Consider the following 55,788-nt stretch of genomic DNA (forward strand, 5'->3'; position numbering starts at 1 on the left):
CCAAGATTTTCATTCTTGTAACAGGGGTTCAAATCCCCTTGGGGACGCTCAATTTTGCTCTCGCAAAATTTCGCTATCCAGCCTACGCCCTACGTGGCTCCGGCGGACAGGCGCCTTTCTTAAATGATTTATTTAAAATTTATATTCTTAAAATTTTAAAGCTTTAAAAAAATTTCTTAACTATGAACATATCACTTGCACCGTACACATTAGAACACGAGCTTGAGCGCGAATTAATCTATAGAAAGATTAGTTTTGAAAAGCGAGACAGGCTCTATTTTTTTGATGCCGATTATAAGCCATTGTTTGCGCAAGTCACGTGGTTCAATTGCAAAAAATTGTCGATAACTTCGATTAATGACGGCATTAAGCAGCTTCGTGCGCTGGGCAAAAACTGGGCGCTTTTTTCTGTTGGTTATCATCGTCGAGCGCAATTAATTCAAGACGGTTTGCCAAAAGTAAAAGAGGTACCAATTTCTTTTTTGGGTACATTGCCGAAACATGCTATGGGTGGTTGGACACTGTATGATCAAAATACCATCATATGTTCACAAGAAACAACTTCTTTGTATCCGCTTGGCAAATGCGAATTTGTCGAAAACAAAACGATGCCGCCTTCTCGTGCTTATCTTAAATTGTGGGAATTCTTTACATTGCATCATAGCCCTCCTGCACAAGGAACTCATGTGCTTGATATGGGTGCGTGTCCTGGCGGATGGAGTTGGGTAATGGCTACCTTAGGTTTAAAAGTAACTGCAGTAGATAAGGCGCCGTTGGATGATAAGATTGGAAAGCTTTCTGGCATTACCTTTTTACAAGAAAGTGCCTTTGGCTTATCGCCGGAACAGGTGCCTCGCGTGGATTGGTTTTTTTCCGATATTATCTGTTATCCGGAACGGCTTTTAAATCTGATCAAAACGTGGATGACTAAAGGGCAGGTAAAGAATTTTGTCTGTACCATAAAGTTTCAAGGTGAGGCCAATTTTAGCGTTATCGATCAGTTTTTGGCCATACCGAATAGCAAGATTGTGCATCTCTATCATAACAAGCACGAGTTGACCTGGTGGGTGAATAAGTAGGTTATTGTATCATTTTAAGTTTATTAAAAAAATTAAAGCGAGAATAGTTTATGGAAACAAAAGTTTACTACACGCCAGAAGTAAAAAATTCAGAACAGGCTGCGGCCTACTCAAAGACGCAGGGCTCGGTAATGCGCTATATCGCTTTTCGCGATGTGCCAGCGCTTATTAAGCACTATGTTCGTGGTACCAAAGCGCTTGATTATGGTTCAGGAACCGGTTGTTCGGCCAAGCTCTTGCTTGAGTTGGGCATGGACGTTGTTGGCGTTGATATCAGCGAAGAAATGCTTGCACAAGCGCGCTTGCTCTGCCCAGAAACAGAATTTCATTTGAGCAACAACGGCATTATTCCCGCGTCCGACAAAACGTTTGATTTGGTACTTTCTGGCTTTGTTATGTTTTGTATTGCCACGCAGGCTGAGGTGGTTGCGTATTTGCAAGAAGCAAAGCGTGTTATGAAGTCTGATGGGGTTTTTATTGCCGTGACTGGTAGCCAAGATTTGTTTAGCAAAGACTGGCTTACGCTCAATATCGATTTTCCAGAAAACAAAAATCTGGTCAGTGGCGCACCGGCAAAAGCGTATCATTACGAAAGTAACATCGAATTTACTGATTATTACTGGACCGAACAAGATTATCGCAATTTTTTTGCACAAGCCGGTTTTGAGTTGCTTGAAGTGCATTATCCGCTGGGCAAAGCGAGTGAGCCGTACGCATGGAAAGATGAAAAGACGCATTCGCCGTTTGTTGTTTTTGTAGCGCGAGCTCTTTAAAATTCTGTGTAGTTTCTTTATTTTTCCTACCGTTTTACAAGCTTTTTTGCTTGTGTGATACTGTATTTAGGTGAGGGGGCTCACGAATAATACTTATTACATGACAGGGGGAGCGTTATCATGTTAAAAAAATTGGCATTTATAGTGTGTTTAGCCGTTTCGCAGTTGCATGGCATGCGTGCTGCTGAATGCCCTGTTCTTGCTGTTCATGGCCTAGGTACCCCGCAAGTTTTTGGTAAGTTTTATAAAGAATATGTTGCCCAGCAGTTGAGCATTTCGGGCAAGACAATTGTTTATGTTGATGGACCATTGTCTGCTCAAGCGGATTTTGGTCAGCAGCATTGCCAAGAATATTTCAAAAAAAGCTATGAAAGTATTGATACGCGTAATGGTTATATTATTCATGCTACGTCGCAAGGCACGGCAACCGTTCTAAACTTTCTTGCTAACAATCCTGAAGCACAAGAAAACCTTAAAGCGCTTATTCTTGAAGCGCCCATGGCCAGTGGCAATAGTGCCATTGCTCATCATGTTGGTATACCGCTAGTAGAAGATTTTCCGTTGGTTCCTTATCTTGCAAAATTGATACATTTTCCTGGCTACAGGCCATCAGGGATGCAGGCCATAAAATCAATAGATCAGTTAATTAATAAAAATATTGTTATTATTCTTGCTCATTCAACGCATGATCGAATATTGCCGTATTCTGGTGCTTGTGCGCTGTATTACGGGCTTAAAGAGCTTGGGCACTGCAATGTTTATTTTATAAGCAAGGCCGGGTGGGATCACACAGAAGTATTGAATGGGGAGTCTGTGGTTAAAACCATTTTAGCAAAGCATGATCTTGTGCTATCAGCAGATGCATCTGAAAGTAGTGATTTAAGCGCTTATCAGCCTGATCATAAGGGTTTTTGGTATCGCCGTGCCTATAAAGTGATTCGTTTTATAGAAGGTATGCACACAGTAATTGGGAAAACAGGGAGTTTATGTCTTTGTCGATAGGCCGTTTTAGTCCTTAAAACTTCGTTAAAAAAGCCTAAAAAAACCCTGCAAAAACCTTGTTTTTAGGCACATTTTTGAGTCTTGAAAAATAATTAATAGTTTCAATACGTCCATTGGCTGGGCATATTGGCCTAGTTTTGTGACAATTATCTTATTCTGCTGTAGTATTTTTTGTCAAAATGGGGTAAAATGAGCTAATAGGTACCCTTATCTCTTTTTTAGATATCTGATGTGTCGAGTGAGCTTTCCGCATTATTCGCAGCTTCTGATATTGTTATTATTTAAACCGAAGGAAACTGTGAATAATACGTTCGATAATTTTTTACTTATTCCCCAAATTCAAGATTCGTTAAAAGCTCTTGGATTCACTCAACCGACACCTGTACAATCGGATATCATTCCTTTGTTACTCGAAAATTTTAAACAAGACGTTCACGTGCAAGCGCAAACCGGAACTGGTAAAACGCTTGGTTTTGGTATTCCACTTTTGCAAGCAATAGACCCAACGGTTAAAGCAGTGCAAGGGTTGGTTATGGCGCCAACGCGCGAACTCGTTTTGCAAATTTATGAAAGTCTTCGTGACGTTTCAAAAGGTAGTGGCATTGTTATAGAACACATTTGTGGCGGCATGCCAATCAACGCGCAAATTTCTGCGCTGAGACGTGGTGTACACATTATTATTGGTACGCCTGGCCGTATTAACGATCACTTGGAACGCAAGACGCTTAAGCTTGATACGCTTAAAGTTTTGGTTTTGGACGAAGCAGACATTATGTTGGACATGGGCTTTATGCTCGAAATTGATGCCATTTTGAAGTTTGTTCCTGAAGAACGCAACATTTGGTTGTTCTCAGCAACGGTTATGCCTGGTATTCAAAAATTGATTCGATCACACATGAAAAATGTGGTGAGCGTAAAATCTTCACAAGGTGCGCCATCAAATGCTTCTATCAAGCAATATTATTGCATGGTTCCTCAAAGAAAGCGTCTTGAAGCAACTATTCGCTTCATTGAAGCAGCGCCAAGTTTTTATGGTATTATCTTTTGTCGCACAAAAACTTTGACAACTGAAGTAACCGAAGAATTGGCAAGCAAAGGTTTTAAAGTTAACTGTCTGCATGGCGATATGAAGCAAACATTGCGTAACCACGTAATTAAAGGCTTTAAAAAGAGAGACTTTTCTATCTTGGTAGCAACCGACGTTGCTGGCCGTGGTATTGACGTTTCAGATTTGACGCACGTTATTAACTATTCCATTCCTGATGAATCGGAAAGTTACGTGCATCGTATTGGACGTACGGGCCGTGCCGGTAAAGAAGGTATTGCCATTATGTTTATTGCAGGGTCTGAAAAATATCGTCTTAAGCGCATTGAAGCAGTAGTAAAATCTACGCTTTCAGAAATTACTGTGCCGCCAATGGACGCAATTATTACCGCTAAAATGAGTGGCATTGCAGACTTTATTGAACTTGCAAAGCAAACTGAAATTAAAGATACTGGCGTAGACAAAGCGCTTACAGAACTTATCAATTCATTTACCGATCAAGAAATACGTTATTCGTTTGCGGTTGCCTTGAAAGAAAAATTCTTAAAAGGTGTTCGCGATGGAGCGCATGATTCTGAATTTATTGATTCATCGTCATCGTCTCATTCTTATTCGAATGCTCATGATACTCGTATTCCTCAAGAAATCTGTATTGAGCTTGGGCAAGATGATGGACTAGACGAACAGCTGGTAAGTGATTATATTCTAGCAGTGTGTGGTATTGAGCCACAGGAAGTCACTAAGCTGCGTGTTTTAAGAAACAAGACGTTTATTGCCGTTCCAGAAGGCAAATTGAAAACAAGCATCAGCCAAATGCAAAGTACGCCAATTATTGACCGTGCTCACCGTGTTCATGTGGTGCAAGACGTTTATCGTGAAAAACAACAATCATCTGGTGGTAGACCGCGTCGCTTAAGCCCGCGCAGAGATGGTGGCAGAAGCAACGATAGCAGAGACAGCAGAAGTAGCGATAGCAGAGGCAGAGACGGCAGGTCTCGTGATGATAGATCACGTGATAACGCTAGTGGCAGTTTTAACAGAGATAACAGAAGCAGAAGAAGTGCATAATAATGCTTGATGCAGTATCATTCTTTATTATTCTGCAGATAATTTTATTGGGTTTTATGGCGTTACATGACTGGGTTCATGTACCGCCGTTAACCAATATTCCCGACCTCAAAAAATCACATTCGTTTCACGATCGTTTGCTTTCTGCATGTGTGAATGCAGGTTTTGTTCTTATTCCCTTAATCTTAACGGTTCAGTACCGTTATCATTTTACGCGGCAAGTTCTCCTTATTATCACTATTTTTTATAGCATACTTACGCTTGGTACTATTTGTGCTTGGTGGGTTCCGTATATTTTTGGCAGCTCACAAGCGCACAAACAAGGATTTGCGGAATATCACAATACGCATCACTTTTTGCCTGCTCGTGGTGACAATGTTGTACCAAATACGCTTCATGTTATACTGCATTTGCAGGTATGGGCCTGTCTTGCGCTGACTATCTATTTTTGGTTTCGATGATCAATTTTATGAAAAGAGGGAGCTTTGTCATGCTTGAAGCAAAGCAATTTATTGTTGGTATAATCTTGGTTGTTGTTGGCCTTTTTATTGTCTTGCCTTTTCTTACGGCGGGCGCAATTCGTATTATGATTATTGTCTTTGGTATTTATTTGTTGCTTTCAGGCTTGCGTCTTATTCGTGAGTCGTCCTCTACAACTGCCAAAAAACGTTCTAATGTTTATGATGTTCATGAAGAAAAGAAGCAGCCATAGCTCTGCATATTTCTTATCTTGTTTTTAATATTCTTGCTTGAATCTGGATTTTTTAAGAATCTTGCGTCTTTCAAGTGCTTCTTGCTATACTGATTTTATAAGAAATAATATTTTCTAATATAAAATATTTACAAAGTAGTCATTGTTAATCGGTGATTTGTTTATTAAGAGAAGTGTGAAGGGGAGTAATAATGGATAATATGAATATGCCAAATTTGGGCGTGGTCAAGGGCTTGTTGGCGGTTATTGGCGGTGTGGTTCTTGTCTTTTTTGCCTTTAAGATGATTTTTCAGATTGCCTGTTTTGTAACCGGCTTTTTATTAATTTACTACGGCCTTGCGTTATTGAACATTAAACAAGCGACCGATTACATTGATCTTTTCTTAGTAAAAATTAGAAAGCTTTTCGGCAAATAGTTTTCATAAAAATTAGACAAAAAAAGAGCGGCAGATTTTTCTGCCGCTCTTTTTTTGTTTTTATAATCCTCTTTGCTTGAGTTCAGCTTCATAAAGCTTATCGCCATGATAGTCTGGTCGCACGCCCTTGTTGGCGCGTGCGCTACGGCGAGGTTGTGGCTTATTTGCTGCCTTTTTTGCTCGTACTATTGTACGTTTTCCCGCGCGCATGTTGCGGCGGTCTTTAGCTGTTGTTTCTGGCTGTTGAGTGGCCGGTACTCTGTTATTTTGCTCGGTGTTTTCTTTACTGTTTTGACGTTGCGTTTGTTCAGGAGTACGTTGTCCTTCTTTTTGGTAGCGTCGTGCTAAACGATCTTCAAAGGTAAGTGATTCTTGATGTTGTCCAAATACCAAGCGAGCAATGTTATTATCATTTTGATCATTTGCATGTGAATTATCAAAATCTGAATCTTCAAAACCACCAGAGAAATCAAAATCAAAATCATCAATTTTGCTGTTTCTGGTTGACTCTCCATTTTGTTGTTCAACAAAAGTAAGAAGAAGAGGTTGTTGTTTTTTAGCTTGTTTTTGTTCTAAGGAAGCAAGAAGGTGCTCTTGTTTAGCGAGTTCTTGCTCTAGAGCGCGACGTGCCTTGTGTAAATAACGTTGTCCCAAGCGGTCTTCAAGAGTATCTTTACGTTCTGTTTGTGGCTTAATAAGCGGAAGGCTTTGTTGAGTTGGCTTACTTAACGTTTTGATTGTAGAGCTACTTGCCGTGTCGCTATCTTTTCCAAATATAGATTCTTCAAAATCATCAAGTATTATATCATCCATAAAATTGGATGATTTTTCAATAAAAGTAAGAAGAAGTTGTTCAGCATGATCTTGATTCTTGTTATTGCTCGTTGCGATACCACCACAAAAAGTTTTAGGTGATGCTACTGGTTCCTCATAATCCTCAATATCATCTTCAGATGGCAAAGAATGGTCAGAAGAATTATCTCTTGAAGACGAATTTTCTGGGTCAAGGAGGGGTGGCATATCATCAGAATCAGAATCGGTAGAGTTGTTTGTATCACTTAATGAATTATTGTTTTCAGCTGATCCAGAACGTTTGATGTCTGTTGTTGTGGTTTTTTTCTGAAATGAAAATTCATTTAAAGAATCGCTTTCATCTAATTCACTCAGTTCTTCGTTTGTATCTGAGTCTGAATCAGAATTGGAGTCTGAGCTCGGTTTTTTTTCTTTATCTTGTTCTTTATCGTTCTTATCTTTTTCTTTATCGATAGCTGTTGGTTCTTGGAATTCTTTCCAAACAGCCCACGCATTAAGACCCAACAAAGCAAGTTTTAATTTTGCTTCAAGTGAGCTTGGTTTGCTTGTTAAATACAAAGAAGTCATGCGAATAAATGAGGTTAGCACGTCTGCTTTGGTTTGTTGTTCTGGCTTGTCTGTTGCAAGTGCTGAAAAAGTAGCAGTTGCTGTTTCTGCCAACGGTAAAAGAATGTACTTAATGCTGATCAAGAGTTTATCAACATTTTTATGTAATTCTTTGTCGCGCTTTGGTTCTTTAGATTCGCTAAAAGCGGTAACAAGGTTTACCAAGTTTGCTGAGAGTGCGTATGTGTCGTAACTCAGCCATGCAAGGTTGTAGCCTTGATTGTTAGTGGTAGCATTGTGCAATGCAAGAATGCTGTTGCTAATACGCAGTGCGTCAACCAACAGCGCTGTTGCTGCTGCTGTTTTAACATTACCTTTTTTTTCATGGTAAATACTTGCCAATACTGCTGGGCCTCTTAAAGCTGCCGTTGCAATTTGAGCCATTTCTGCTTTGGAGTACGTGTCTTGTGTTTTTGCCGGAGTTTCTTTTTTGTTGCCTGGTTGTTCACTAGCTGCTTGTAAATTTAGCGAGCAAAAGCCTGCAATAAGCAAGGTTGCTATGCCTGAGCGTAGCGTGGTGTTTTTACTGTGTTGATACATAAGGAAAAGTCTCCTAAAAAATGTTATGAAAAATGGTTGCTTGTGTTCTTTTTTGCTTTTTGTAGTTGGAATTTATAATTTATAATTTTTTGGTCCTGTTTTTATGCGCGTGCTCGCGCGTGTGGGTTGAGTTTGAGGGTGTCCTTGTTTTTTGCTTCTTGTTTTAGTTCGATCAGCTACCTGCTGGCTCTAGTGGCTGCGTTGGTGCTGGCTCTAGTGGCTGCGTGCGTAATTGAGCTGCTGCTTTAATAAGCTCCCATTCAGCTTGAGCTTCTTCTAGTTCTTTATGGTTTTTTTCAGCTTCTTTAGATGCTTTAATAAGTTCTTGAATGCGTGTCAATTCAGTCTTGTCTTTCAATGTGTTGGTTTTAAAAATTGCTTCAATTTTTTCGTCTTCTTCTTTGGCTTTCAATTGAGCTTGACGCTCTTCTTCTGTTTGTTCTTTATCGCCAGCCGATCTTGATCTGCTTGGGTTGGGATTTTTATCGCCGTTTTTTTCACTATCTGATGATGTTGGCTCATCTTTGCGTGATTGAGCATTTTTGGGCTGACTTAATTCATTCCACGCAGCCCATGCGCTAAGACCTAACAATGCAAGTTTTAATTTTGCTTCAAGTGATTTTGGTTTGCTTGCCAAGTACAAAGAACTCATGCGGGCAAGTGAAGTAAGTGCATCTGCTTTTGCTTGTAATTCTGGGGTGTCTTTTTTAAGTGCAGAAAAAGTAGCGGTTGTCCATTCTGCTAAAGGTGCAATAATATATCTAATGCTGATCAAAAGCTTATCAATTTTTTGATGAACCTCTTTCTGGGTGCGTGGTTTTTTAGGTTCATTAAATGAGGTAAGAAGGCTTACTAAGTCTGCTGACAGTGCGCAGACATCGTAACTAAGCCATGCAAGGTTGTAGCTTTGATTATTTGTTGTGGCATTGAGTAGGGCAAGAACACCGTTGCTAATGCGCAGTGCATCAACCAACAGCGCTGTTGCTGCCGCCGTTTTAACATTGCCTTTTTTTTCGTGATAAATGTTTGCCAGCAGTGCCGGGCCTCTCAATGCTGCTGTGGCAATTTGTGCCAACTCGGTACCAGAGTAAACCTCTTTCTTTTTAGGTTGACTTGTTTTTTCTTTGTCTGATTTTTTTTCTTTTGTGGTATCTGGTTTTTCAGTTGGAATATTATTTGTTGCAACCTCTGGTGTTGCAGCCGCAGCGTCTAAGTTGAGCGAGCAAAAGCCTGCAATAAGCATGGCTGCAATTCCCGAGCGTAGCGCGTTGTTTTTGTACAATTTATACATAAAAAAATATCTCCTAAAACTACGTTTTTACTATTTTTTCTTTTGGGTCACTTTTTTCTTTAATAAGAGTTGCTATGCAATAATTGCTTTACACAGTGAGCATGTTGGCTCCACTTTTTCTCGTTCGCATTTGGCAATCCATTCTTGAAGACAGTCTTGATGATAATAATGGTTGCATTGTGTTTGTGTTATAGTTGCATTGGCTTGAAAATCTTCACAGCAATAATTGCTACATTCTCTTGCTTCGCCATTAATCAATCCGTCTGTTGGAACCGTAATATTTTGCAGCGTATTATATACTTTTGGAGGAATATTGTTTTCTGGCTCTGGTGGTGACGGTTGATTTTCGTCGCGATCGTTATTTTGTGGTATTTGGTCTTTGTCGTCATCGCTATCGCTATTGCTATCAGTGTCGGTGTCAGTATCGCTGTTATCATCTTCTGACCATTGTTCCCACTCATCATTATTATTGTTGTTATTGTCTTCTGACGGGTTATTGTCATTGTCACGATTGCGAGGAGGCCGTGGTCCTTTCTTTGGTTCCTTGCAAGCTTCGAGCGTATCGTAGACGGCCGTAATGCCGTTAATAATTAAAAGAGCGGTAATGAGTTTTTCTTTTATAGAGCCGTTTTCGCTTTCAATAAGATTTTCAAGCACGCGCGCTAAAGAACCATAAGCGTTTACCGCTTCTTTTATTTGTCTATTTTTTTTGTATGCTCTATCGGCAGCTGTTTCTCTTGGTGGTATTTTAGGTGCCAACGCTGGAAGCTTGGGAGGTACATTAAGCGCTGCGTGCACAGCCGCTCCGCCTTCAATGAGAGGAAGCAAAATCTTTCTGGCCACAGACCAGCGTGATTCTTCAATAAATTCTTGGTTGCTTGGTCCTTCTTCAAAAACAAAATCGGCTTCTTTGTCGGGGCCGTTTTTTATATAATCATATAATGCGTATGTATCGTGCGCTGCCCAAAGGAAAGTGTATTTGTCGCCAACATCATTAAAAATAGCACATATGGCATTAATTAATCGTACGGCGTTGGCAGCTGCCTGGCGGTTGCTTTTTTGTTCTTTGGTGTGGCCAAAATTGGCATATATTGCCAGGGGTGCACGCGCAAGAGCGGTAATGAGTTGTTGGTATTTAGGAGCGTGCTTGTGGGTTGGTCTTCCGCTTGAGCTTGCCAATTGTGTTGACGTTAAAAAGCACAAGATGAGCGTGAGTAGATAGCGTGCTATTTTTTTTAACATAATGGTCTTTCTTGTATTAAAATTTTATCACCATAAGCAGCGTCTTGCTCTTGAAAATGGTGTTGCATTATAACACAAAGTTTATGAAAGTTAAGCCTTATCTATAAGCATTTTTTCTCTTTTCTTGCAACTTGAAAGTATTGCTTGAAAAATTTATATAAAGCGTGTCATTTGGTGATAAAAAAACAGACGTAGGTGCGTTTTTTATTTTGAATTTTGTGTTATACTGATCCATTAATTCAATCATTTTTTACTATCATAAAGGCAGGACCATGGATAAGCGGTACGATCATTTGACGTGTGAAAAAGAAGCGCGTGCGTTGTGGGAAAAAGAAAATATTTATGCTTTTAATCCTGAACTGAGCGCGCCCGTCTATAGTATTGACACGCCGCCGCCAACTGTCTCTGGTACCTTGCATATTGGCCATGTTTTTTCTTACACACATGCTGACTTGATTGCTCGCTACAAGCGCATGCAGGGCTATAATGTTTTCTATCCCATGGGTTTTGACGACAATGGCTTGCCTACTGAACGCTTTGTAGAAAAGAAAAATAAAACCAAAGCGCATTTAATGAAGCGCTCTGAATTTATTGCGTTGTGTTTAAAAGAAACGACTGATGTAGAAAAATTGTTTGAAGGTTTGTGGCGTGCCATGGGCTTGTCGGTTGACTGGACTAAGGTCTATTCAACTATTTCTGACGATGTGCGTAAAGTGTCGCAATATTCCTTTATTGATTTGTACAACAAAAATTTAGTATATCGTCGTCAGGAACCGTCGCTGTACTGTACCACGTGTCAAACGTCAGTGGCGCAGGCAGAAATAGACAATGCCGAAGTTTCAACTACCTTTAACGACATTGCCTTTGAGACTGAAGATGGCCAGGTGTTAACCATTGCTACCACGCGTCCTGAGTTATTGCCGGCGTGCGTTGCGGTGTTTTATCATCCAACTGATGTTCGCTATCAAAAACTTGCCGGCACACATGCCATTACACCAATCTTTGGCAAACGAGTACCAATTATTGCTGACGACCAAGTAGATCCAGAAAAAGGTTCAGGCTTGGTAATGTGCTGTACGTTTGGTGATCAAATGGATATTGCATGGTTTAAAAAACATTCGTTGCCGATTATTGAAACAATTGGTCGCGATGGCAAATGGGCAGCATTGGCGGGGGAACTTGCAGGTCTGCGTGTGCACGAAGCGCGCAAAAAGGTTCTTGAGTTACTTGAACAAGCGGGCAAACTTATTGCAAAAAAAGCTATAACGCACAATGTAAATACGCACGAGCGTTGCAAGCAAGAAATTGAATATCAAATTCTTGAGCAATGGTTTGTAAAAATTCTTGAAAACAAAGACAAATTTATTGAGCTGGCAGACAAAATTAATTGGCGCCCTGCGTATATGAAGGCGCGCTACAAAGATTGGGTGCAAAATTTAAATTGGGACTGGTGCATTTCGCGTCAGCGCTTTTTTGGGATTCCTTTCCCGTTGTGGCATTGTTTAGATTGTAAGCAAGTATTGGTAGCAGATCTTAAAGATTTACCTATCGATCCCCAAGAGCAAGCATTTCCTGGTGGCGTGTGTACCAAATGTGGTTCACAATCAATTACGCCAGAAACTGACGTGATGGATACGTGGAATACCTCGTCGCTGACACCGCAAGTTAATGCTTTGTGGCCAGACGGCAAGGCGCCTTTTGCGCTGCCAATGTCTATGCGCCCCCAAGCGCACGACATAATTCGTACGTGGGCTTTTTATACGATTATAAAATCGTACTATCACCACAACGATATTCCCTGGAACGATATCATGATTTCTGGTCATGTGTTGGCAGGAAAAGGTGAAAAAATTTCTAAGTCAAAAGAAAATGAAAAGATGACGCCAGAAGGCTTGTTAAAAGATTATCCTGCAGACGTTATTCGTTTTTGGGCAGCCAGTGGTAAGTTGGGAACCGATACAGCGTTTAGTGATAATCAACTTAAAATTGGTCACAAATTGGTAACCAAATTGTGGAATGCTTTTAGATTTTGCAAAGATTTTCTTGCTGACTATCGCACGCCTGCAACCAAGCCACAGCTTAATGAGCTTAACGAGTGGCTGTTTGATGGGCTGAACAAAACCATGGATCAGTACAAACGTGCTTTTGAAGAGTATGAGTATAGTCAGGCACTTGATGCCGTTGAGCGTTTTTTTTGGCATGATTTTTGTGATAACTATCTTGAACTGATTAAAGATCAATTGTTTAATCCGGCCAATTATGATCAAGAAGTAATTCAAGGAACACAGCGCACGCTTTATGAAGTTGGCTTTGGTATTTTGCAGCTTTATGCGCCGTTTGTACCACACATTACGGAAAGTATTTATCAGTTAATGTTTAAAGAGCAAGAGCAGGTAGTTAGCTTGCAGGTGACTAAGCTAGATTACGCCCGTTTTGCGGGTTCTTATGGTGCCAGTGCGCAGGTGATTGCGCAGGTACTTTCCATAGTTGCTCAGGTACGCAGGCTTAAGAGTGAGCAACAAGTTTCACTTAAAACTTCGTTGCAGAGTCTTATTATTTGCAGTAAAGATCAAGAATTATTGAATTCTTTGCATAAACAAGCAACTTTGTTAAAAGGTATAACGAAAGCTGAAGAAATTTCGTTTGTTGGGCAAGAGGGTGTTACGGGTATTATGCAAGACGGCGAAGCGCTTGTTGCTACGGTATTGCTGCTTGTTGACCAGAAAGAAGAGCATGATCACCATAATTAATAAGCAACGCAAAATAGTGGTTAACGAAACGTTCATAAAAAAAACAGCACACAAAATGCTCATGGTGCTGGGTTATGAAAAGTTTGATCTTGGCATTTATTTGACAACAAATGCAACAGTGAGAAAGTATAACCGTGAGTTTCGTAAAAAAGATAAACCAACCGATATTTTGTCGTTTCCCTTTCATCCAGATTTAGTAGCGGGTCAACGGATTGTGGTAATGTCTCCAGAAGATGAAAATCTTGGTGATATTATTATTTCGCTTGAATATGTAAAAAAAGAAGCACCAAATTGGGGGCGGTCGTTTGAAGAGCATCTGACAGCCTTGCTAGCACATGGCATTGCGCATTTGTTAAATTATGATCACATTACCGATGAAGAGTACCGTGTAATGAGCAAAGTGGAACGTAAGCTTTTAAAAACAGTTGAATAGTTTGTAAGGAAACTTTATGAAGAAGATAAGAGTAATCAGCGTTTTGGCCTTGGCACTTGTGCCTGTCTTGCTTTCAGCAAAACAGTTAACAAGTCCTGAAATGCATTTTTTAAATATGTCATTTCAAACAATGCCCTACGTTGCTGCTCGTATTAAATTGTCTAAGCAAAAAAGTAAAGCAGTTCTTGCTGATCTTCGCCAAGAGCGTGATATAGCTTTGGTGGCTGTTCATGATCAAGTGAAAAATAAAGTTGTGCATGATAAGAAGAGTGTAAAAAATGAGCATGAAGAGAAAGCTCTTATTCTAACCCGCTTGCAGCACATGATTCATCCAATCCAAGAATTTTTCAATGAAGTACGTAATTACAGCGGCATTGTTCTTTCTTTGATTAAAGAAAGTTTTCCTGAAAATAAGAGCAAAGATTTGTATATTACCAAGTTTTTAAATGGTCAAGACAAAGATATTGCTGTTTATTTTGCGCGCGAAATTACCACCAAAAAGCAGCTTGCGTCACTGGCCAAAGAATTTACTATTCTTTTTACCAACATTGAAGATAGTATGTCTCAAGAAGCGCAAGAAGCGTATCAACAATTTGTTACACAACTCAAATCAAAGAAAACGGTTAATACTCAAGTTGTTCCGGCTGCTGCATAAATAGTTATTCCAGAAGCGATTGGTGTGTGGGTTTCTGGTATAAGGATTTTTAGGCGCCATAACGCTGCGTAAAAAGTTTTGTTTCTGATCAAATAAATGTAATCTTCGAGGTGGGCACATGGTATGAATCAAGTGCCCTATTTTCTTGTAAAAATCTTCTTTTTCAAATGATGCAATATTGTTTTTGATTGTTTGATAGTATTCTGTATCGTCGATGTAGCGACGTACAATCCGCTTAATATCATTTAAGCTTTTAACTTCGTCACCTAATTTGTTGTCGGTAACCAGCTTAATATTAATATTTTCCCAAAATGGATGTACCGTTGTGTGGTCAATCAGCATAGGCAGGTTCATGTACATTGCTTCAGTGATAATGCTTGGGCCAGGTTTGGTAATCAACAAGTTTGAAGCGGCCATAAGGTCTGAAACACGATCGGTAAATTCAACAACGCGTAGTGATACCTTTTCTGAGCAGCGTATTTTTTTTAAGCGCGCGCCAAGGTATTCGTTTTTACCAACCAAAACCATGAGGTGAATATCGCGGTCTAATTTAGCTATTTGGCGAGCATAGCGGTACATCAAGTTAGAGCCAGCGCCGCCCATAACCAAGGTAATCACAAACTTGTTATCGGGGATTTGCCAATCGCTTTTTATGGTAGGGATATTCTTTTGTTCAAGAAAGTCTTTACGAACCGGAAAGCCTGACGCGGTGATTTTTGTATCAGGGATGCCAACATCATTAAGCATGGGGCGAGTAAGTGGCGTTTCAAAGCCGATGGTGGTAGCAAATTTTTGATGTGTTAATTTTTTAAGGCCTGGTACCCATGCGGTTAAGTCGTTATCGAGCGTAATAAGTAAAAATGGGATATTGAGATTTTTGGCGGCATTGCTGGCAGGCAAGCTAATGACGGGGATTACTGAAATGAGCATATCCGGTTTTAGTTGCGCCAAATAGTTGGTAAGTAGTTTTTCTACTTTGTTTGCTTGTCGTTGAGCCGTTGGTAGACCAATGTTGCGCAGGCAAAAATTAAGCAGTCTGGTCCAGCCTGAACGAAGCATTGAGTTGTAAGCTTCTTCGGCGTCATAGTTATTGAAGGTTAATGTTTTCACAATATCAAGCGATGCAAGAACCGTTTCAAACGGATTTATGATTACAATTTCGTACTCTTGGCCAAAAAATGTATCGAGTGATTTGGCAACTGCCATGTGTGTGTAGCCGCCTTTGCTCGTTAAGATTACAATTTTTTTTGGAGCTGGTCTGCTAAAAATGTTTGCGTGCGTTGATTGTTGAGCTGAGAATAAAAGAACAAAAAATAACGATACAGAACGAATGAATGTCTTCATGAATTTTCTCTTACTTAAAAATTAAAGGCAATCCTTTTCTTTATCTGTCTATAATTCTACCACAAAAGTGACTATTTGAAAAATGGGTATTTCTTAAAAATAACGCTAAAAAATAGATAAAAAAGCATAATTTTGGGTTGTTTTTCGAGAGTATAGTTTTGATTTACCCCTTTGTTATAATTGTTTCAATGTGAAAACAAATGATTGATTGATTTGTTGTAATAGGTGTTAATTATTTTGTTTTTTGTTATTATATGATAATTAGGGGTTTTTATTCACTATTAAAACAAGGATTATTATGATTAATAGGCTTATTGTTCTAGCCTTTGCTCTTATTTTAGCGCCAACAGCGTGTGTTATGCCTGCTGCATCGTCATCAGGACAAGGTAATTATTATGCGCATCCTCGTGCAGGTTATCCATCAATGCCAGGCTATCCTTCTATTGGGCATCAAAATTACCCGTTATTGCCGGGTTATTCATCGCATTCAATAGCTGCTTCGTCATCGTCATCAACATCAAATATGCTAGTGCCATCAAAAGAGTATGATATTTTGCCTGACCATAAGTTGCTTGAGATGTTGAGCTATGCTAAACGCGGTGATGTTGATGCGCTTGATAAAATTTTATACGATAATTTAACGATGGACCCAAATCAAGATTATTGGGGTGTTCGTCCAATAGATGCTGCTATTGAAAATGGTCATATAGCGTGTGTGCGTCTATTCTGTAACTATTTTTTAATAAATGATTATTATCAAGGATCAGTTGAACCACCTCTTTTTAAAGCTATTGCGTGTCATCAAAATGAAATTGCAAAAATGCTTATTCTTGAATATAGCGCACATATTGATGTTAAAAACAGCTATGGGATGCAGCCTCTTCATTATGCAGCGATGTGCAATAACGAAGAGATGTGTTATTTTTTGATTTCTTGTGGTGCATCTCTTAATGCTCGTGATTTTCGTGGGTTAACGCCAGTGCAAGTTGCGCAGGAAGAAGAAAATTTTGAGATTATGACTATTTTGAATGCTGTGAATGAACCCGAATTTTTGGGGGTTTTGAAAGATGTGGAGAACTTGTCTATTGATGACCTGACTTTTTTACAGGGCTTTATTGAAGGACAAGAATGTCAGTAGCGTTGGGTTGGCCAATTTAAAACTTTCTGTGATGAATTAAGATAATAGTAGTTAATTAGATAATAAAAAGAGCGTGTTGATCCACGCTCTTTTTTATTTAGACTTAAACGTATTGCTCAGTTGTTTGTGGTTGAGTTGGTGGGCACATATTAAAAACTATGGGCTTAATATTCTGAGCAAAGTTATGTTGAGGGAATTGATGGAGTGTCTTTTTAAAACTTTGATAATATTCTTTATCATGAATCATTTTTTCTAGCGTGCTGGGCAGAGAGCGCAGTGATTTAATAGCTTTGCCATACCCGCGGCTTTCGACATAATCTATGTTTGCTTGTTCCCAAAAAAGAGTTGGGCTTGTTCGATCGATTAAGAGTGGCAGTTTCATGATGAGGCCTTCATTAATGCTGCCAGGCCCAGGCTTGGTAATTAAAAGATCTGAAACGGCCATGAGGTCTGAAACACGCGTAGTAAATGGAACAATGGTTACCGAAATATTTGGTGGACATTTTTTTTGTACAAATTTTTCTATTTTATTGTGCAACGATTTGTTTCTGCCGGTGCATACCAAAAGGTGGGCATCAAGATTAGTTGAGGCAATTTTTTGTAGGTAATCAAAAGCTGCCTGGCCGCCGGCCCCGCCCATCAAGATCATGATGGTAAATTTATTGTCTGGAACGTTCCATTTTTTGCGGATTGTTGGTAAATCTTTAACTTCAAAAAAATCATCGCGCGTGGCCATACCGGTAAGTTTTATGCGATTGTCTGGAATGCCGCATTTATGTAACATGCCGCGCGTTTGTGGGATATCAAAGCCAATGGTTATTAAATAATTGGGGTGTGTGATGCGATTAAGTCCAACGCGCCAATTATGCAGGCCGCCGTCTACTGTAACAATCAGAAATGGGATATTCAGTTTTTGTGCGGCGTTACTTGCTGCTAAATTTACAAAAGGCATGGTTGAAATGAGCATATCAGGTTTTTCTTTGTTTAAATAATCAGTAAGTGCGTGTTCCATGTTTTTCATATTTGAGCGCATAACCATAGGTACAATATTGTTGCAAATGGCGTTAAACGTTCTAATCCAGCCGTTGCTTAAAACGGCGTTATACATATCTTCGGCGTTTACCTTGCCGCGCGTAAACCTTTTTACATAATCCAATTTTCCAAAGAGTTCTTCAATTGGGGTAACAATTTTAATGTCATAATAATCTTTGAAAAGATTGTTGAGTGTGTTGCAAGCGGCAACGTGACCATAGCCGCCTTTTGATTGTAAGATGGCAAGTTTCTTTTTGGGGGCATTTGTTGAGGTTATTTTTTGTGTGGAAAAAACGGTTGTTGTTGTTGTCATAAAACACCACAAAAGAATTACGAGGTTTTTTATTTTCATAACTCTTCCACCCTCTTTTTTGCTGATCGTTTATGCCTTTAAATCTTCATTGTCTGTTAACGATTTTACTATAATGGGTAATAAAATAACAAGGCCTAGAATAATCAGTGCAATGATGATGCGTGGAGAAAGAAAATTTTCTGAGGGCTGCAGCGTAGTAAGTTGCTCACCAATAAATGTGTAAGCAAGCGAAGTTGGAATAATGCCTAGACTTGTTGTCCACAAAAAAGTAGTTGATGAAAGCTTGGTGAGGCCGGCAAAAATATTTACCAGGAAGAAGGGAATAAATGGCATGAGGCGGAGCGAGATTAAGTACCATGGTCCATGCTGTTTAAAGTGGCTGTTAAAATCAGCAAGGCGAGTGGCATATTTTTTTTGAAAATCGTTGCCTGCCAAGTGCCGCGTGAGCAAGAAAGCGCCAAAGGCTCCGGTAGTTGCACCAATATTAATAAAAATTGTTCCGCTGATTATGCCAAACAAAAAACCACCAAATATACTGAGTGGCAGGGCGCCGGGTAGTGAAAAACTTGCAAACAGTGCGTAAAGTACCATGTATCCAATTGATGCGGGTAAATAGTTGTAGTCGACAAATTTTTTGATCTCGTGAGCATTTACCTGAAAGTTTTCAAGGGTTAGGTAGTGTGCCAGGGGGCCCCAGCGCATAATAATAACCACGCTGGTTAATGATAAGAGAGCTATGATACATTTTTTATTCATAGGAAGATCCTTTCGTTATTTTTTTAACAATAAAATGGGTAGATGTTATGTGTACAGATATTCAAAAAATTAGTCGTTTTTTTGATCTCTTTGGTAATTTTTGGTTTAATAACGCTTACAAACGCATATAACCTATTTTTAAATCAAGGGCGCGGGGTACATGATGGATTTTTCTTTTGCTTTTATGAGTGAACTGTTTTTTATTTTTTTCATGACGGCAGTATCTTTTTTTGGGGTACATTTGTTGTTAAAATTTTTGTCGGCGTCAAGTCAAGAGTGGCGTGATTTGCTTGCTCAGGCGGTTCGCTGGCCGCTTATTTGTTTTATTTTAGTTCAGGCAGCGTTTAATTTTTTTGGACTTATGGCTATCGATCAGCTTTTTATTACGCGATTGGTACAAGTGCGTGTGGTATTTTTAGTTGGTATTCTTGCTTGGTTTTTGTTGCGTGCCAAGTTTATGTTTGAAAAATTAGTTGAGCGTTATTTTACTGCTCAATGTTCTGACAAAATTTTTATTACTGCCGCCGATAAGCTTATAACGCTTGGTATTGTGGTTTTTGCATTGTTTATGATTTTAGATGCTTTCGGTATTTCGCTTACCGCTCTTTTTGCTTTTGGTGGCATTAGTGGTATTGCGGTGAGCTTGGCAGCAAAAGATGTGGTAGCCAATTTCTTTGGTGGGCTGATGATTTATATCAATCGGCCGTTTGTAATTGGTGATTGGATCCGCTCGTCAAACAAAGAGTTTGAGGGAGTGGTGGAAGATATTGGTTGGTACATGACCAGCATCAAAACGCCGGGTAGTCGCCCACTTTATGTTCCCAATGCGCTGATAACTAACGCTATTTTAGAAAACTGTGGCAAAAGTTATAATCGGAGCTTGCGGGCAACCATAGGCATTTGCTATCAAGATATTGCTTTTATTGAGCGTATTGTTGGGACGATCGATCTTTTTTTGCGTGGTCATAGCGATATTGATCAGGCCCAAAAGATTAACGTTTCATTGGTCAATTTGGCTGATTATGCCTTGGAAGTCGAGTTTTCTGCTTTTATTAAAACTACCGATTCGACTAAATTTTATCGTATTAAGCAAGACGTTCTTTTAAATATTGCCCAAATTGTTAAAACCCACGGTGCCAGTATTGCCTTTCCGGCTATGTTGATTCAGAGTAAGCAAGGCCAGTCATTATAGTTTTGGCTCTTTAAATTAATTTTTATTGATTTTTCTATTTGAAAATTTTTATACTAATAATAGCTTGAAATTGGTATTTGTATAAATATTAAAAGTTTCTTAATAGAGTTAAGGAGTGGTATGAAGTTTTTTAGATGGTCGTATATGGCAGTTGCAGGCTTGGCAATGATGTCGGTTTGGTATATGACAGCACGTGCTGAAGTGCGGGACGTTAACCAAGTAGATGTGTTTAGCAGTCTTTTAAAAAATAATGAGTATGTTCTGGCCAAGTTTCATGCGGCGTGGTGTGGGCCTTGTAGGTCTATGAAATCGCTGGACGACAAAATTGCCCAAAAATTTGGTTCGAAGTTGGCCTTTGTTCAAGTTGATGTTGACCAATCACACGAGTTGCAAGAAAAATATGGTATTCAGGGCACCCCTACTTATCTTATGTTTTTTCGCGGCAGTGAAGAAAAGCGTTTTGTTGGTGCCATGAGCTACAAGGATTTTGAAAGCAAGGTTAAAGACTTTGTTGGCGGGCAATAGCCTGGCGTGATGGTGCAAAAAATTTTCTCAGTTGTTCAAGGTGTTCTGCAAAAATGTCGTCATCGTTAGCAAAGTCTTGTGTGCAATCTAAAACCAAAACGGACACTTTTTTTAGGCTACTGGTCAGCCCTTCTTTATTAATCAAAAATTTTTCGTGTTGATCGTGAATTTGCTTAACGTACTCAAAGCTTATTCCCTTTTCACTTTCGCGGCCACGCTTGCCAATACGTTCAAAGCAGACTTCTGGCGTAGTGCGTAAGTAAATAAAGCCTTTTGGCGGTAAACATTTTTTGTTGAATGAGTGATCTATCCATTGTGAATAAATTGACCATTCAAGGTCTGAGAGAAAGCCATTGATTTTGCTATTAATGCCAAAGCAGTAGTGACCGGAATAGATTGAGCGTTCCATAATTCTGAGTGGGTTTTGGTGCTCTTGCTCGCGCATATGGTCGCGAATACGTGCCATCATGGTCATGGTTTCAATAGTGTAGGCCCAGCGGTGGGGGTTGGTATAAAACCGTTCAAGTAGTGATTGGCCAGACAAATGTTTGTCCCAGGTATCCAGTGGTTCTTGCACAACGGTGATGTCAGGACAATGTTGTGCAAACTTAGTTAAAAAGGTTGACTTGCCTACGCCAATATTGCCTTCTAACAAATACATAATCATCGCCCTCGTTTGTAGAAAACTGTTTATTTAATCTTGGTCCCCAGTATAAACTGGAACGGGGAGTCTGTGAACCGTTATTGAATATCACAAAAAGGCATGGCTATGTACACTATTATTTTAAAAAAAATTGGTAATTATGTGTTAGTTGCGGTGCTGGTTGTGCCAGTGTCTCTTTTTGCTGCTGCTAGTCAAGATAAGCATTCACCGCGAGGTCCTTTGCGACAGCGTTCTGATCCAAATTTTTCTCCACGTGGTCAGGATGATTCGAAGTTCTTGCATTCTACTTCAACCCCGGTACTGAATGTTTTTTCTTCGATCAAGCAAGTAATACGAGTGGGAGAATTGTACAGCGTTATTAAATCAGGCACGAAGCATGATGGAGCTGTTTTAGATATAGATCGTACGGTCCAAGATCTTGTTCCAGGGTTTTCTACGCTTGAAGATCTATGCAAACATCATCTGGAAGTATTTAGAGAGCATGATTGTCTTCGTGAGTATCTTATTAGTTGTTTAAAACCTGAGTATAAGACTGATGAAGTACTGGGCCGTATTTTTGATACCATTGAAAAAGTTCCAAGGAGGGGCAGTTTAAAGCTTGAAGAATATATTCAAGATCGGTACAAAGGATCTTTTTTCCATGGTGTATACCGAAAGGATGGACCGCAGGTTTGCTGTTGTGTTCACGAATCCTGGCTTAAGCAACCAAATTGGAGAGTGGTTTTTGGGTCATCAAAGCCCTCAAAAAAAAGAACGAGTGTGCAAGATTTATGGGCTGAATAGAGATGAGAAGCTTGTGATGGGTTGCTGACTATCACAAAAAAAGGGGTGCGCATGTTCAATAATAGTGTAAAAAAAACAATGTATTGTGTGTTGGTGGGGTTATTGATTTTACCAATGTCTCTTGTGTATGCGACACAAAAGTTGCCACTGAGCAAACGTGTAGTTTTGCGGCAACGTTCTGAGTTAAATTTGTCGCCACGAACCTTAAAAGATCGAGGCTTGGTGCATTCTTCTTCAACGCCAGCCTTGAATGTTTTTACGTCGTTTGCAAAACAGTTAGAAATGGGAGTGCCATTTATGATTGTTAAGGGACTACACCAGGGCGTTGTATTCCAAATAAAGGGTTCTTGCCAAAGCATGTTTGGGTTTGAAACGTTTGCAGAATTGTGTAAAAGCAACCCAGAGGCTTTACGTATTCCTTATATGTACCAATACCTGGGGGCTTGTTTAAAACCAGAATTCCAGACCAATGAGGGCCATAATTGTGTTCTTGATGCTATTTGGGGAGGCCCTTGCGGGGTTGGTTTGAACCTTGAAGAATGCATTCAAGATCGGTACAAAGGCCCTTTTTACTATGGATTTTTTGAGGGAATGGGCGGGGAAGAGGTGCTTTATTGTGTGCATCCAACGTGGATTAAGGCCATGAGTATAAAAAGAGGGAGATTTAAGAGTAGTGTTTGCTGATTGTCCTTCTTTAAGGTAAACTCTAGAAAGGTAGGATATATCAAGAAATCCTCAATTTCAGCTCCCTTTTTTTACTGGATTATTTGTGGCCAAATTTACTAAAGAAAAATCAAAGAACATCAAATCAGTTGTTTACGGTGCCAACGCGATTGTTGAAATGCTTAAGGCAAAACGCCGCAAGCTGCACACAATTTATACGCGCAAGCCATTGCCAAAAGCGTGGGAACGCATAAAGCCGTATTTGCCAAAGGCTATGCCAACTATTCAATATGTTGAAAAAAATGCATTAGATGGTATTGCAGAGTCTACCGACCATATGGGGATTGTCGCGTTGGTATCGCCGTATCAATTTGTTTCCAAAATGTTTGATCCAAAAAAGAAGCCGTTCATTATGTTGCTTGATAGTGTTCAAGACGTGGGTAATTTGGGTGCCATTTTGCGCTCAGCTTACTGCTCGGGTGTTGATGGCGTAATTTTATGCAAATCAAACTCAGCGCCTATGACTCCCGCGGTGTTTAAAGCGTCGGCAGGTTATGCAGAACATTTGGATATTTATTTGGCTGCATCAGTTAAAAGTGCGGTCCAAGAAATTGCCGAAGCTGGGTACCATTTGTACATGGCGGTTATTGACGGTAAAGATGCCACTAAAGTTGATTTCAAAAAACCGGCCTGCTTAGTTATTGGCAACGAAGCTTCAGGTATCGACAAAGAAGTACGCAAAAAAGGCGAGCTTATTACTATTCCGCAACGTGCTAAAGATATTTCATATAACGCTTCGGTTGCAGCAGGTATTTTAATTTTTACCATCGCAATGCGCACTAAAGACGCGTAGACAAAAATATTGAAGTAAAAAGGGCTCTACAAAAGTAGAGCCTTTTTTTATGTCTTAAGTTTATGCTTTACAAATTGTGTGCTTAGCATTTACAATAGGCACCATTCAAATGTATGCAAAAGGCCTGGAGTAGTAACCTATTTGTTGGGAGAGTAGTTATGAAGATTAATGGAGCGATTTTAGGGGTAATCTTCTGTGTTTTGGGTGGGCAGGTGCATCCGGCTTTTGGACCACTGAAACGAGTATTTCCCGGTCTTATTCGCCGTTCTTTAGCTGCACAGCAATCTGGTGGGCACAAGGCAGTTGAAGAGCATTATAAAAAAGGGCAGCGTGTTGTTACACGAGTACAGCGTCCTGAGTTCCAGCCGTTTCCGCCAGATTACCGAACAGCTCGGCAGCAATCACGATGGGGGTTTTCTAGCCAGCAGTCATCGGTTCGGCAAGAGCTTTTTCGTCAGCAGCGTCGACATTTTTTCCTACTTCCTGATCTTCCTTCCGGAGAAGAGTGGACTGACAGTGATATTTTTTTATTATGCGTAGATTTTTTGCTGGAGACAAGTGTTGAGTCGCCAGAAAGGGGAGAGCGATTGCGTAAAACTCTAGAACATTTTACTACCACGCCAGAAGTTTTGAATGCAAAAAATTATGAAGGTAAAACAGCATTGATGATGTTTGCAGAAAATGGCAAGGCTGATTTGGTGACAATTTTACTTGGTGCTGGTGCTGATTCTGAAGTGAGAGATAGCCGTGGTAACGCAGCATTGCACTATGCGAGTACTGTTGAGCTTGTTTATGCCTTGACCAGCAAAGGCGCTGATATAAACGTACAAAACAATGAAGGTAAAACACCTCTGCATTGTGCCGCTATTGCGGGAAATATTAGTGTAGTTGAGGCTTTACTTGGGTGGGGCGCAGACCCATTTAAACAAGATAATGAAAAAATTTGGCCTCTTAACTACGCACTTAAAGCTCAACGAGACCCTCTGAGAGAAACCGAAAAAAGTGTTTTCGATTTTACAAAAAAGTATGAAGCTATTGGCATAGCGTTAAAAAAACGTATGACCGAAATTCGAAGAAATTATTCACGTCTTTGTTAACGAAAAGGAATGTTGTGAAAACGACGATTATACTTCAGTGCTTAAGCATTTGTTTTTTGACAACTTCAATGCAGGGCATGCTTGGCCGTGCGGGAATGGCGACCAAGCAATTGTTGCAGCTGCCAAAGAGAGCTGTGTTATTGCAACGGCCTGAACAACACGATCTCTCGGGCAGGTTGTTGAGTAGTTCGCTTTTGTCTTGCGAGAAAAATGATGATGAAAAAACACGGCGAGAGTGGAGTACCTTTGCGGTCAAACCAACAACGAGTGGCCACCAACTTTGCATGAGTCAGCTAGCAAAGACTGATGCGGTGGCTTGGAATAACTATCAATTTGAGGTTGTCCGTGAGCAGCGAGAAATTTTTAAAAAGCAAAGAAATGCCTGTGTAACTTACGCAGAAGAAAATGGTGTTGTGAAAACATTTTCGCAGAATTTGGGAGAATTTGTAGCGTTCTTAGAGCGGACATTTCCTGCAGATTCTTCGGTTTATAACGCTCGCAATGACTATGGTCAGACGCTTGCCATGGTGATTGCAGGATGCCAGCTTGGCGAGTACGGTGTGCAGCTTATCAAGAGGTTATATGAGCGTGGGACAAGCTTATGTGCGGTTGATTATTCTGGCAACACCATGGTGCACTATGCCTTATGCCCCGAGCTTGTTGTATTTTTGTATCAAGAAGGAGTTTCTCTTGATACGTCAAATAGGCAGGGATCAACACCGTTGCATATTCGCGTTGATAATGATGATACTGCTGTAGTACAAATGCTGTTGCTGTGTGGAGCCAACCCAACCAAGCCTAATGTTGCTGGAAAGTGTCCTTTGGGACTGGTGAAAAGTAATAGAGTATGGTCTATGCTTGTTCACTCGATACAGATATACGAACAAGAGCAATCTCGTATTGAACTTTCCGATGATTTTGAGGAAAGTGGTTATGAGAGTGATGGTGACGTTGACGATGAATAACAAGATCGTTGATTTTTAAATCTATTTTTTTATACCCTTCTCCAGATTGAAAAAATTCACATTCGGAGGGGATTATGAAAAAGCTGTTACTTGTAGTCGTTGTTTGTTTTTTTGTAGTAAGCAAAGTACAGGGTGCCGCTTTAGCCTACATAAAAATGATGAAGAGTTCGGGTTACTCGGGTAAACCTACTCATGTGGTTCAAGATTACAAAAATTCTTCTGTATTTCGTATCTTAGAACAAGAAATAGCTAGGATGCAGCGCGAAAAATGGTACAAAGAGAGCCAGGAGTGGTACCAAAAAACGAGTGTATATTGGTTGAAAAAACTTTTTGATTGGTATCTATCATTTTGTTGTCATCCCTTTCCAAAAGAACGAACCGAAGCATTTTGCCAAATATTAGTTAGCTTGTGCAAAAAGGGTGTTGTCTGTGATGTGGTTTTGGATGATGGATGGACGCCCTTTGGGAGATTTAGATAGCGTGCGTTGCATGTTAGAATGTGGTGCTAATCCAAATTTTAGTAGCTATCGTCCTGGTATTTCAATTTTAAAGCGTGTGCATGGAGAATCTATGCGAGAGCTTTTAATACGTTATGGTGCTGAAGAATAAAAAAAGAGGGGGACAAGCTTTTAGCAAAGACCCCCTTAAATTAGTTTTTTCCGCAATTTCCAAATAAGCCATTCATGAAAACATTAGCAGCTTGTAAGGCATTTACTTTGTATTCTGTTGGTTCATCGCCAAAGTAATATTGTGTCCAGCCGTTGCCAATATCAAGCAAGTTAATAGTTTCTCCGGTTTCTTTGATGGTCATGTTGCACCAAAATTTGCCATCGGTATTTCTAGCGCATACGGGTGGCGTAAGTACTCCAAGGGCCAATTGTGCAAGATTTAAAACGACAAGAATGGTTGTTGTGGCAAGAAGAGCAACCACTTTAAGGCTCATGGCAGCATTGTGCTTTTGTTCCAGATTTTTGGCGAGCGTAGCTAATGAATCTTGATCATGCAGCATTATTTGTGCTTGCTCTACCAACTGTGCAAGCTCTGCAGTAGAAAGATTTTGCAGTGCTGCAGTTACTTGTGCTGTGTCAAAAGTTGGCGCTGGGTTGGCAGCGAAGCATGATGTTTGTAGCAAAAGTAGGCCAGCAAAAAGAAGATGTTTTTTCATGAGAGCTCCTAAAATTTTTTGAGAATAATCGGTTGTTCAAAGCACCGTGCTTGAAACAAAAAAAAGACGAATAAGTATAAAATTTTATAAAATGTTGGACAAACAAATAGTTTCTGCTTTAGAGCAAATAGTTGCGTTTGTTCCTAAATTGGTTACACATTCAACAAGCTCAAAACAATGATTTCCTATATCAAAAGAAGTGTCACAAAAACGTAGGCTGCCATATTCAAAACATTCTTTCATAATCAGTTGGCTGCTTTCAACTCCTTGCAAGGGCCACAGGAGCCAGCTCACGATTATTACTATTCCCAAAGCGGCAGCGTGGTATCCATTAAATTTATGAAGAATGCGTGCCGATTGTTCTTGCTCACTATTTTTAATAAATGTTGGCAAAGAATCTTGATCAAGCATAGTTTTTGCCTGCTGCACGAGCAGCTCAAGCTCAGTTTGAGAAAGTTTTTCAAGTGCGATACTTACGGTGTTTGAGTTAAAAGTAGGCGTTGAATTTGTGGCAAAGCATGAAGTTTGAAGTAAAAGCAGGCTTAAAAAAAATATATTTTTTTTCATAAAAACTCCTAAAAAACTTTTTATCTTCTTTCTAAACAAATCGTTGCATAGTTAGTGCGATTTTTTAAAATTTTGAAACATGTTTCGCTGATATGGCATATGGAAATATACGCATTACGGAACACTCGATTATGCCCAGGGAAAATTAATTCAGAAGTTTTTTCAGGCATTTCGCAACAATAACGATTGTCTTGATGAAAGCATTTCATGCCTGTGTTTGTGTAGTTGGTTTGATGGCAATACAGAACTAGTAGTCCAAGTGCTATGCTACAAGCTATGCCAAGGCCCATGTATACCTTTAGTTTCAGATTAAGGTGGGCTGATCGCTCTTCTTCAAAAGCTTGGTTATGAAATATGTTTTGTATTTGTTCAATTATCGCTTCAAGTTCAATTTGAGAAAGCTTTTGCAATTCACTATGTAAAGCTATTACCTCCAATGGTTCGGGAGCAGTTGAGGTTGTTTGAAAAAAAAGTAGGGAGGCTAATAAAAAATAGCGTTTCATGGGCATGCTTTTTTAATGTGTTGGGTAATTACAGTGTGCAACGCACCAAACGCGTTGAGCAAAGCTTTGTATTGCCTCTGGGGAGCAGTTTACAAAGCAGTCTACAAGTTGACCGCAAAAGTAAGGTTGGGCAACAAGGCAAAAAGTAATTGTTGCGAGTGATAGTATTACAGTTCCAGCAATAAAACAATTATCTGTGTTTAGCTGGGCGCTATGTTCTTCCTGTGCTTGCATAATAAGCATTTCAAGTTCTGCTGAAGAAAGTTTTTGTAGTACCTCGCTTATTTGTGTTGTATCAAATGTTGATGCTGGCTGAGCTGCAAAGTACGGTGCCTGAAACATAAGTAAGCTTGCGAGTAAAAAATATTTCTTCATGAGTTTTCCAAAACTTCTGCGGTTATTGCGCAAATTTTTTCAGTAAAGCTATCATCTTTTATAAAGGCCCAACAAAAATCATTAATTTCACATAATGTTTCGCATATGGTGTCTCCTAAAAAATTTTCGAAGCATTCTTCTGTCATTGTTTCGGCACATCGTACCCAGTCAATGACATTTAATGAATCAAGGATATTGCCGTTAACCGGAGCAACTTGATAAAGCAGCAATAGTCCGGCTGCTACCAGGCCAAGGCTCAAGATGGGCCCAATGTTAAGGTCTGCTTGAGAAGATTTTTTTTCAATAATCAATTCTTGTACCAAGTGTTCAAGTTCTGGTATTGAAAGTTTTTTGAGTGCTGCAATTTCTTGGGTTGTATCAAAAGGTTGTGTTGGCTGGGTAGCAAAACACGGTACCTGAAACACAAACAAGCTGGCGAGTAAGAAATATTTCTTCACAAAAAAATCCTTTCTAAAGTTGGAGAAAGTTGAATAGGCGTTTGTTCGTTGCACATAAAATTAAGAATTTTAGGAAAATATTGTAAGAGTCCGTCTGGTTGAAAGCATGGTGTTGTATCGCTGCCACACATGGTATTATGCACTCGAAGACACAGATCGATAGTAAACATACCCAGTGCAAGAGCAAAGACAGTGTAAAGAATGGGACTGGTATTTTCAGCGCTCTTTTCTTCAAAACTTTTTACAAGTTCATAAAGTTCTTCACGAGAAATTTTTTGCAACGTTTCTTGGAGCTTGTTAAAATCTAATGGTGCTGGCTGAGCCGCAAAACACGATGCTTGAAGTAAGAGTAGGCCGGCGAGTAATAAAATATATTTTTTCATGAAAAAATCCATGTGTCCTTAGTAATCGGCAGACTCATCGTCGGAGAGAGTTTGTGTTTCTTGATCAGCATCGCCACCAAGTACTGCTGCGCATTCTGTGTTTTTGAAGCGGAGGGCAAGATCCAGGGCTGTTGCTCCTAGATGGCCTTGGCAGTCACTGGTTACCACAGCGTTGGCATCAGCACCAGCCTGAAGAAGTAATGTTACGCATCCTGAATTGCCAGAAATAGCAGTGCAGTGAAGAGCCGTTTGGCCATCCAGATTCACAACGTCAACCTCAGCGCCAGCGTTAATGAGTAATGCTACGCATTCTGAGTGTCCCTCTTGGGCGGCCGCGTGAAGGGGTGTGGAGTCCTGATAACCATAGGCATTAATGTCGGCATTTTTTGCAAGAAGCAACCTTAGGCATTCTAGATGTCCCCCTTTGGCAGCTAGGTGAAGGGCCGATCGGTTAATAACATCTCTTGCATCAATTGTAGCAGCGTCGGTCTTTTCGCATTCAAGAAGCAACCGTAGGCATTCTGCGCGTCCATTCTTGGCAGCCCAGAGAAGCGGGGTGTTATTTTGGTTATTCCTGGTATTGGGGTTAGCGCCTTGCGCGAGAAGCGGGTGCATTTTTTCGGGGAGATTCTTGTAGACAGCTTCAAAAAGCTGCTCCTCAAGGCTTAGTGCAGCAGGTAAAGCACTGGAGCTGAGTGCGAGAAAAAAAATAAGTGATAAATAAATTTTCATGCTCTGTATCCTAAAATTGGGGTTTTGTTAATGACTGATGCAATTTTACACAAAGGGCTGTTGGCTGAAAGCCACAAGTCGTCGCAGAGCATTTCGGGGCGCAGGAGCAAAAGCGCGGCAATAAAAATACCAAAAAAAGCAAAACCGGCTATTTCTGGGCCGGTACACCGTGCTGTTTGTGTTTCTGTTTCATTATCAAGTACGAGCTGGAGTTCATGCACAAGCTCGGCTTGTTGCTGCTCAGAAAGTGCAGCAATTAGCTGCGTTATGTCCTGACTTTGAAGCTCTTGCTGTGGGCTTGCGTTAAGTGTTGAGCACGCAAGCAGGGCACAAAATAAAAAACGTTTCATAAGATAGTTCTTTCTTTGCAAAAGAGCCGGAGAAAACGGGGAAGAGTTCCTGGCGTGTAATCATTGCAGGTCTCGTATAATTCATAAAACAAAATAAGAGCAATGGCTAAAGCTACCCAAACTCGTTCTGGTGTTAAAATATGTGCGCTCTTTTCTTCAACACTTTGTGCAAGTTCACAAAGTTCTTCATGAGAAAGCTTTTGCAGCGCTTCAGAGAGTTCATGAAGATCCAATGTCGTTGGCTGGGCAGCAAAGCACGGTGTCTGTAAAAATAATAAGCTGGCAAGCAATATATATTTTTTCATAATCAAATCCTAACTAAATTCCTGCGGCGGGCATAAGAGCTTTGGCTATTTTGCACAGGGTACTTTCTGATGAAAGCCAGTCCTGTTTGCAGAATGTTTCAATGATGGCTGTTATGGGTATTGAGACCATTAATCCGCCAACAACAATGGCAACAATGGTAAGTGCTATATCTTGTCCCGAAGGCAACAAAGCTTTTTGCTCATCAGGCTCATTGTCGAGTATACGTTGTATATTGTGCATTAATTCTGTTTTTTGCTGGTCTGAAAGCGAAGCAAGTAATTGCTTCACGTCATAATTTTTCGGCATTTCTTGGCTGTTTGCATTCAATGTTGTGTTGGCAAGTAATAAACAAAAAAGTAATTTTTTCATGAAGTTTTTCCTTGTGATGTAATAAAAATGTCTGATTAGTTGTTCTTAACTTTTTCTTCTGGACCAAAGCCAAGGCCTTTGTAATCAACCATGGCGAATAGTTCTTCGCCGGTCATTTTTCCAGATAAAAAAGCGTTTATTATGACAACAACAAAAAGAAGAGTGCTCAATGTTCCCATACCCATTATTGCTTCAAGAACAACGTGTGCTTCTTGTTTTTTTTCAAAGCTGCATTCATCAGTTCCGGCAATCAATTTTTTAATCAACATTGTCAGCTCAGTTTCAGACATTTGTTCAATGTGTTCAAGAACAGGCGCTGGGGCTTTAGCGGCAACAGAAACTGATGTTGTAAAACAAAGAAGTGTACATAAAGCAAGAGAGTTTTTCATGATGGTCCTTTTGTGGTTGTTTAAAAAAGGTGCGCACCTTGCCACAGTGGTTTGGTGCGCACTAATATTTATGAAGTAAGAGCTATAGTTTTATAGAGCGGCGTTACATGTTTCATTGAGAAGCCAAAGAACTTTATCGATATAAAAACCACACTTTTCTGGTGTTGTAGTGCAATTAAAAAAATGTGAATCTAACGACAATATAAAGCCGTTGCATATTTGATCGCTAAAAATGTGTATGCCAAGGCCTATCGCAAGAACAATCATCGATCCAATAGCAAAATTAGATAGTTGTGCATTGTTTTCTTCAGAGATATTTTGATTAATCAGAGTGAGTAATTTTTCTTGGTCTGCTTGTTGTATGTGCTCAACTAAAGTATTCAATTCAGTTTCTGAGAGGTTTTGTAGCAGCGCGTGTGCATCAGTTGCCAGAGAGGCTGCAGCATGCCCGCTTATCAATGAGGTTAGTCCTACGATCATTAAAAATTTCTTCATTATAAAATCCTTTCTTTTTTATAGAATGCATCTTTCGCATAAATCTTCAAATAGATCAGCTAAGCCTGATTGTAGCCAATTGCAGTTTATTTCAGAGCAATTAATGACCTGATCAACAAGAAATTCGCAAATAGGGTGTTGGTACACGTGAAGAAATCCGGCAAGCGCTAGAACCATACAACCTGCTCCAATTAACACATTTCCCCCGTTTAACTGAGCTTTGTGTTCTTTTTCGATGCCATTTTCTAAAATACTTAACAGATCTTTGGTATCTAGTTTTTGTATTTGTTCAAGCAGAGTTTTTAGCTCTGGGGTGGAAAGATTTTCTATAAATGTGTTTGCATTGTTAGGTACAGTCTTGGCCAAGGCCGAAGTCCAGCTTGAGCCAACTAAAAGGGACGTGAGGGATAACGCCAAGATCAAATGCTTCTGCATCAACAGATCCTTTCTGAAAATAAGCAAATAAAGCGACCGGAATAAACAAGCCTGCAGCAATAACTATCGTGCTTGTTAATTCTTCAAAACAAGCACCGTGCTCGTTTTCTAACAATTCATTAACTATTTTTTTGATTTCTTTGGCATCTAGTTTTGCCACGTTGGCTTCAGACAACATTTGAATGTATTCTTCAGCTGGAGTTTTTTGTGCAAAGACAGGTGTAGGTGTTGTTAAAAAAAACAGTGCGCAGAGTGCAAAGTATTTTTTCATGAATATCCTTTATTTTTGCTTGGTTGAAGAAGCGCTCCAAATATGTCCGGGATGCAGAGTAATGGTCCAAAGCCCTCTTCGACTGCAAAATTTGGGGAGTGACATGCAGCAAAACCTACAATTGAAAGAAGTATGCTTGCAAGCGAGAGCGCAATGGTGACGTCGCCAAAATGAGCATGTTGTTGTTTTACTAATTGATTAATGAGCGCATCTACTTTTTCAGCAGGGCCAGAAGTGAGCTGCTCGACCAATGCAGTAAACTCAGCATGAGACAGTTGTTGGACGTGTTGTAGTGCCGGGGCTGGTGTTTGGGCAGAAATCCAAACGGGAGTTGTTAAAAAAAGAAGCGAACAAAAAGCCAAACCATTTTTCATGAAAGCCTTTCTCTTCTAGTAATTTTTCGTACTCTTTTCTAAGCGGCATAAAAATCTCATTATTTTGCTTCTATGTCAATAAATATCATCTAATTTAAACTCTTTTGTTCAATAAGAAACAAGCGAATAAAAAGTACGTTGGTATAAAAGCATAATTTTTGGTGGCCAGTTATTAGAGATTTAGTCTTTTTTGGTGAAGTGTCGATTGGCAATATTCTTTGAAAATCAGCACTGCTTGCAAGATAAAATAGCCATTTATTGCAGTCTGACATTTCTTTGTTCTACCATGTTGAAGAACAGAGAAATTTTAATCGAAAGAAGAGTGATGTTAACGGTCAAAAAAAGGCGCCTCTCTCTTAAAAAAATTGTAGCCAGAGCAGTGTTGTGTGCCGTGGTGGGTCTGTCTTGCTATGGTCTTGTTACCGGTCCTGGTGCTGCTTTGTGGCGTAAAACTGCTGCCATGTGTCGGCTTGAATGCGCGGATATTGCCTTTGATTCTTTGTATGCGTCTGGTGTGCGTGAAGAATTAACCAGCCTCATAAAAAATTATGTTGAAGATTCAAATTTCTTATCTTTCGATGTAAAAAAACTTACGCAAGAAGTTAAGAAATTTTGCCCGCTGGTGCACGAGCTTTCATGCATTCGTACCAAGCCGCTGAGTGTAGTGCTGCACGTGCGAGGTACGGAGCCGGCTTTTGTAATAAATGGTTCGCAGGTGTTGGCGCATGATGGTGCGTTGTATGATCAATCTTTTTTTGAGTCGTATGACTTGGCACAACTCAAAACCGCAACGGTTGAGCAGGCATGGTGTGCGGCTGAAAACACAAAGTGTGTGTACGATTATTTAATGCGCATACCGGCTGAAACGTGGCAAAATTTTGCGGTTGCTTACCGTGGGCCAAACGCTATTGAATTTTGTGCTTACGATGAGCAGGGCTATTTAAAAACGATAATGATTGATGAAAATAAAACTTTAGACAACGAAACCATGGCCTGCATTAATGAGGTTGTGGCCGATGTGGTACAAAAAAAAATGGTGGCACGAACGCAGTACCAGGTTGCCTGCGATGCGCGCTTTGAGAAACGTATTTTTGTGAAACTTTTGAGGCGAAAGAACAAGGGGAGGCGAGCATGAGCAAGAGTGTTATTGGTCGCTATGTGACGGCGATTGATATTGGGACAACCAAAATTTGTGTATTAATTGCCGACACTGACGCGCGAGAAGGGCTTGAAATTGTTGGCGTGGGCCAGCATCCTTCGCACGGCTTAAAAAAAGGCGTGGTGGTTAATGTTGCAAAAACAGCAGAATCAATTCAGGCTGCCGTTGCACAGGCGCAAAGTATGGCTGGTATTACCGTAGAGCACGCGACGGTTGGTATTTCGGGCGGGCATATAAAGTCATATAACTCAACTGGCGTGGTGGCAATTAAAGGTCGTGATGTTTCGCAGTACGATATCAACCGCGTTATTGATGCTGCCAAAGCAATTCCTATGCCGCAAGAGCAAGAAATTTTGCATATCTTGCCGCAATATTTTCGTGTTGACGGGCAAGAATATGTTATCGATTCGCTGGGCATGTACGGCGTGCGATTGGAAGCGCAAGTGCACATTATCACCGGCGCGGTAGCCTCAGCTCAAAATATTATTAAGTCGTGCGAGCTGGCTAATATTTCAGTAACCGACATTGTGCTTGAACAGTTAGCTTCTGCTGAGGCGGTGCTCACGTCAACCGAGCGTGAAGTTGGTGCGGCAATTATTGATATTGGCGGTGGTACGTCTGACTTTGCTATTTATAAAGATGGTCGCATTCGGCATACCAAAGTGCTGCCAATTGCGGGCACACATTTTACCAACGACGTTGCCATTGGTCTTGGCATCCCGCTCAAAGAAGCAGAAATGCTTAAACGCCGCTTTGGTATTATGGGCCCAGATAACCAAGAACTCAAAGGGTTGATTGATGTTGATCTTGGGTACGATGGTGGCACCAAGCCAGTTGACTTGCGCTTGAGTGGTGAAATTTTGCGTTCGCGTGCCGAAGAAATATTTGAGTTGTTTGCTGACGAAATTCTTGAGTATCGTTTAAGTAAATTTATGCCTTCAGGTTTAATACTCACCGGCGGTGGGAGCTTGCTTGCAGGCATTAAAAATGTTGCACAAGACATTATTAAAGGACCCGTGCGCATTGGTTATCCATTGGCGCATCAAGGCTTTCAGGGTCAAATGCCCGATATTTTGAAAAGCCCAATTTATGCAACGTCTTATGGCTTGTTGTTGTATGCAACCGGTGAAAACAGTGCGGGCATGATGACGAATATTAAAGAAGCGCCACTATTAAAAGTTTTTAGACGAATGAAATCATGGATTTATGATTTTTTATGAGATCATACCTCACGGCGGGGTATAATTTAGGAAAGGATTTGCGATGATAGATATTTCATTGGAAGAAGAAGTAAAGGTTCACTGTGGTGTGAATCTTAAGATCTTGGGAATAGGGGGAGCTGGAGGTAATGCCGTTAATAGTATGATCAAGAGTACGGAGCTTGAAGCGGTACAGTTTCTTGTTGCAAACACCGATGCGCAAGCATTGGCACAGTCACCAGCAAGTATAAAAATTCAGTTGGGTACAAAGATTACCAAAGGGCTTGGGGCTGGCTCCAATCCCGATGTTGGTCGACGTTCGGCAGAAGAAGATGTTGAAACGGTAATTTCACAGATTAAAGATGCTGACATTATATTTTTAACCGCAGGACTTGGTGGTGGAACCGGTTCCGGTTCTATTCCAGTTATTGCCAGCATCGCAAAAGAGCTGGGCATTTTGACGGTGGCAATTGTAACCAAACCGTTTATTTTTGAAGGCAAGCGCCGTGCGCGCATTGCCGACGAAGCGGCTGAAACGTTGCGCAAAGTTGTAGACACTATTATTGTGGTGCCCAACCAACGTCTGCTTGAAGTGGTTGACGAAAAGATATCAATGCTCGATGCCTTTGCACTTTCAAACGATGTGTTAAAACAAGCAATCAAAGGGATCTCAGACATCATTACCAAATCTGGTCATATTAACGTAGACTTTGCCGACGTGCGCGCGATTATGAAAGATATGGGTATGGCGCTTATGGGCACTGGGCGTGCTTCTGGTGTTAATCGCGCTAAAGAAGCGGCAGCAAAAGCTATTAGCTCGCCGTTGCTTGAAAATGTTAGTATCAAGGGCGCCCGTGGTGTGTTGATTAACATTACCGGCAACATGGACCTTGGCTTGTACGAAATTAACGAAGCAGCATCGTTGGTTTATGATTTGGTGAGCGAAGATGCCAACATTATTCTTGGTTCAGTAATTGACGACACGATGGGTGATGAAATTATGGTTACCGTGATTGCAACCGGTTTTGAAACCAAGCAAGAGCAAGCGGCATTTAAAGAAACACCGGTACAAAGAACACCAGATTATCGTCCAGCTGACCAACGCTTTGCGCACGATGCGCGTACGCCAGAACAACGTGCTCATTACGCAGCGCCACAAAGTACGCCGGTGCGTGTAACGCCAAGTAGAACTGACGAATCGTGTGATTTGCAAGATCTTGACACGCCAACGTATTTGCGCCGCAAGGCTGCAATGCAACATGAGCAAGAGCATGCGGGCAGTGAAGCGCAAGTGTGGCAAGAGCGCCGTTTTGATGCAGCGCCTGCGCGGGCTGAAAATTATGAGCAACGTCCGCAACAAGCTGCAGAGCACAGCGACGAAGAGTTGCCGCCAACGCTGTAATCTTTTTTAGTAGTTTAAAAAAAGGGCAGAGATTATCTCTGCCCTTTTTTCTAGGCTTTTCTCATCAAAGAGAGGCATAAAGTTTTTTGATGGAGTATGCTTTGAAACTTACTGCGACAAAAAAATATTTAGGAATAGTAATGCTGCTCTTGGTGCTGATAACAGGCCGCGCTCTGCCGGCATCATTATCAGCTTCTGTTGAAAAGTTGCGTACGATGGCGCAGAAAGAAAAAGATGATGCACTGTTTGAAGCAGTTGAGTGGAACAAGATTCCCCACGCGATAGCGCTTCTCAAAGCAGGTGCCGACGTGAATGTTCAAAATTGTTCTGGCTGTACGCCTCTGCATTTTGCGGCACTTCATGGGTTCAGAGATATGGTCTGGTTACTTATCGAGTTCAAGGCGAATATGAAGGCAAAAAATTTTCTTGGCGAGAGGCCTCTTCACTTGGCTGCTCAACGTAATCGAGAGTCGGTTGTACAACTACTCATTGCTAAACTTCCTTCAGGGGTCGATGCTTTAGATAATGCAGGACGGACACCTCTTTATCACGCTGTCTTAGAAGATAGTGAAAGGGCCGCAGCGTTGCTTATTTGTGCTGGTGCTGACATACATATTGAAACCCGTATGGGTAGAACGCTTCTTGCTCTGGCACGAGCGAAACAATCTTTTACTTGGCGAAATATAGGTATTGTTAGCGTGCTTATTCGTGCTGGCGCTAAGGAATAATTGCCACAAATTTCTCTGGAAGCATTTCTATGTATGATTCTGCTCTTTTTTTATGTTCTTGTAAAAATTTACGATCAATCATATTCTCTCTTTGTTTTCAGGTAATATTTTTTTTAACTGGGAGAGCTATGAAAAGAGTAATGCTTTTTGTTTTGTGTGCTGCTGTTGGTGGTAACGTGTTTAGTGCTGCTTCTTCCAGTCAATCAAGTTATTCAAAGAAGAGTTGTGCCCAGCCGGGAACGCGCATTAGAACGCACGGGCTGAACCATGTTGTTTCGAGCAATCCAGAAAAATTTATATGCAAAACACATGAGTTCTTAAATGGTGCTCGTTACCAGTCTTTTAAGATTTCTTGTGGGCATAATTTTTGTAAGGGCTGCTTGATTGGAACTATTTTACAAACCAAAACGTGGGCATGTTGTGTGTGTAAAAAAATGTTGTCTGTGGCTAATAAACAGGAATTAGCTTCATACGGCTATTATGTTTTTGCGGAAGGTATTTATCATTCTTTGTTGATTCAAAATCCTGATTCGTTTGCGTGTAAAACAAAATTGTGTTTTAAAAATGCACGTTATAAGCGCATAACTCTTGAGTGTGGTTGTAAATTGTGTAGAGGCTGTTTGTTAGCCAGCATTTTGTACACGAGAAAAATTTCTTGCTTTGTGTGCGAGGTGGCACTGAGTCAAAAAGATATAAAATGTGTCAAAGAACACGAGTCGTTTGCCGATGTTGCTTCATATCGTGCTCAAGTACTTGCTTCGATGCAAACTGCAAAATAAAGGTAAACAACTGAGGTAAAACAATGAAAAAAACAATATGTTTGTTATTAAGCATTGTAGTGAGCGGTAATTTGTTTGCGGGATCTAAAAAGCCAAAAAAATCTGGATCTTTTATAGCAAGATTTCGTAGAGCAAAAACGTTAGCAAAGTCTACAGTGGGCAGCTCTCGTAATCAAAGAATGCTTGCAGCCTCTGGTTCTGTAATGAGCCTGAGTCATGGCGGTAGCTTTCCTGTGCAAGAAATTCCGCTGCAAAGATATTATTTTCCGACCCGTTCAGCACCAGATTTACCCGTAACAAGTGAGTTACCCAAAGAGAATAAGTTGCCGTGGCACTGGGTTTGTGATTGTAAAAGTGAAAGCGATAAAGAACATTATGGGGCCAAATGCAGATCGCGTAGATTTTTGGCACAATGGTGTAACAAAACTTTATTTCTTGATTGTGAGCATTATGTGTGCATAGGTTGTTTGTGGGCTAATTGGATACGTTACGGTGTTTTTTTCTGCCTTTGTTGCAGGGAGTATCTGAGTAAAAAAAATTTAAGTGGTCTTTTACATCATCCGTCGTGTATTGATATTAAATTACATGGTGGGTTACAGGCTGTCCGTATCTTGGCTGGTTTAAATGAAAGTATCAAAGAGCTTCGTGACGATGTTCAAGAGTAGTGGCGGTAATTTTTTTAATGAAAAGGTAGTACTTATGAAAAAGCTTGGCAGTTTGTTAGTTTTGTTGCTTGCAACGAGCGGCTTATTTGGGGCTGACGGCTTTGGAAAAAAATCTATTAAACGAGTTGGCGGGCTCTACCACTTTATTCCTGGCACAATAAACTTTATGTGTGCCGTAAAACCGCACTTAAAAAAGATGAAACACAATCCTTTTGATGTTTCTAGTTGTGGACACAAATTGTGCCGTGGTTGCTTGGTTGGTTCCATTTTACACACTGACCGAGGCTTTGTTTGTTTTAAGTGTTTAGTGCCCTTGAATGAAAGAGACGAACAAAAAATAAAAAACCATCATGCTTTTTTAGAAGTTGCTGATAACTTTGAACAAGATGTTGATATGTGGTTTTATCATTGGTCTCCCGATGCTGATGAGTGGCAACGTACCGACGTTTTGAATGTCCACCCTCGAATTTTGGAAGAAATATCGTGGGCGCTTTTAAGCTGTGGGCATCGTTGTTGCACGTTGTGTTTAGAAAGTCTGACCGAGAATATGACGTCATTTCCCTGCCCTGTTTTGTGGTGCGAACAAAATCCAGTATGTGTTGTGGTGGACAGTCCTACTGACGATCTTTCGGATGATTCTGATTATTCTGCGCAAGATTTTACTGACAATTCTACTCAAGACGATGAATCTAGTGAGCAAAATTCTGACGATGAAGATGAGTCTAGTTGGTCGTCATGTTTAATACAACGAGCTCGCCGCATGTTTCTGCGCATGTTTGAGTAATAAGCGTTTTTATAAATTCTGTCCAAAATAGACTTTGTTTATCGCAAGGTGCCGTAAGGTTATATTTTTCGGCAACCATGGTGCCAAGATAGACGGTGCCACCACGAATTGCAGCATAGCACGCAGTACGTATGGCTCGGCGCACAAGGCGGTAATTGTCTGGGCTGAGGAATTTTTTTACCATGCGATTGGTAACGCTTTCGCTAAAATCTTGGGCAACAAATTGTGCTACGCGTAGCCAAGCTACTTTTTTATCTTGTTCGGTCCATGTAGAAAAGGGATTATTGTTTGCCAGATGAGAAAATTGTAGGCCATAAATTTTGTCCAAAAATTTTGAATCTCCAACCAAAGCGATGATGAAGAGGCAATAAAGTTTTTCTAAAAGGTCCGTATCGTTTTCTAGTGCTACTCTCAGAATAGAATGTACAACAATTGAGCTTCGCCCAATATTACGCACGTTGCTCGAGATAGTGTTAAAGATCAGTTCTTTATTCTTAAAATCAGGCAATTGTGTTGTTGCTAATTTTGTTAGGTGTTCATGTGTTGGTTCAAGGAACATGCCTAGTGCTGAAAGTTGGCTAGCCTTTTCTAAATCTTTTTTTGTGTAAGCATGGGCAGAACTTGTTGTAAGAGCCAAGCAAACTAAAAAAAGAATCTTTTTCATTATGTTCCTATTCTGCAAGGGATGACTAGTTTGGTTGATTGTCCATATTTGACAAGACTAATTCGCCGCATGCTTCTACAAGCGTTTGCAGAATAAGTGCTTCTATAAACCTTTCCCAGAACATATCTTTTTTGTCCAGAGGCAGGGTGTATTTTTCAATAATAGCTGCCTTCGCGTAGAGAGTAGCTCCGGCTATCAGAGCAGTACTTGTAGCGCGTAGCGCTCTGCGAACAAGGCGATATTGGTTTTGGCCAAGAAATTTTTTGAGGATTTGATTGGCAGTATAGTAACCAATATCTTCGGCAATTTGTTGGGCAATGTTGAGCCCTATGAATTTTTTATCGTTTTCGGTCCAGGAAGAATATGGTTTTTTTTCTGCTAATACACACAGGAGTATGCCATAAATTTTTCCGACAAGTTCGGTGTCGTTTTCAAGAGCTGCGCTTAAAATATCATAACCAATGGCAGAAGCTCCACCAAAAGCGAGTGTATTCTGTTCGGTAGTTTTTTTATACTTACAGTCAGGTAAGTATCGATCTGCTAGCAAAGTTGCTGGTAGAATAAGGGTACCCAGAGCACATGATTTGTGTGCTTTTTCTAAATCTTGTTTGTTATAGGAATGTAAAGGGCTTGTTGTAAGAGCCAAGCTTGCTAAGAAAAGAAGTTTTTTCATGTTGTTCCTGTAATAAAGTAAAAGCAAATCAAAAATGTTAGTAAAAAAAAAGGAGCGAACTTGCGCTCACTCCTTTTTAAAAACTATATCAGAGATGTTATTTTTTAGCAATTGATCTTACTTCGGCTTTTTTTACGCCGTTCATAAGTTCGTTGATCGACAAGAGATCAAGATCTCTCAATGGATCTTCATCGGTTGTGCGAGCAACTGCTTCACCACAGAGTTCCCACGCTAAGTTAGCGCCGAACTTGTTAAGGAATGGAAGTAAATATTTTTCAACATATTTGTCTGAATCGTTAAAGAATCCGCGTGATTCGTCTGCGTTGTCATAAATAACGCCAAGTTTTCCACGAGCAACTGAAGAAGTTCCTTCAATCAGACTTACAATAAGAGCGCCTACAAGTGCGCGAGAAAGGCGACGAAGAGGACGTTTGTTGTCTTCAGGAAGACCCTTCATAATAGCAGTATTTGCAAATGTGGTTGCAACTTGTTGTATAAGTGCGGCGGTAACGTCAACGCCTACGCGCTTTGCTGTTTCTTTGTCCCAGCCTTTAAATGCGCCTTCGCCTGCGCCTGGATTTCTACCATTCTTGGCTTGGTTAAAAGCTGCAAGAAGCTCGTTAATCTGGCTCACGAATTCTTTGTTTTCTAATGCTGCGCCAACAATGTTGCAAATACCGGTGCTCAGATCTTCAAGAGTTTGAGCCCCTGCAACAGGGTTGCCCGAAAGAGCTTCAGCTAGGTTTGAAGGTGTTGCTGCAATTGCTGAAATTTTGTGAACCTTGCGCAAATCTTCGCGTGAAAAACCATGAAGACCAGTGACAGATATTGAAAAAATGACTACGGCTGATAATGCTCTTAGTTTCATTTACATCCCTTTCTCTTCGGAAAATAATCAAGTACTTGTGCATTACAACGTATGTTAAATTAGACTGGAAGTAGGTATAACGTACCTTTGTAGGATAGTCAACAATTTGTTTTTTCAACTATTTGAGAGCCATTTATAAAACAAAAATATTTTTCCTTATAAAATTTATGAGAAAATTGACGATTGCTTCAATATCGGGCATCTTTGATGCTTAGAATGGGCTGATGCGACAAGTTTTTAACCGAGTGGTGATTCGTTATGAAGTTATCTGTTGCCTGGATTTTTGATCATATTAATGCCGACTGGCGCACGTGTGATACCAATGAGCTTGTGGCCAAATTTAATCAAATGACGGCAGAAATTGAACATTCTCATAGCGTTTCTATAAATTTAGACAACTTTTTCTTGGGTCAGCAAAAAACGCTTGGCAGCGATACCATTTATATTCCAGAACTTTTAAAAGAAGCGTCTATTTCAAAGCGCAGCAATACCTTTGATTTATTGTCTTCAAGTGCTACCAACATTGCCTTTTTAGTAAAACGCGTCAAAGACCATTTTGAATGGGCAACCTTGGCTGATTTTGGTGTTGAAAAAGATGGCCTTGTACCGGCCCTGAGTGCTGACGAAAAAGACCTAGCGGGAGGTTGGCGCGCCAAGTTTGAAAGCACTGACGTTATTTTGGATGTTGACAACAAATCAATTACCCACCGCCCCGACATGTGGGGGCATCGCGGTTTTGCGCGTGAAGTTGCGGCATTACTCAACGTGCCTTTGCTGCCTACCGATAATTTTTTAAAAAAACTGCCAATTCAGCAAGCGCAAACTACGACCCAAGCTTCAGCAACCAATCCAATTTCCATTGAAAATAAAGTTCCAAAGTTTTGTTCAAAATTTAACGGTTTGTATATTGATCAGGTTGACAACAGGCCGTCCGACATTTTTATTGCCAGCCGCTTGATGAAGGTTGGTGCGCGGCCCATTAATGCCCTGGTCGACCTGACAAACTACGTGATGCAAGACTGGTCTCAACCGGTGCATGCGTACGATGCCAACCAGTTGGCTGACAAAAAATTAGTAATCAGAATGGCGGCAAAGGGCGAAAAGCTTATGTTGCTTGATGGCAACCAGCTTGAGTTGACTGAGCACGACATGGTTATTGCCGACGGCAATAAGCCAATGTGTTTGGCCGGCGTAAAGGGCGGCATGAATGATTCAGTGAGTGCCACCACCACCGCTATTTTTTTTGAAGCAGCAACGTTTGACCCCTCAACCGTGCGTCAAGCGGCTATGCGTCATAAAACGCGGACCGATTCTTCTGCGCGGTTTGAAAAAACACTTGACCCTAACCAGGCTGTTCAGGCGGTATATCGCTTTCTTGCGCTGGCAAGCCAAACTGGCCTCGCGCTTAAACCTGCAGCTGAAGTGGTGGCAGTAGGGCCCGATGCCTCGGCGTTGCATCTTGAACTAGCACACAGTTTTATTGAAAAGCGTTTGGGAATTCAGATCCCGTCAGCCGACGTTGTAGACCTTTTGACGCGTATTGAATTTGGCGTTAAAGCAAAAAAGACTGATGGCGATGTTGTATACAATATTGATGTGCCGTCATTTCGTTCAAGCAAAGATATAAAAATTAAAGAAGATATTGTTGAAGAAGTAGCGCGCTTGTATGGTTTTAACAAAATAACGTTGAACTTACCGCGCATTTTGAGACGGCCGTTTAGTTTGCAAATTATTGAACGTCGTCGCGCAATAAAAAATTATTTAGCATATTCAGCCGCCATGATGGAGCAGCAAAATTATGCTTTTTTTGATGAGCATTTTCTTGGCTCGGTAGGTTTGCAAGAACAGCAAACTATTACCTTACTTAATCCTGTTTCAGAAAATTACTGTCGTTTGGTAACTTCGCTTATTCCTGGCTTGCTTAAGAATATTCAAGCAAATCTGGTGCATCGTGATACCAATAACTTTTTTGAAATGGCGCGCGTGTGGGGCAAAAATAACGATGATACTTTTGAGCGCGTGAGCGTTGCAGGTATCTTTTTTGAAAAGCGCACTGTGGTTGATTTTTATCAATGCAAATATCATATTGAACACATGCTTAAGACCTTGGGCTTTAAGCTTTCTGTTTTGACATGGAAAAAAATGGAAGCACCGGCTCAGACCTGGTACAAGCCGTATCAATCTGTTGAGTTGATGTATGATGGTCGCTGTATTGGCAGAGTCGGCAAGATGAATCCTGCTTTTATGCATAAGCTTGATGTGTTGCCAGAAAGTGATGCATTTGTTTTTGAACTGGATGGTGACTTTTTGTTGCATGAGCCGGTTGAAGTAAAGCGTTATGCCAGCATGTCGCGTTTTCAAGAAACATTTATAGATTTAAGCTTGATGGTACCACTTACTCTTGAAACGCAGCTCATTCAAGCTCAGTTGCACCATGCATCGCCGTTGGTAAACTCGGTTCAACTGATCGATTTCTTTGAAAAAGAAGAGTGGGGCTCGGTGCGTTCGTTGACCTTTAGGTTGTGGTTGAGCGACCAAGAAAAGACACTTGAAAAAGAACATATCGATGCGGTATGGCAAGCAGCCACCGGTATTGTTGAACAAATTGGTGCAAAGATTCGTTCATAAAAAGAGGATTTTATTGTGATTAAACGAATATGGTCATTACTAACGTCGTGTGCCGTTTTAATCAGTATTGATCAACTTTCAAAGTGGTGGGCCCTTAAAAATCTTCTGGGGCGCGATATTGAGTTGACTCAAAATCTTACGCTTTCTTTTGCTTGGAACCGGGGTATTAGTTGGAGTTTTTTTAACGAAGCTTCAGTGATTGGCTTTTGGCTATTAACCGGATTTATTGCGCTGGTAACCACGATCTTTGCGATTTATACTGTTGCTCGTTTTTTTAACAACTACGACAGCCAGTGCGAAATTATGGTGCTTGCGGGTGCGCTGTCTAATTTAATTGATCGCGTGTTGCACGGTGCCGTTATCGACTTCATTGATATTCATTTGGGTACGTGGCACTGGCCAACTTTTAATAGTGCAGATTCGTTTATAGTTATTGGCGTTTGTGGCATTTTAATAAAGCATTTTTTTTATGAAGACACTCGTAAAATTTAAAGAGATTTGTTTTGCTGCGGCAACGTTTGGTGTTGTTGGTAACTGGCGCTTTGGTTATTTAGTAGCAATGTTGGGCACTATTCCATTTTTATATTTTTTACGTTCGTTGTATTGGTTTAACCAACAATTGTTTGTTTATTTTTTGATAGCGCTTTTTGCTGCCATTGTGGTTGTTTTACAGAGTGCGTTGCAATACCCAACCGACAAAGATCCATCGTGCATTGTACTTGACCGTGCGCTTGGTTTTATGATTGTTTTTTTAGGCATTCCGCTTAATTTAAAATTTTTAATTGTTGGTTTTATTCTTTTCCATGCTGCCAATTTTTTTCAGCCCATTGTGTGGTATCAAGTTGTGCACAAAAACTTAGAGCGCCTGCCCGGCTTTTTGGGTGTTGTGGCTAGCGATGTTTTAGCTGGTGTGAGCGTAAATTTCTTTTTTCGTTTTATCTTGTGGATGTCTCAATAATTATGCTGCACGCGCTTCTTTCATTTTTTTATCCTGCTACCTGTTTTTCGTGTGGCAACGTAATGTCGCTCCATGCGTTGGCGTGTTGCCACGAGTGTGAGTCAGTGATTAAGCCAGTTGTTTCATTGCCACTTGCTCTTACCAAAAAGCATACTATGAATGTTGCTGCTGGTTGTGCATATCTTGATCCGGTAAAAAAATTGGTGGTGCGTAAGTTTAGCCAAGATATGCGGGCAAGCCGTCAATTGGCAGAAATTATGATTGCCACTATTCCTAAAAATTATTTTGAAGCTGATTATTTGATTCCTGTGCCATTGCATTGGACACGTTATGCGCGGCGAGGTTTTAACCAGTCGTTGGTTATTGCTCGTGTGTTGGGCAAGCATTACAATATTCCGGTACTCAATGCTTTATCTCGCAGTAAGCGTACGGCTTTTCAGTCAACATTAACGCACGATTTGCGTCATGAAAACGTGGTGAACGCGTTTACGCTCAAAACATTTTTGGGGTTGCGTACTTTAGATCATTTGCGCGGTAAGCGGTTGGTGTTGGTTGACGATTTGTGCACCACCGGTGCAACATTGGTCAGTGCTGCAAAAGTGCTGCACATGCTCAAGCCTGAAGGTATTAATGCCGTTGTTGCGTGTCGTGCTCTTTAACAAATTCTGTTGTGACATTACCGTCTAACATTAATTCTTTTGTTTTTAGATCAAACGTGCCGTGCTGAGCGGTTAGTGTTATTTGTTGCGTAGCATTGCACATGGTGCCTGTTATGTTATGAGAGAAGTAACAACGTTGTTGAGTGCGGTTGATGAGTGCTTGGTTGGCACTCAAAAAAGCAACATCAGTCTTTTTTGTACGCAATGTGCAGGTAACGCCTAAACAGGTTACCGTGTCGGCAGTTTTGGTGAGAATACTTTTTTGTGCGGCAATACAGACCGTTTGGTTTGTGTCATATGCTTCTTGTAGGTGCATGTTAGAAATAACCATATCTTCTGTCATGCTTGTTTGTTGTGTGGCAAATTCTTTTTTTTTAGTTGGTAGGCGGTTAAAGAAAAAAAAACCACTAACAATTAACGCGGCCGTGCTTAAAAAAATAACAATGCGCATAGTCAAACTAGCGTAAAGCTTGAGTAATTAGTTCAGCGTCAAAATGTTTTTTTTGAACATACAAAATAAGGTCTACAAGAAGTCTAAAAGCATGGTGACCGCCTTCTCGAGGGACCACCACATTTGCAAAATCATGATAATAAAAAGGAGCGTTGTTGGGAACGGCAAAAATAAATGCGGGATTTTGTTGTTTAACTAAAGCATCAAAGTGGTCATCACCAAACATAAGAACTTCATTGTCGCTCAGGCCGTGCTTTTGTTGGATTTGTTGAATCACTACCAATTTATCTTTTCTGCCGCCAATAAACAAATCATCAGGAATGCCAAGAAGTTGAGCGCGTGCTTTAATTGAACCGTGGTCTTTGCCGCTTAAAAAAGCGACAAGTATCCCAGCTTTCATTGCTTTAATAATGCCAAAGCCATCTTGTGTTGAAAAGCGACGAGAGTTTTCTTTTTCTTCAGTATATTCCAGATTGCCGTCAGTGAGTGAGCCATCGATGTCGGCAATAATGAGCTTAATTTTTTTAAGTTGTTCTACCAGTTCTTTTTTTTCTAAACATTGTTTGAACCACAAAAGATCTTGATGTTGTTTGTTCACGATGCTTCCTACAAATTATTGATTAAATCTTCTGCTTGGTCGTAACTTTTTACTGAGCCATTGGCAAAATGTAAAAAGTCTTTATTGTTCTCGTTTTCAATAGCGATGCATTTCATTCCGGCAGCTTGTGCTGCTTGAAAGCCTTGAACTGTGTCTTCAAACACAATGCACTCTTCTGGTTTTACGCCAAGTTGTTTAGCCACAAATAGAAAGAGAGCAGGGTCTGGTTTAGAACGGTTTTGTACATCGTCGGTGCAATAAAGATGCTGCCCAAAAAATTGATTAAGCTTCATGGTTTCAATAATAATACTAAATGGCCCTTTGTGTGCGTTGGTTGCAATGCCGTGTGGAATATTGTTTTGGACCAGTTTTTTTTGGAATGATTCAAAACCATCAATAAAATTAACTTTGTTTTTAAAATTACTCATAGCGTTGGCAACTTTAAGATGCGCCAGTTCTTCAGGTGTGCCTGGCAAGTTAAAATTTTCTTTAAGTACGCGTGCCTGAGTTACCAGCTCCATGCCATCAACGGCGGCAAGTACTTTTTGTTGTTCTAGTGTTAAGTTAAGAACATTGTATTGTGTTAAAATATCGTAGGTTGCTTGGCGCCACAAATGTTCCGTTTGTAGAATGGTGCCATCCATATCAAAAATGACTGCTTTAATTTTTTGCTTGATATCTGCCATAATAACGTCCCTATAAATTTTTTAAAATTTCTTCTGCTTGGTCATAGCTTGCTATTGCGCCATGAACGTAATGTAACAGATCTTTGTTGTTTTCGTTTTGAATAGCAATACATTTCATACCCGCAGCTTGTGCCGCTTTAAAACCATGAATACTGTCTTCAAAAACTAAGCATTCTTCTGGCCGAGCGCCAAGTTTTTGGGCAACAAAGAGAAAAAGTGAAGGGTCTGGTTTTGGTTTGTATTGTACGTCGTCGACGCAGTATAAATGGTTGCCAAAAAAATCATTGAGCTTCATTGCATTAATGATGAAGCTAAAAGGCTCTCGACGAGTGTTGGTAGCAATGCCGGAGGGGATATTGTGCAGAGCAAGTTTTTTTTGAAATGCTTCAAAGCCGTGAATAAAATTCATACCATTGGCAAAGTGGTGCATGGCAAAAAAATCTAGACGACGAGAAATATCTTCTGAGCTTTCTGTTAAGGAAAAAAGTTCTTTTAAGTGCTGGCCAACGAGCAAAGATGACATGCCGCCAAATGACGGAATAATGGCTCGTTGTTCAGGTGTAGTTATCGAAATGTTGTAGTGAGCAAACGTATCATCTTCCGCTTTGCGCCACAATGGCTCGGTGCTGACAATGGTGCCGTCCATATCAAAAATAATAGCTTTAATTTTTTTTTTGATTTCAACCATAATAATCCTTTGGTTCTGATTAGATTATAAGTTGATTATAAATGCTGAGGGAGATATGTCTAGAAAGAGTGAAAAGAGAAGGGCTTTGGGTGGGGGGAGCATTAAGAAAGTTAAATCTTTCTTAATGCATCTTCTGCTTGGTCATAGCTTTCGATAGCGTCTTGAACAAGATCGAGCAAGTTTTTGTTGTTGCTGTTTTTAAGTGCAATACATTTCATACCAGCGGCTTGCGCAGCTTTAAATCCATGAATTGAGTCTTCAAAAACAATACATTCTTCTGGTTTTGCGCCAAGCATTGTTGCCGTGTGCAAAAACAGATCTGGATCTGGTTTTGGTTTTTGTACATGCTCAATCGAATAAATATTTTCACCAAACAGGCGCTTAAAGTTCATTGTTTCAACAATAGTTTTAAGATGATCTGGATGTGCGTTTGTTGCAAGTCCAGAAGGAATCATAAATTGTTGAAGCTTGGTATGAAATTGTTCAAAACCATGAATGAATTCAAGTTGTTTGTGAAAATATGTATTGGCCAAGGTAAGTTTAAGACCAAAAATATCTTCAGCAGAATCAGGCAGATTGAACTTTTCTTTTAGTTCATGAGCTGCCTTTTTGAGTGACATGCCCGCAAGAGAATCGAGGAACGCGTGATCTTGATCAGAGAGCGTTTCTACCCCTTGGTGTTTGAGAACATCGACGGTGACTTTTTTCCAAATGTGTTCAGTCTTGATAATGGTTCCATCCATATCAAAAATGACTGCTTTGATTTTATGTTTGATATCTTCCATCGTTGCCTCCTTTCGTTTGTTTGAAGTTAGATGTGAGATTTCTTTTGCTTAATTCTAATAATTTCAAAGGTAGAAAGTACAGAATTTATAACATTACCAGTTTACCCGAATTAAATTTTATGTCAAATTGAAAATACCTTAAAAAATGGGTTTTTTAGCAGAAATGCAAATTTTCGGCCTAAAAATAGGCTTTTTTACGATATTGCTAGGTTATTGAGCATATTTTCAATATTGCAAGTTATCCTTTTTTGGTTAGTATGGATGGGCAATAAGATACAAAAACTTAGTATGAGAGATTGAACGTAGGAGAGAAGTATGCAGCATCTTGCGATTATTCCCGATGGGAATAGAAGGTGGGCAGCAAAAAATAAGCTAGAATCGGTCTTTGGGCATCGCAAAGGCATGGAGACGCTGCGCTTTGCTATTAAAGTTTGTTTGAAAAATAGTATAAAATATCTATCGCTCTATACCTTTTCTCTTGAAAATTTTTCTCGATCGCAAGCTGAGCAGAGCTATTTTTTTAAGCTTTTTTTCGAATTTAAAAAGGAATTACCAGAATTAATTGAGCAGGGGGTTTGTGTACGATTTCTTGGCGATCGCTCGTATTTCCCTAACGATGTTCTTTCGGTTATTCAAGAAGTTGAAGAGCAGACAACATCGTGTCACAAGCTCTTTTTAAATTTACTTTTTTGTTACGGATCTCAGCAAGAGATTGTTTTTGCTGCTCGTTCGTTGGCAAAAAAAGTGCAAGCGGGTGAGATGAAGCTTGAAGATATTACACCCGATTCACTTAAAAATTCTCTATGGACCTCTGGCATGCCAGACCCAGATCTTATTATTCGTACGGGCAATACGGTGCGTGTAAGCAACTTTTTGTTGTTTCAAGCGGCGTATAGCGAATACATGTTTTTAGATTGTTTTTGGCCCGAAGTAACTGAAGAGGTGTTGCAACAGTGTGTAAACAAATTTGGAACTATTCAGCGAAATCTTGGAGCATAGTGCGTGAACAAGCATATTACTGTTTTAGGTGCAGGAGCGTGGGGCACGGCAATTGCTCAGTTGTTGGCAACTAATGGCTACAATGTTTTGTTGTGGGCGTTAGAACCTGAAGTTGCTCGTTCTATTGAAACAACAAAAATTAATCAGACCTATTTGCCTGGTTTTTCTTTGCACAACAACATTCGTGTGACTACAGATCTGACACAGGCAGTTGCTGCCAACGATTGGATTTTTGAGGCGATACCAGTTGCTTTTTTACGTCAAACGCTTGAGCGCGCCAATGACCATGTGCATGATAATGCACGCTGGGTAGTGTTGAGCAAGGGTATAGAGCGCGATACGTTGTTGCTACCAAGTGAGATTATTCAAGATGTTTGTGGCAAGAAAAATTCTGTTGCAGTATTGAGTGGTCCTACGTTTGCACAAGAGCTGGTGGCGCAAAACATGAGTGCAGCAGCGCTGGCATGTAGCGATAGTGCGATGTTGAAAGAACTTGAAAGTATGGTGGCCAATAATTTTTTTAAGCCGTATGCAACAACCGATACTGTTGGTGTGCAACTTGGCGGGAGCATGAAAAATGTTTTGGCGCTTGCGGTAGGCATTGCGCAGGGTCACGGATGTGCTGCAAATACCACGGCCTACTTGTTGACGGTTGGTTTGGACGAGGTGAGTCGCTTGATTACACATTGCGGCGGTAACGCTGAAACGGTGTACGGGCTTTCTGGGCTTGGAGATATCATGCTGACTTGCTTTGGCTCATTGAGCAAAAATTTACGTGCCGGTACTATGTTAGGAAAAAATCGTTCACTTGAAGCGTTGCAAAAAGATTTTCAAACATTGCCAGAAGGTATTAATACCGCGCAAACTATTAATCAGCTTTTGGTGCGTGAGTCGTTGACGTTGCCACTTTTTGGTTGGGTTTACTCATATCTTTTTGAGACAGCGCTTTTTGAAGATTTGTTTTCTTCGTTGCGCTCTCACCAGCAGCTGTAATTTTTTTATCATTTTTTTGCCATGTTCCTGTTCGCGCAAGCATAATATTTTTTGCGTCTATTAATCTTTTTAGCCCAAAAAAAGCACGCCAACCAGGCTTGCTGAGTGGTTTTTCGAAATAAGGGAATGTAACTTTTTTGACGTTAAAGTACTGACAAAAAGTTGTAGCACTGGTAAAGCTGCGTATGCCTGGTCGGAGTAGAATTAATTCTTTAATGGTCGGCGTGCCAAAGTGTTTGGCCATGTACGGCCGGAGCTCAAACTCAACAACTTTTTCAGGTGATTGTTTGCTGTTAAAGTAGCCATCATCAATAAATGTCAGTTGCCCATCAGCGTTAACATTGATCGAAAATTTTTCTGAAACCTGACTAACCACATCAATATTTTTAGTTTTGATGTGTTGGTAGATCCACAAGCCGGTACAAATTGAGAGCAGTAAAATACTCAGTATTGCGATGCGTTTTTGCAGCGATTTAATGAGCGGGCTGGTAACCACTACCCAGGTAATGCACGGAATGCTTATCAAAAACCAGGTCCCAGGGTGTACAAAACTTATTTGCCATGATTCATGTGAAAAATGTAAAACGGAATCCCAGGCGTGGGTAAGTTGAGTAAGCAAAAATGCAGACCATTCGTTGGGAATGCCGACCAATTGGCTGAAAAAAAATATGGTACTCAACATAATAAAGAGCATAAGAACGGGCGTAAAAATGAGGTTGCCCAGTAATGATAAAAACGAAAGCGACAAGCCCCAGCTAATCAAAATAGGGAGACTAACCAGCGTGATTACTAGCTGCACGTAGAGATAATTGAGTAAATATGATTTAACCGCAGACTTCATGGTCGTGGAAAGTGGAGATAAAGATTTTTAAGAAAAAGCAATGAGCTGCCTGACTGTGGTGGCTTTTGTAGTTTTTCTTTTAAAAATTCAATAACCGCTTCAAGATATTGTTTTTCAGATTGTTCGTGTGCTGTGTATGATGCAATTAATTTTTGAGAAAAATAATGCAGCATGTCATTGACGATCTGCGTTGTGGTACTGTCGTTAAGTTTTGCTTTACGAAGCTCTTGTTCAAACTCAAGTGGTAGCTCGCGTTTTTTGTCATCGCAAAAAAAGCTGAAGAGTGCCGGCATCATGGTAACAGCAGAACTTTGTTGCAAGCGGACAACATGACAACGTGAAAGAATGGTGGGCAACAGTGCATGCTCATTGCTCGTGAGCAAAATAAAGTGATAGCCCTGTGGTGGTTCTTCAAGAACCTTTAAGAGCTTATTGGCTGCTGCCAGATTGAGTGTATGGGCATGTTCAAGAACAAAGTAAAATGATTCATTGGTATCTAGCCCAAACGCGGTCTTTTCAAAAATAATTTCAATATCGCTGATAGTATAGTCATTTTCTGGGCAAATCCAGATCATGCCAAAATGTTGGCGATTTTTTACTTGCCGGCAGCTGGTGCAAAAACAATCGCCAGTTTGTGCTTGTGCACAGAATATTTTTTGCACATAATGTTCGGCATAAGCGATTGTATCGTCGCTTGTGCCAACAAAAAGTTGTGTAGGAATTGTTGTCATTATCTCAGTCTTTTTTCAAGTTCCTGCCATGCTTGTGCGAAGAGTTTATCTTCGTCAAGAGCGCCATCCAGCGTAACCACATTGGTCCGTGTGGCAAAAATAGCATCAAACCCGAGGGCGGTTTGTTGCCAGAACAGCGTATCACGTTTTTCAAAAGAGGTTAAGCCGAGGTTACGTTTGGCCAGGCGGGCTTTGGCTGTTGCCACGTCAAGTTTAACGTACAAGACTAAATCGGGTTCAATTCCCTGCATAACCCACTGGTTAACGCTGGTAATCATGGAGCGGTCAAGATTGTAGCCATAACCTTGGTAGGCCAGCGATGAGTCGGCCCCGCGGTCAGAAATAACAACCGTTCCCTTGTTAAGAGCTGGAATAATGACGTGTTCAAAGTGTTGCGCGCGATCGGCTGCAAAAAGCAAAAACTCTGCTGCCGGACAGAGTGGCTCTTCTTGCGTTTGCAAAATGCTGCGCAGGCTTTTGCCTAGCGGAGAGCCGCCCGGCTCTTTAGTAAGCAGGACGGCTTTATTGAGCTGTTCAATTTGATGAGCAAGGTGGCGGGCAAGTGTAGATTTGCCGCAGCCATCAATACCTTCAATAATTATAAAATAACCATCACGCGGCATGGGCTTCTACCGTTGGTTGTGTTGGGTTAACAAGCATAAGTGATTGAAAATTTTTTATCACATCAACCACATGGTTCAGTTCGTTTTGTTCAAGCTCTGGCCAAATTGGCAAAGCAACAATTGCTTGTGAGGCATGTTCAGCTACCGGGCAAACATTAATTAAATCTAAGCGCGTATTGAGGAATGCAATTTGAGTCAGTGCTTGTGGATAATAAATGTTGCTGCCAACACCGTTAGTTGCTAAATGTTGCATGAACGCGGCGCGCTCTTGTTTGTTCTTTAGTACAACACAATATTGATGGTACACATGATGCCCAACGTGTTCTTGTGGTAGTTGTAAGAATGGTACGTTTGCCAGTGCTTGGTTGTAGAACGCAGCAATTTCGCGACGGCGTTGGTTGTAGCTGTTCAGTTCATCAAGTTTTATTGAAAGAACTGATGCTTGAATAGTGTCTAGGCGGCTGTTAATACCAAACTCTTCATAAGCATAATGAGAAGCGCGGCCGTGATTCTTAAGTTTTGTTAAGCGCATTGCCAAATCTTGATTGCTGGTAATGCAGCAGCCTGCATCACCAAAAGCACCCAAGTTTTTGGTTGGATAAAATGAGAGTACGCCAATGTCACCAAAAGTGCCGGCTTGTTGGTTGTTGGTGTGTGCACCAATTGCTTGGCAGGCATCTTCAATAATCCACAAGTTCCAATCTTGAGCAATTTTTTTAATTGCTTGATAGTCGGCGCATTGACCAAATAGATCTACAATTACCATGCCAGCAACCGGCATGCCTGTAGCGGTGTGTACTGCGCGGCCTTTTTCCATGGTTGCATGTTCTTTAAGCCACGCTTGAATAAGTGCAGGGCTGATATTAAACGTGTCTGGCTCAATGTCGATCATGACCGGGTAGGCTTCTAGAGCTAAGATTTCGCTGCTTGAAGCAATGAAAGAAAAAGGTGTTGTAAGAACAATTGACTTTGGTTGTACATCGAGAGCCTTGAGTGCCAACCATAGTCCGTCGGTTCCGGAGTTGCAAGAAATAACGTGCGTGTTATTGCCTAAAAAGTGAGCAAGTTTTTTTTCAAATTCTTGTACCAAAGGGCCGCCAATAAATTGTTGGGTTTTAAGAATGTGGTTAAAGCTCTCAACCATCTTCTGGGTCAGTTTTTCTGTTTGTTTTTGTAGTGAGAAAAAGGGCACATTAATTTGTTGCATGCTGTACTCCGAATATTTTTTTTTAAAAAGCTTTACTTTTGAGTTACCTCATCGACTACAATAAGGACACTACTTTTTTGGGACTACCGCCAAGAGTATAGAGCAAAAGTTTGCCGAACCAAAATTTAGTGTGTTAAAAACAATTTTTTTATAGGTGGTTGGCGGCTGGAGCTTGACCCTTGACATTTAAAAAACAAAAGTTAATGATAAACCATATTGATGATCGATGGTCATCAGTTACGAGTAAAGGAGATACCGTGAACAAGGAGAGAGATGTATCTTTATTCTCTCGCATGCTAAACATTCGTTTATTCCATTGTTTCTTCATCAAGCAAAACGCCTGTGGTTATTTTTAATGAGTTCCCTTATTCGAAGGGATTGTCGTTGATGATAAAAATTTTAAAAGGTGAAGGAGGGTTACTCATTAATGTGTAATCGTAACAATAAAATTGTGTGGTGTTTTGTCGTTTGTCCTAAAAGGGGAGAAAACAATGGCTCGTAAAAGACTGAGGATCCTGCTTCTTGCAGCAGCATTATTCAGTTTGCCTTTCCAAGGAGTAAAGGCATTCTACTGGTTGCCAGTTGGGGATGGTATTGATGCAAATGGTTTTGCTACAACGGGAGCGGTATATGACGGGGGTGATCGTATTTATACCCCAATAATGCGCTCTCCAGAAGCTGCAACAAAGAAAAAGTCAAAAGAATTAAAAACTATAGATCCAGGTTTTGTAGTTCCAACAGAATTTAACACATCATGGGAAGCAACTGGTGGTGACTCAACCTTGAACATAGTTGGTTTATTAAATGGAACCGGCGATCCAGTTGCTTTGAAAGTTGACGGTGACGTAACTATTAAAGCATTGACTGTTGATGGTACGGTTAACATTTGTTCTCCGGTAACTTTTATTCCGTACACCAATCCTGATGGTGCACCAGAAAACGAAGGTCTTGGTTATTCACAAATTCAATTTGAAGTTGCTGAAGGTAAAACCTTGACGGTTAACGTTGATCATAACCTTGAATTTAGAGGTATTACGCCAGGTGGGACAGTACTTCGTTCAAGCCAACGTGGTGGCGAAGAAGAAGTAACACAAGTAG

General features: G+C 40.5%; 66 protein-coding genes (1 of these 66 only partly in view). 33 read left to right on the forward strand and 33 right to left on the reverse strand.

The features are described from left to right. The first annotated feature begins 182 nt into the window (after nt 1–182). The 7 genes from K2W90_00005 to K2W90_00035 all read left to right on the forward strand — a co-directional run bounded on the left by K2W90_00005 (nt 183) and on the right by K2W90_00035 (nt 6,095). A complete protein-coding gene (locus K2W90_00005) occupies nt 183–1,079 on the forward strand; it encodes a hypothetical protein (GenBank protein ID MBY0352727.1) in 897 nt (298 codons plus the stop codon). A 50-nt stretch (nt 1,080–1,129) separates the two neighbouring features. Beyond that, nucleotides 1,130–1,852 carry a class I SAM-dependent methyltransferase gene (locus tag K2W90_00010; protein MBY0352728.1) on the forward strand — a complete coding sequence of 241 codons (723 nt, stop codon included), beginning with the start codon at nt 1,130–1,132 and terminating at the stop codon, nt 1,850–1,852. A 120-nt stretch (nt 1,853–1,972) separates the two neighbouring features. Further along, nucleotides 1,973–2,854: a hypothetical protein gene (locus K2W90_00015; GenBank protein ID MBY0352729.1), complete on the forward strand. Its 882-nt coding sequence runs from the start codon at nt 1,973–1,975 to the stop codon at nt 2,852–2,854. A 298-nt stretch (nt 2,855–3,152) separates the two neighbouring features. Beyond that, complete coding sequence (locus K2W90_00020; protein ID MBY0352730.1) at nt 3,153–4,967, forward strand: DEAD/DEAH box helicase; 1,815 nt, start codon at nt 3,153–3,155, stop codon at nt 4,965–4,967. 2 nt (nt 4,968–4,969) lie between these two features. Beyond that, on the forward strand, nt 4,970–5,428 hold the full coding sequence (locus tag K2W90_00025) for a hypothetical protein (protein MBY0352731.1): 459 nt from the start codon (nt 4,970–4,972) through the stop codon (nt 5,426–5,428). A 29-nt stretch (nt 5,429–5,457) separates the two neighbouring features. Beyond that, complete coding sequence (locus tag K2W90_00030) at nt 5,458–5,679, forward strand: hypothetical protein (GenBank protein MBY0352732.1); 222 nt, start codon at nt 5,458–5,460, stop codon at nt 5,677–5,679. A 191-nt stretch (nt 5,680–5,870) separates the two neighbouring features. Next, nucleotides 5,871–6,095 (forward strand): hypothetical protein, encoded by a 225-nt coding sequence (locus tag K2W90_00035; GenBank protein ID MBY0352733.1) that lies wholly within the window; start codon nt 5,871–5,873, stop codon nt 6,093–6,095. A gap of 60 nt (nt 6,096–6,155) precedes the next feature. Here the strand turns inward: K2W90_00035 and K2W90_00040 are convergent, their stop codons facing one another. The 3 genes from K2W90_00040 to K2W90_00050 form a co-directional block, all read right to left on the reverse strand. Beyond that, nucleotides 6,156–8,054, reverse strand: coding sequence for a hypothetical protein (locus K2W90_00040; protein ID MBY0352734.1), 1,899 nt, complete (start codon nt 8,052–8,054; stop codon nt 6,156–6,158). Between the two features lie 172 nt (nt 8,055–8,226). Then, entirely contained in the window at nt 8,227–9,345 is a 1,119-nt protein-coding gene (locus K2W90_00045) for a hypothetical protein (protein MBY0352735.1), read from the reverse strand. 72 nt (nt 9,346–9,417) lie between these two features. Further along, the gene (locus K2W90_00050) at nt 9,418–10,587 is read right to left on the reverse strand and encodes a hypothetical protein (protein ID MBY0352736.1); all 1,170 of its coding nucleotides are present in this window, start codon (nt 10,585–10,587) and stop codon (nt 9,418–9,420) included. Nucleotides 10,588–10,859: 272 nt separating this feature from the next. Between K2W90_00050 and K2W90_00055 the strand changes: the two genes are divergently transcribed. From K2W90_00055 to K2W90_00065, 3 genes are read left to right on the forward strand one after another with little or no spacing between them, the layout of a single operon-like run. Beyond that, on the forward strand, nt 10,860–13,337 hold the full coding sequence (locus K2W90_00055) for a valine--tRNA ligase (GenBank protein ID MBY0352737.1): 2,478 nt from the start codon (nt 10,860–10,862) through the stop codon (nt 13,335–13,337). After that, on the forward strand, nt 13,321–13,770 hold the full coding sequence (ybeY, locus tag K2W90_00060) for an rRNA maturation RNase YbeY (GenBank protein MBY0352738.1): 450 nt from the start codon (nt 13,321–13,323) through the stop codon (nt 13,768–13,770). Before K2W90_00055 ends, ybeY begins: the two co-directional genes overlap by 17 nt. Nucleotides 13,771–13,786: 16 nt before the next feature. After that, the gene (locus K2W90_00065) at nt 13,787–14,425 is read left to right on the forward strand and encodes a hypothetical protein (GenBank protein MBY0352739.1); all 639 of its coding nucleotides are present in this window, start codon (nt 13,787–13,789) and stop codon (nt 14,423–14,425) included. Here K2W90_00065 and K2W90_00070 read toward each other — a convergent pair. Next, on the reverse strand, nt 14,381–15,769 hold the full coding sequence (locus K2W90_00070; protein ID MBY0352740.1) for a hypothetical protein: 1,389 nt from the start codon (nt 15,767–15,769) through the stop codon (nt 14,381–14,383). The genes K2W90_00065 and K2W90_00070 overlap by 45 nt on opposite strands. 298 nt (nt 15,770–16,067) lie before the next feature. On the opposite strand from K2W90_00070, the gene K2W90_00075 reads away from it, so the two are divergent. Then, nucleotides 16,068–16,907, forward strand: coding sequence for an ankyrin repeat domain-containing protein (locus K2W90_00075; GenBank protein ID MBY0352741.1), 840 nt, complete (start codon nt 16,068–16,070; stop codon nt 16,905–16,907). Nucleotides 16,908–17,010: 103 nt separating this feature from the next. Here K2W90_00075 and K2W90_00080 read toward each other — a convergent pair whose 3' ends face one another. Both K2W90_00080 and K2W90_00085 read right to left on the reverse strand, forming a co-directional pair. Further along, on the reverse strand, nt 17,011–18,291 hold the full coding sequence (locus tag K2W90_00080; protein ID MBY0352742.1) for a hypothetical protein: 1,281 nt from the start codon (nt 18,289–18,291) through the stop codon (nt 17,011–17,013). Nucleotides 18,292–18,321: 30 nt separating this feature from the next. Then, on the reverse strand, nt 18,322–19,008 hold the full coding sequence (locus K2W90_00085; GenBank protein MBY0352743.1) for a VTT domain-containing protein: 687 nt from the start codon (nt 19,006–19,008) through the stop codon (nt 18,322–18,324). A 160-nt stretch (nt 19,009–19,168) separates the two neighbouring features. Here K2W90_00085 and K2W90_00090 point away from each other — a divergent pair, with 160 nt between their 5' ends. Then, a complete protein-coding gene (locus K2W90_00090) occupies nt 19,169–20,200 on the forward strand; it encodes a mechanosensitive ion channel family protein (GenBank protein MBY0352744.1) in 1,032 nt (343 codons plus the stop codon). A 120-nt stretch (nt 20,201–20,320) separates the two neighbouring features. After that, a complete protein-coding gene (locus tag K2W90_00095; protein ID MBY0352745.1) occupies nt 20,321–20,725 on the forward strand; it encodes a thioredoxin family protein in 405 nt (134 codons plus the stop codon). Here K2W90_00095 and K2W90_00100 read toward each other — a convergent pair. Further along, nucleotides 20,700–21,392, reverse strand: a complete 693-nt coding sequence (locus tag K2W90_00100; protein MBY0352746.1) for a deoxynucleoside kinase — start codon at nt 21,390–21,392, stop codon at nt 20,700–20,702. The two genes, K2W90_00095 and K2W90_00100, sit on opposite strands and share 26 nt — an antisense overlap. 102 nt (nt 21,393–21,494) lie before the next feature. On the opposite strand from K2W90_00100, the gene K2W90_00105 reads away from it, so the two are divergent. From K2W90_00105 to K2W90_00130, 6 genes are all read left to right on the forward strand, one after another. Next, entirely contained in the window at nt 21,495–22,172 is a 678-nt protein-coding gene (locus tag K2W90_00105; protein ID MBY0352747.1) for a hypothetical protein, read from the forward strand. A gap of 51 nt (nt 22,173–22,223) precedes the next feature. Continuing rightward, entirely contained in the window at nt 22,224–22,856 is a 633-nt protein-coding gene (locus tag K2W90_00110; protein MBY0352748.1) for a hypothetical protein, read from the forward strand. Between the two features lie 85 nt (nt 22,857–22,941). Continuing rightward, nucleotides 22,942–23,688: a 23S rRNA (guanosine(2251)-2'-O)-methyltransferase RlmB gene (rlmB, locus tag K2W90_00115; GenBank protein ID MBY0352749.1), complete on the forward strand. Its 747-nt coding sequence runs from the start codon at nt 22,942–22,944 to the stop codon at nt 23,686–23,688. 158 nt (nt 23,689–23,846) lie between these two features. Continuing rightward, nucleotides 23,847–24,785: an ankyrin repeat domain-containing protein gene (locus K2W90_00120; protein MBY0352750.1), complete on the forward strand. Its 939-nt coding sequence runs from the start codon at nt 23,847–23,849 to the stop codon at nt 24,783–24,785. 14 nt (nt 24,786–24,799) lie between these two features. Beyond that, nucleotides 24,800–25,750, forward strand: coding sequence for a hypothetical protein (locus K2W90_00125; protein ID MBY0352751.1), 951 nt, complete (start codon nt 24,800–24,802; stop codon nt 25,748–25,750). A gap of 74 nt (nt 25,751–25,824) precedes the next feature. After that, complete coding sequence (locus tag K2W90_00130; GenBank protein ID MBY0352752.1) at nt 25,825–26,229, forward strand: hypothetical protein; 405 nt, start codon at nt 25,825–25,827, stop codon at nt 26,227–26,229. A 170-nt stretch (nt 26,230–26,399) separates the two neighbouring features. On the opposite strand, the gene K2W90_00135 is transcribed toward K2W90_00130, so the two are convergent. The 15 genes from K2W90_00135 to K2W90_00205 form a co-directional block, all read right to left on the reverse strand. Beyond that, nucleotides 26,400–26,915 (reverse strand): hypothetical protein, encoded by a 516-nt coding sequence (locus K2W90_00135; GenBank protein ID MBY0352753.1) that lies wholly within the window; start codon nt 26,913–26,915, stop codon nt 26,400–26,402. An 84-nt stretch (nt 26,916–26,999) separates the two neighbouring features. Further along, on the reverse strand, nt 27,000–27,482 hold the full coding sequence (locus K2W90_00140) for a hypothetical protein (protein ID MBY0352754.1): 483 nt from the start codon (nt 27,480–27,482) through the stop codon (nt 27,000–27,002). A 20-nt stretch (nt 27,483–27,502) separates the two neighbouring features. Beyond that, the gene (locus K2W90_00145; protein MBY0352755.1) at nt 27,503–27,985 is read right to left on the reverse strand and encodes a hypothetical protein; all 483 of its coding nucleotides are present in this window, start codon (nt 27,983–27,985) and stop codon (nt 27,503–27,505) included. A 12-nt stretch (nt 27,986–27,997) separates the two neighbouring features. After that, nucleotides 27,998–28,360: a hypothetical protein gene (locus K2W90_00150; protein MBY0352756.1), complete on the reverse strand. Its 363-nt coding sequence runs from the start codon at nt 28,358–28,360 to the stop codon at nt 27,998–28,000. Continuing rightward, the gene (locus tag K2W90_00155; GenBank protein ID MBY0352757.1) at nt 28,357–28,818 is read right to left on the reverse strand and encodes a hypothetical protein; all 462 of its coding nucleotides are present in this window, start codon (nt 28,816–28,818) and stop codon (nt 28,357–28,359) included. The genes K2W90_00150 and K2W90_00155 overlap by 4 nt, the downstream gene beginning before the upstream one ends. Continuing rightward, a complete protein-coding gene (locus K2W90_00160; protein ID MBY0352758.1) occupies nt 28,815–29,201 on the reverse strand; it encodes a hypothetical protein in 387 nt (128 codons plus the stop codon). The genes K2W90_00155 and K2W90_00160 overlap by 4 nt, the downstream gene beginning before the upstream one ends. 18 nt (nt 29,202–29,219) lie before the next feature. Further along, nucleotides 29,220–29,933 (reverse strand): ankyrin repeat domain-containing protein, encoded by a 714-nt coding sequence (locus tag K2W90_00165; GenBank protein MBY0352759.1) that lies wholly within the window; start codon nt 29,931–29,933, stop codon nt 29,220–29,222. Next, nucleotides 29,930–30,283: a hypothetical protein gene (locus K2W90_00170; GenBank protein ID MBY0352760.1), complete on the reverse strand. Its 354-nt coding sequence runs from the start codon at nt 30,281–30,283 to the stop codon at nt 29,930–29,932. Before K2W90_00170 ends, K2W90_00165 begins: the two co-directional genes overlap by 4 nt. Then, the gene (locus K2W90_00175) at nt 30,280–30,588 is read right to left on the reverse strand and encodes a hypothetical protein (GenBank protein ID MBY0352761.1); all 309 of its coding nucleotides are present in this window, start codon (nt 30,586–30,588) and stop codon (nt 30,280–30,282) included. Before K2W90_00175 ends, K2W90_00170 begins: the two co-directional genes overlap by 4 nt. Nucleotides 30,589–30,601: 13 nt before the next feature. Continuing rightward, nucleotides 30,602–30,958, reverse strand: a complete 357-nt coding sequence (locus K2W90_00180; protein ID MBY0352762.1) for a hypothetical protein — start codon at nt 30,956–30,958, stop codon at nt 30,602–30,604. Between the two features lie 35 nt (nt 30,959–30,993). Further along, a complete protein-coding gene (locus tag K2W90_00185) occupies nt 30,994–31,347 on the reverse strand; it encodes a hypothetical protein (protein ID MBY0352763.1) in 354 nt (117 codons plus the stop codon). Between the two features lie 90 nt (nt 31,348–31,437). Further along, the gene (locus tag K2W90_00190; protein ID MBY0352764.1) at nt 31,438–31,842 is read right to left on the reverse strand and encodes a hypothetical protein; all 405 of its coding nucleotides are present in this window, start codon (nt 31,840–31,842) and stop codon (nt 31,438–31,440) included. A gap of 18 nt (nt 31,843–31,860) precedes the next feature. Further along, nucleotides 31,861–32,277: a hypothetical protein gene (locus tag K2W90_00195; GenBank protein MBY0352765.1), complete on the reverse strand. Its 417-nt coding sequence runs from the start codon at nt 32,275–32,277 to the stop codon at nt 31,861–31,863. Beyond that, a complete protein-coding gene (locus K2W90_00200; protein MBY0352766.1) occupies nt 32,189–32,548 on the reverse strand; it encodes a hypothetical protein in 360 nt (119 codons plus the stop codon). The genes K2W90_00195 and K2W90_00200 overlap by 89 nt, the downstream gene beginning before the upstream one ends. Further along, on the reverse strand, nt 32,545–32,922 hold the full coding sequence (locus K2W90_00205) for a hypothetical protein (protein MBY0352767.1): 378 nt from the start codon (nt 32,920–32,922) through the stop codon (nt 32,545–32,547). The genes K2W90_00200 and K2W90_00205 overlap by 4 nt, the downstream gene beginning before the upstream one ends. A gap of 325 nt (nt 32,923–33,247) precedes the next feature. On the opposite strand from K2W90_00205, the gene K2W90_00210 reads away from it, so the two are divergent. The 7 genes from K2W90_00210 (at nt 33,248) to K2W90_00240 (ending at nt 39,638) form a co-directional block, all read left to right on the forward strand. Continuing rightward, nucleotides 33,248–34,057 (forward strand): hypothetical protein, encoded by an 810-nt coding sequence (locus K2W90_00210; protein MBY0352768.1) that lies wholly within the window; start codon nt 33,248–33,250, stop codon nt 34,055–34,057. Then, the gene (ftsA, locus tag K2W90_00215) at nt 34,054–35,301 is read left to right on the forward strand and encodes a cell division protein FtsA (protein MBY0352769.1); all 1,248 of its coding nucleotides are present in this window, start codon (nt 34,054–34,056) and stop codon (nt 35,299–35,301) included. Before K2W90_00210 ends, ftsA begins: the two co-directional genes overlap by 4 nt. A 43-nt stretch (nt 35,302–35,344) precedes the next feature. Continuing rightward, nucleotides 35,345–36,682 (forward strand): cell division protein FtsZ, encoded by a 1,338-nt coding sequence (ftsZ, locus tag K2W90_00220; GenBank protein ID MBY0352770.1) that lies wholly within the window; start codon nt 35,345–35,347, stop codon nt 36,680–36,682. Nucleotides 36,683–36,783: 101 nt separating this feature from the next. Next, a complete protein-coding gene (locus tag K2W90_00225) occupies nt 36,784–37,410 on the forward strand; it encodes an ankyrin repeat domain-containing protein (GenBank protein ID MBY0352771.1) in 627 nt (208 codons plus the stop codon). A 128-nt stretch (nt 37,411–37,538) separates the two neighbouring features. Further along, nucleotides 37,539–38,189: a hypothetical protein gene (locus tag K2W90_00230; protein MBY0352772.1), complete on the forward strand. Its 651-nt coding sequence runs from the start codon at nt 37,539–37,541 to the stop codon at nt 38,187–38,189. 23 nt (nt 38,190–38,212) lie between these two features. Beyond that, nucleotides 38,213–38,854 (forward strand): hypothetical protein, encoded by a 642-nt coding sequence (locus K2W90_00235; GenBank protein ID MBY0352773.1) that lies wholly within the window; start codon nt 38,213–38,215, stop codon nt 38,852–38,854. Further along, nucleotides 38,841–39,638, forward strand: coding sequence for a hypothetical protein (locus tag K2W90_00240; GenBank protein ID MBY0352774.1), 798 nt, complete (start codon nt 38,841–38,843; stop codon nt 39,636–39,638). Before K2W90_00235 ends, K2W90_00240 begins: the two co-directional genes overlap by 14 nt. Here the strand turns inward: K2W90_00240 and K2W90_00245 are convergent. From K2W90_00245 to K2W90_00255, 3 genes are all read right to left on the reverse strand, one after another. After that, the gene (locus K2W90_00245; protein ID MBY0352775.1) at nt 39,577–40,302 is read right to left on the reverse strand and encodes a hypothetical protein; all 726 of its coding nucleotides are present in this window, start codon (nt 40,300–40,302) and stop codon (nt 39,577–39,579) included. The genes K2W90_00240 and K2W90_00245 overlap by 62 nt on opposite strands. Before the next feature lie 25 nt (nt 40,303–40,327). Then, nucleotides 40,328–40,975: a hypothetical protein gene (locus tag K2W90_00250; protein MBY0352776.1), complete on the reverse strand. Its 648-nt coding sequence runs from the start codon at nt 40,973–40,975 to the stop codon at nt 40,328–40,330. Between the two features lie 97 nt (nt 40,976–41,072). After that, the gene (locus K2W90_00255; protein ID MBY0352777.1) at nt 41,073–41,843 is read right to left on the reverse strand and encodes a hypothetical protein; all 771 of its coding nucleotides are present in this window, start codon (nt 41,841–41,843) and stop codon (nt 41,073–41,075) included. 258 nt (nt 41,844–42,101) lie between these two features. Here K2W90_00255 and pheT point away from each other — a divergent pair, with 258 nt between their 5' ends. The 4 genes from pheT to K2W90_00275 are packed head-to-tail and all read left to right on the forward strand — an operon-like array spanning nt 42,102 to nt 46,088. Next, nucleotides 42,102–44,471 (forward strand): phenylalanine--tRNA ligase subunit beta, encoded by a 2,370-nt coding sequence (pheT, locus tag K2W90_00260; GenBank protein ID MBY0352778.1) that lies wholly within the window; start codon nt 42,102–42,104, stop codon nt 44,469–44,471. A gap of 15 nt (nt 44,472–44,486) precedes the next feature. Next, a complete protein-coding gene (lspA, locus tag K2W90_00265; protein ID MBY0352779.1) occupies nt 44,487–44,963 on the forward strand; it encodes a signal peptidase II in 477 nt (158 codons plus the stop codon). Next, nucleotides 44,941–45,429, forward strand: a complete 489-nt coding sequence (locus K2W90_00270; protein MBY0352780.1) for a phosphatidylglycerophosphatase A — start codon at nt 44,941–44,943, stop codon at nt 45,427–45,429. Before lspA ends, K2W90_00270 begins: the two co-directional genes overlap by 23 nt. Before the next feature lie 2 nt (nt 45,430–45,431). After that, nucleotides 45,432–46,088 carry a hypothetical protein gene (locus K2W90_00275; GenBank protein MBY0352781.1) on the forward strand — a complete coding sequence of 219 codons (657 nt, stop codon included), beginning with the start codon at nt 45,432–45,434 and terminating at the stop codon, nt 46,086–46,088. Here K2W90_00275 and K2W90_00280 read toward each other — a convergent pair. The 5 genes from K2W90_00280 to K2W90_00300 form a co-directional block, all read right to left on the reverse strand. Further along, on the reverse strand, nt 46,057–46,539 hold the full coding sequence (locus tag K2W90_00280; protein MBY0352782.1) for a hypothetical protein: 483 nt from the start codon (nt 46,537–46,539) through the stop codon (nt 46,057–46,059). The two genes, K2W90_00275 and K2W90_00280, sit on opposite strands and share 32 nt — an antisense overlap. A gap of 7 nt (nt 46,540–46,546) precedes the next feature. Next, nucleotides 46,547–47,137 (reverse strand): hypothetical protein, encoded by a 591-nt coding sequence (locus tag K2W90_00285; GenBank protein MBY0352783.1) that lies wholly within the window; start codon nt 47,135–47,137, stop codon nt 46,547–46,549. 8 nt (nt 47,138–47,145) lie between these two features. Then, nucleotides 47,146–47,823, reverse strand: coding sequence for an HAD family phosphatase (locus K2W90_00290; GenBank protein ID MBY0352784.1), 678 nt, complete (start codon nt 47,821–47,823; stop codon nt 47,146–47,148). A 10-nt stretch (nt 47,824–47,833) separates the two neighbouring features. Continuing rightward, entirely contained in the window at nt 47,834–48,511 is a 678-nt protein-coding gene (locus K2W90_00295; protein MBY0352785.1) for an HAD family phosphatase, read from the reverse strand. Nucleotides 48,512–48,621: 110 nt separating this feature from the next. Continuing rightward, nucleotides 48,622–49,296 (reverse strand): HAD family phosphatase, encoded by a 675-nt coding sequence (locus K2W90_00300; GenBank protein ID MBY0352786.1) that lies wholly within the window; start codon nt 49,294–49,296, stop codon nt 48,622–48,624. 315 nt (nt 49,297–49,611) lie between these two features. Between K2W90_00300 and uppS the strand changes: the two genes are divergently transcribed. Together uppS and K2W90_00310 are read left to right on the forward strand one after the other, a co-directional pair. Then, a complete protein-coding gene (gene uppS / locus K2W90_00305) occupies nt 49,612–50,295 on the forward strand; it encodes a di-trans,poly-cis-decaprenylcistransferase (protein MBY0352787.1) in 684 nt (227 codons plus the stop codon). Between the two features lie 3 nt (nt 50,296–50,298). Further along, nucleotides 50,299–51,288 (forward strand): NAD(P)-dependent glycerol-3-phosphate dehydrogenase, encoded by a 990-nt coding sequence (locus tag K2W90_00310; GenBank protein ID MBY0352788.1) that lies wholly within the window; start codon nt 50,299–50,301, stop codon nt 51,286–51,288. Nucleotides 51,289–52,125: 837 nt separating this feature from the next. Here the strand turns inward: K2W90_00310 and K2W90_00315 are convergent. The 3 genes from K2W90_00315 to K2W90_00325 are packed head-to-tail and all read right to left on the reverse strand — an operon-like array spanning nt 52,126 to nt 54,690. Next, on the reverse strand, nt 52,126–52,860 hold the full coding sequence (locus tag K2W90_00315; GenBank protein MBY0352789.1) for a hypothetical protein: 735 nt from the start codon (nt 52,858–52,860) through the stop codon (nt 52,126–52,128). Next, on the reverse strand, nt 52,860–53,483 hold the full coding sequence (gene tmk / locus K2W90_00320; GenBank protein ID MBY0352790.1) for a dTMP kinase: 624 nt from the start codon (nt 53,481–53,483) through the stop codon (nt 52,860–52,862). The genes K2W90_00315 and tmk overlap by 1 nt, the downstream gene beginning before the upstream one ends. Beyond that, complete coding sequence (locus K2W90_00325; protein MBY0352791.1) at nt 53,473–54,690, reverse strand: DegT/DnrJ/EryC1/StrS family aminotransferase; 1,218 nt, start codon at nt 54,688–54,690, stop codon at nt 53,473–53,475. The genes tmk and K2W90_00325 overlap by 11 nt, the downstream gene beginning before the upstream one ends. Nucleotides 54,691–55,181: 491 nt before the next feature. Here K2W90_00325 and K2W90_00330 point away from each other — a divergent pair, with 491 nt between their 5' ends. Beyond that, nucleotides 55,182–55,788 carry the start of a hypothetical protein gene (locus K2W90_00330; GenBank protein ID MBY0352792.1) on the forward strand. The gene runs 4,817 nt beyond the window's last position, so the window shows 607 of its 5,424 coding nt (coding positions 1–607); it begins with the start codon at nt 55,182–55,184; its stop codon lies off the right edge, out of view.

It is taken from the genome of Candidatus Babeliales bacterium, from assembly GCA_019749895.1.
Lineage (GTDB): Bacteria > Babelota > Babeliae > Babelales > RVW-14 > AaIE-18.

Coding starts and splice junctions, on each gene's coding strand:
- K2W90_00005 (MBY0352727.1), top strand. CDS start 183: ATGAACATATCACTTGCACCGTACACATTAGAACACGAGCTTGAGCGC.
- K2W90_00010 (MBY0352728.1), top strand. CDS start 1,130: ATGGAAACAAAAGTTTACTACACGCCAGAAGTAAAAAATTCAGAACAG.
- K2W90_00015 (MBY0352729.1), top strand. CDS start 1,973: ATGTTAAAAAAATTGGCATTTATAGTGTGTTTAGCCGTTTCGCAGTTG.
- K2W90_00025 (MBY0352731.1), top strand. CDS start 4,970: ATGCTTGATGCAGTATCATTCTTTATTATTCTGCAGATAATTTTATTG.
- K2W90_00030 (MBY0352732.1), top strand. CDS start 5,458: ATGCTTGAAGCAAAGCAATTTATTGTTGGTATAATCTTGGTTGTTGTT.
- K2W90_00035 (MBY0352733.1), top strand. CDS start 5,871: ATGGATAATATGAATATGCCAAATTTGGGCGTGGTCAAGGGCTTGTTG.
- K2W90_00040 (MBY0352734.1), bottom strand. CDS start 8,054: ATGTATCAACACAGTAAAAACACCACGCTACGCTCAGGCATAGCAACC.
- K2W90_00045 (MBY0352735.1), bottom strand. CDS start 9,345: ATGTATAAATTGTACAAAAACAACGCGCTACGCTCGGGAATTGCAGCC.
- K2W90_00050 (MBY0352736.1), bottom strand. CDS start 10,587: ATGTTAAAAAAAATAGCACGCTATCTACTCACGCTCATCTTGTGCTTT.
- K2W90_00055 (MBY0352737.1), top strand. CDS start 10,860: ATGGATAAGCGGTACGATCATTTGACGTGTGAAAAAGAAGCGCGTGCG.
- ybeY (MBY0352738.1), top strand. CDS start 13,321: ATGATCACCATAATTAATAAGCAACGCAAAATAGTGGTTAACGAAACG.
- K2W90_00065 (MBY0352739.1), top strand. CDS start 13,787: ATGAAGAAGATAAGAGTAATCAGCGTTTTGGCCTTGGCACTTGTGCCT.
- K2W90_00070 (MBY0352740.1), bottom strand. CDS start 15,769: ATGAAGACATTCATTCGTTCTGTATCGTTATTTTTTGTTCTTTTATTC.
- K2W90_00075 (MBY0352741.1), top strand. CDS start 16,068: ATGATTAATAGGCTTATTGTTCTAGCCTTTGCTCTTATTTTAGCGCCA.
- K2W90_00080 (MBY0352742.1), bottom strand. CDS start 18,291: ATGAAAATAAAAAACCTCGTAATTCTTTTGTGGTGTTTTATGACAACA.
- K2W90_00085 (MBY0352743.1), bottom strand. CDS start 19,008: ATGAATAAAAAATGTATCATAGCTCTCTTATCATTAACCAGCGTGGTT.
- K2W90_00090 (MBY0352744.1), top strand. CDS start 19,169: ATGATGGATTTTTCTTTTGCTTTTATGAGTGAACTGTTTTTTATTTTT.
- K2W90_00095 (MBY0352745.1), top strand. CDS start 20,321: ATGAAGTTTTTTAGATGGTCGTATATGGCAGTTGCAGGCTTGGCAATG.
- K2W90_00100 (MBY0352746.1), bottom strand. CDS start 21,392: ATGATTATGTATTTGTTAGAAGGCAATATTGGCGTAGGCAAGTCAACC.
- K2W90_00105 (MBY0352747.1), top strand. CDS start 21,495: ATGTACACTATTATTTTAAAAAAAATTGGTAATTATGTGTTAGTTGCG.
- K2W90_00110 (MBY0352748.1), top strand. CDS start 22,224: ATGTTCAATAATAGTGTAAAAAAAACAATGTATTGTGTGTTGGTGGGG.
- K2W90_00120 (MBY0352750.1), top strand. CDS start 23,847: ATGAAGATTAATGGAGCGATTTTAGGGGTAATCTTCTGTGTTTTGGGT.
- K2W90_00130 (MBY0352752.1), top strand. CDS start 25,825: ATGAAAAAGCTGTTACTTGTAGTCGTTGTTTGTTTTTTTGTAGTAAGC.
- K2W90_00135 (MBY0352753.1), bottom strand. CDS start 26,915: ATGAAAAAACATCTTCTTTTTGCTGGCCTACTTTTGCTACAAACATCA.
- K2W90_00140 (MBY0352754.1), bottom strand. CDS start 27,482: ATGAAAAAAAATATATTTTTTTTAAGCCTGCTTTTACTTCAAACTTCA.
- K2W90_00145 (MBY0352755.1), bottom strand. CDS start 27,985: ATGAAACGCTATTTTTTATTAGCCTCCCTACTTTTTTTTCAAACAACC.
- K2W90_00150 (MBY0352756.1), bottom strand. CDS start 28,360: ATGAAGAAATATTTTTTACTCGCAAGCTTACTTATGTTTCAGGCACCG.
- K2W90_00160 (MBY0352758.1), bottom strand. CDS start 29,201: ATGAAAAAATATATTTTATTACTCGCCGGCCTACTCTTACTTCAAGCA.
- K2W90_00165 (MBY0352759.1), bottom strand. CDS start 29,933: ATGAAAATTTATTTATCACTTATTTTTTTTCTCGCACTCAGCTCCAGT.
- K2W90_00170 (MBY0352760.1), bottom strand. CDS start 30,283: ATGAAACGTTTTTTATTTTGTGCCCTGCTTGCGTGCTCAACACTTAAC.
- K2W90_00175 (MBY0352761.1), bottom strand. CDS start 30,588: ATGAAAAAATATATATTGCTTGCCAGCTTATTATTTTTACAGACACCG.
- K2W90_00180 (MBY0352762.1), bottom strand. CDS start 30,958: ATGAAAAAATTACTTTTTTGTTTATTACTTGCCAACACAACATTGAAT.
- K2W90_00185 (MBY0352763.1), bottom strand. CDS start 31,347: ATGAAAAACTCTCTTGCTTTATGTACACTTCTTTGTTTTACAACATCA.
- K2W90_00190 (MBY0352764.1), bottom strand. CDS start 31,842: ATGAAGAAATTTTTAATGATCGTAGGACTAACCTCATTGATAAGCGGG.
- K2W90_00195 (MBY0352765.1), bottom strand. CDS start 32,277: ATGCAGAAGCATTTGATCTTGGCGTTATCCCTCACGTCCCTTTTAGTT.
- K2W90_00200 (MBY0352766.1), bottom strand. CDS start 32,548: ATGAAAAAATACTTTGCACTCTGCGCACTGTTTTTTTTAACAACACCT.
- K2W90_00205 (MBY0352767.1), bottom strand. CDS start 32,922: ATGAAAAATGGTTTGGCTTTTTGTTCGCTTCTTTTTTTAACAACTCCC.
- K2W90_00210 (MBY0352768.1), top strand. CDS start 33,248: ATGTTAACGGTCAAAAAAAGGCGCCTCTCTCTTAAAAAAATTGTAGCC.
- ftsA (MBY0352769.1), top strand. CDS start 34,054: ATGAGCAAGAGTGTTATTGGTCGCTATGTGACGGCGATTGATATTGGG.
- ftsZ (MBY0352770.1), top strand. CDS start 35,345: ATGATAGATATTTCATTGGAAGAAGAAGTAAAGGTTCACTGTGGTGTG.
- K2W90_00230 (MBY0352772.1), top strand. CDS start 37,539: ATGAAAAGAGTAATGCTTTTTGTTTTGTGTGCTGCTGTTGGTGGTAAC.
- K2W90_00235 (MBY0352773.1), top strand. CDS start 38,213: ATGAAAAAAACAATATGTTTGTTATTAAGCATTGTAGTGAGCGGTAAT.
- K2W90_00240 (MBY0352774.1), top strand. CDS start 38,841: ATGTTCAAGAGTAGTGGCGGTAATTTTTTTAATGAAAAGGTAGTACTT.
- K2W90_00245 (MBY0352775.1), bottom strand. CDS start 40,302: ATGAAAAAGATTCTTTTTTTAGTTTGCTTGGCTCTTACAACAAGTTCT.
- K2W90_00250 (MBY0352776.1), bottom strand. CDS start 40,975: ATGAAAAAACTTCTTTTCTTAGCAAGCTTGGCTCTTACAACAAGCCCT.
- K2W90_00255 (MBY0352777.1), bottom strand. CDS start 41,843: ATGAAACTAAGAGCATTATCAGCCGTAGTCATTTTTTCAATATCTGTC.
- pheT (MBY0352778.1), top strand. CDS start 42,102: ATGAAGTTATCTGTTGCCTGGATTTTTGATCATATTAATGCCGACTGG.
- K2W90_00270 (MBY0352780.1), top strand. CDS start 44,941: ATGAAGACACTCGTAAAATTTAAAGAGATTTGTTTTGCTGCGGCAACG.
- K2W90_00275 (MBY0352781.1), top strand. CDS start 45,432: ATGCTGCACGCGCTTCTTTCATTTTTTTATCCTGCTACCTGTTTTTCG.
- K2W90_00280 (MBY0352782.1), bottom strand. CDS start 46,539: ATGCGCATTGTTATTTTTTTAAGCACGGCCGCGTTAATTGTTAGTGGT.
- K2W90_00290 (MBY0352784.1), bottom strand. CDS start 47,823: ATGGCAGATATCAAGCAAAAAATTAAAGCAGTCATTTTTGATATGGAT.
- K2W90_00295 (MBY0352785.1), bottom strand. CDS start 48,511: ATGGTTGAAATCAAAAAAAAAATTAAAGCTATTATTTTTGATATGGAC.
- K2W90_00300 (MBY0352786.1), bottom strand. CDS start 49,296: ATGGAAGATATCAAACATAAAATCAAAGCAGTCATTTTTGATATGGAT.
- uppS (MBY0352787.1), top strand. CDS start 49,612: ATGCAGCATCTTGCGATTATTCCCGATGGGAATAGAAGGTGGGCAGCA.
- K2W90_00315 (MBY0352789.1), bottom strand. CDS start 52,860: ATGACAACAATTCCTACACAACTTTTTGTTGGCACAAGCGACGATACA.
- tmk (MBY0352790.1), bottom strand. CDS start 53,483: ATGCCGCGTGATGGTTATTTTATAATTATTGAAGGTATTGATGGCTGC.
- K2W90_00325 (MBY0352791.1), bottom strand. CDS start 54,690: ATGCAACAAATTAATGTGCCCTTTTTCTCACTACAAAAACAAACAGAA.